Source organism: Citrobacter gillenii, from assembly GCF_013337685.1.
Taxonomy (GTDB): domain Bacteria; phylum Pseudomonadota; class Gammaproteobacteria; order Enterobacterales; family Enterobacteriaceae; genus Citrobacter; species Citrobacter gillenii.
In genome coordinates, this window is the sequence record NZ_SUQN01000001.1 from 1 (window position 1) to 57,671 (window position 57,671).

Below are 57,671 nucleotides of genomic sequence, written 5' to 3' on the forward strand. Positions count from 1 at the left end.
TGTATGTGAAAGCGGGTGGATAGCTGCGTCAGCGCTTTATCCGTCCTGCTCTCCTCGTAAAAATCCGAAACCTTTCCCTGCTAATTAAAAATGTGATATATATCCCATAATAAAAAATAACAATTATATAACATCTCATTCACTAAAAATGCACTAGGCATCATTGATAAATTCACAAGATCCTTGGCAGGGGTACAATTCTAATGGCTGATAGCAGTGTAACTGAGAATCGGGTGCTGACGGACAGCGACACCCGTCGTCGTATATGGGCAATCGTAGGGGCATCATCAGGGAATCTGGTCGAATGGTTTGACTTCTACATCTACTCTTTCTGTTCCCTCTATTTTGCCCATATCTTTTTTCCTTCAGGAAACACCACCACACAACTGTTACAGACTGCTGGGGTTTTCGCCGCAGGGTTTCTGATGCGGCCTATTGGCGGATGGATTTTTGGCCGGATAGCCGATAAGCACGGACGTAAAAAGTCCATGTTATTGTCAGTATGCATGATGTGTATGGGATCGCTGGTGATCGCCTGTCTGCCGGGGTATGAAACCATTGGCACTTGGGCACCTGCGCTGCTGCTGCTCGCCAGATTATTTCAGGGGCTGTCTGTTGGCGGAGAATATGGCACCAGTGCGACTTACATGAGTGAAGTCGCCGTGGAAGGTAAGAAAGGGTTTTATGCCTCATTCCAATACGTGACCTTGATTGGTGGGCAACTTCTGGCATTGCTGGTTGTGGTGATATTACAGCAAACGTTAGAAGACTCAGCGCTCAGAGCATGGGGCTGGCGTATTCCCTTTGCGCTGGGAGCCGTACTGGCGATTGTCGCGCTTTGGTTACGTCGTCAGTTAGATGAAACCTCAAAACAGGATGTGCGTGCGCTGAAAGAAGCAGGCTCCCTGAAAGGACTATGGCGTAACCGCAAGGCCTTCGTGATGGTGCTCGGATTTACTGCTGCGGGTTCGTTGTGTTTCTATACCTTCACCACCTACATGCAGAAGTACCTGGTGAATACGGCAGGTATGCATGCCAACGTGGCCAGCGGTATAATGACGGCGGCACTGTGCGTGTTTATGCTGGTACAGCCGCTGTTCGGCGCGTTGTCAGATAAAATTGGCCGCCGTACCTCGATGCTGTGTTTTGGCGCATTAGCCACGTTGTTTACCGTTCCTATCCTGACGGCGTTGCAGAATGTGACCTCCCCGTATATGGCATTTGGTCTGGTCATGTGTGCCTTGTTGATCGTCAGTTTCTACACTTCAATCAGTGGCATTCTGAAGGCCGAAATGTTTCCGGCGCAGGTTCGCGCGTTGGGGGTAGGATTGTCTTATGCAGTGGCGAATGCCTTGTTTGGTGGATCGGCCGAATATGTTGCGCTGTCGCTGAAGTCCGTTGGTATGGAAACCACATTTTTCTGGTACGTCACCGCTCTGGCCGTGGTTGCATTCTTTGTCTCATTACTGCTGCACCGCAAAGGTAAAGGCCTGCGCCTCTAATGGTGGGCCATTTGCCAGACGGCATAGCCGGTAGATGCGCCGGCGACATCCCAGGCAAAATCTTTCCAACTCCAGCCGCTTCCTGTGGGGCGGCTGTCCCAAAGTTCTTTTGATGCGCCAAGGCTAATGGAGAACATGAAACCGATGGCAGCGCTGCGATCGGCGCTGTTTCCCTGATGCTGAGCGTACTCGTTACCGGCGGCGGCCAGCATGGCTGAGGCAATAAAGTGTTGTGCTTTGTCTTGCCCACTCCAGTTGTCGTTCGCCATATGGCTACAACCAGAAAGTGTCAGGATACTGGCGAGAATAAACAGGCGCACCGTCGTCTCCATAGGAAAAACCCCGTCAGCGACGGGGTTCAGGTTACAGAATACGGCTGATTAATCTGTCGATTCGGATACGGCGGAGTCGACGGATGAGCTTACGCACTTTAACCGGATAGTCGGCAATACTCTGCAGGTCGCGATAGTGCTTAACGACGGTAGTATGTGTGCGGATGAGCTCCAGCTCTTTCTCACGCTGAAGAGTTAGTTCCTGCTTAGGATCGTGGATCAGAATGGCGTTTTCCAGATCCAGGCGCCAGGCTCGAGGGTTAAGGTTGTTGCCGGTGAGCAGCATCCATTTATCATCCACCCACATGCCTTTCAGATGATAAGTATTGTCATCATCTTTCCATAAGCGTACGACCAGTTGATCGGTATTAACGTAATACTGCAGTCGGCTCAGGAAGCGGCGAAGGTTTATTTCATACAGATAGGGCAGCGCGCCGATAATCTTAAACGGCTCATCTTCCGGGATGAAAAAGTCGTTAGCGGTCTTATCGCCCACGATAATTTCAACCTTTTTCCCTTCACGCAGAAGCTGGATAATATTGCGCACCAGTATCGCTGGCAGGTTGAAATAAGGAGTACAGATTGTGAGTTTCTGCTCTGCGCAGGGCATCAGATGGAAAATGGTCTTATTCAGCAGACTGGATTTTCCGAGCCCAACCAGAGGCGTCACCGAAAGCTGTTCATTATCCGCATTACCCTGGAAATGGAATGACGCATCACGTAATTCCTGACGATACAGGCGGATGTCGTTTTTAATTTCTGGGCTTTTAGGGCGATTGATATCATCAAGACGATTCACGCCGCGACCATTCATCAGGTTCTGCGTGACCCAGTCGAACATGATGTCAGCCATTTGCGCATTGCGAATCAACTGGTAGCGATCGTAGCGATATTTATCATGCTGATGTAGGTAAACGTCGTTCAGGCTGGCGCCGCTATACAGAACGCTATCATCGATGATAAAGCCTTTGAAATGCAGGACGCCAAGCGCTTCACGGGTGTTAATCGGTACGCCGTAGACCGGAATATCGATCCCTGGATTTTCTTGCGCCATTCGGCAGTACCAGTCAGCGTTGGTATTAGACGCTGCTGCGCCAATGCGTCCGCGCTGGGCACGATGCCAGTCGACAAGCACCCGGATATCAAGCTCAGGACGCTGCCGCTTAGCCGCATAAAGCGCGTCGAGGATGCCTTTGCCACCGTCGTCCTGTTCCAGATACAGGGCGATGATGCAAATACGTCGCGTCGCGCTGGCTATTTTCTCCAGCAGAGTCTCCCTGAAATTAGCGGGAGCATAAAAGAAATCTACATCATCAACTGATTGAGAAATCTTCGGTAGTTGGGCAAGGTGTTGTTGATGTTTATTACGCTTAAATTTTGACAACATCACAGTGCATTTCTTCTCTGTTCATTGAAGGGTCCTCTGTGCTATGCAGACGACATAAGCGAGCAATGATAACACCAGTACCCGTTAAAGTGGTCAACATTTCCAGTACCTTACTCACGATTCCTCATATTGGGCCAGATTAAGCGTTAGCCCAACAATTCCCTCTTCGAGCTGGACGTCTACAGCAAACCCGAGTTTTCGGGCCAGGGCGACCATCCCCCGATTGTTCGGCATCGTAATACCATTCAGACGTCTCAGTCCGTGATCTCGGGTGTAGGTAATTAATTTTTCCATCAATCGCCGCCCGAGCCCCAGCCCTTTGAGATCCGATCGTACCAGTACGGCAAATTCGGCATCGATGTTATCGGGATCGGAAATTGCGCGCGTCACGCCGAGGATCTCTTCAGTGTTATCACGGCAACGTACCGCCACAAAGGCCATTTCCCGATCGTAGTCGATCTGCGTCATATTGGCTAAATCTTCATGGGTAAATTCATTGATCTCACTGAAATAGCGGTAATACAGATCTTCCTTCGTCACTTGTGAAATGAACTGCTGCAGATGGGGTTCATCCTCCGGCAGAATAGGGCGGAACAGGCAGCGTTCACCGTTTTTCATTTCGACCCACTCTTCAAGCTGATGAGGATAGGGACGCACGGCCAGTCTGCTTTCGTTGTCGCCCGTGAAGGGGGCAATATCCAGCGTAACATCGAGGGCGGTGAATTCACCGGCGGATGCCAGTAATGGGTGGATATCCAGACGTTGAATTTCCGGGCAATCGACGATCAAATTGGACACCTGAACCAAAAGCTGGCTTAAACCGGCGACGTCTAAAGGACGTAGCGCACTGCGGGCGCGGATCTTTTTGTTTTTGATCCCCTGGATCACCAGATATCGTGCGAGGTTCATGTTCAGCGGCGGCAATGCCACCACGGCTTGCTCTTCCGGTCGCCACTCTACGCCACCTTCCCCCAACATAATGAGTGGCCCAAATACCGAATCGTGTTCGACGACCACGCGCAGTTCCTGAGCCCCCGCGCGGTTAGCCATACTCTGGACAAGCAAACCGTGGATACGCGCCTGCGGCCAGGCCATTTTCACCCGATCAAAAATCGCATTGGCGGCCTGCTGCACTTCGGTTGCCGTTCGCAGGTAGAGCATAACCCCTTGAACTTCCGATTTATGCGGGATATCGGGAGAACGTAGCTTGAGCGCTACCGGATAACCAATTTGTTCGGCGATGTGTACGGCTTCTGCGCTGTCGCTGGCAATCCAGGTGGGCAGTGTGTGCAAGCCATAGGCGTGCAAAATAGGCTGAACTTCATGCGTATCCAGCGATGTTGCCCCGTCAGTAATCGCCTGTTGTAACAGATTATGTGCCTCGGCGGTGTTGGCCGTCAGGCTGTCAGGGAGCACTGGTGTTTCACGCAGCTGCTTCTGGTTACGCCGATATTCAACCATATGCATAAACGCGGTGATGGTGCCTTCCGGTGTACGATAGGTAGGTAATCCCGCTTCACTAAACAACCTGCGGGCTTCCTGGGATGAAAACTCCCCGCACCAGTTAGTGAGTAAGGAGACAAACTTGCCGCGCGGATGTTGTTTCACTGCCTCAATCAGCGCCTGCGCGCTTTCGGTGCCAGGTGCGGCTGCGCTAGGCGAGTGGATGACCATCAGGGCGTCGAAATCCTGGCTGGCGAGTAAAATATTCAGCGTTTTAACGTAATGCTCACTGCTGGCATCGTCGCGCAAATCCAGTGGGTTGGCGATATCAACGTGGGTTGGTAACGCATCGCGTAGTTTCTGGCAGGTCTCTTCGCTTAGCGTGGCCAGTTTGCCGTTTCGCGACCACAGCTCATCTAAAGCCAGTGCAGCAGGGGCGGCACCATTACTGATGATCATCAGCCTGTCGCCACGTAAAGGGCGCATGTGGCTGAGGGTTTCCACCGCTGAGAAAAGCTCGTGTGTGTCCTGCACGCGCAGCAGACCGGCACGCTGAATGGCTGCGTCCCAGGCTGGGTCCATCCCCGAGCTGGTATGCAGCAAGCGCTGAGCCGCCGGGCTGCGACCGCTTTTAATCACCAAAATGGGTTTGTTACGCGATGCGCTACGTGCCGCCGAGACAAAACGGCGGGCATCGCTCAAATGTTCAAGGTAGAGCAAAATCGCACTGGTTTTACTGTCGCGGGCCAGGTAATCAAGCAGCTCATCAACGTCAATGTCCAGACTGTCACCCAGGGCAATAAACCAGGAAAACCCCATGTCGCGCTGCTGCGCCCAGTCCAGAATGGTGTTGGAAATCGCCGCCGACTGGGAAATAAATGCCAGCTTGCCGCGTTTAATCGGTACCGGTGAAAAACTGGCGTTAAGCCCCTGCCAGGGGGCGAGAAGCCCCAGACTGTTGGGGCCGAGCAGACGTATTTTATAGCGTGATGCGCAGGCCAGCAGTTCAGCGTGCTGCGCCGTGGGCGCTGACAAAATAATACAGGTTTTGCAGCCTTTCTCGCCTAGCGCCTCCAGCAGCGTCAGGTTGCGGCTGGCATTGGTACACAGCACGGCGAGATCGGGAGAAAAAGGCAGGCTGGCGATAGTGGGCCAGGCCAGCACGCCCAACACCGCTTTCCAGGCCGGCGTCACCGGTAAAACCGGTCCATTGAAGCCGCCGGCCAGTAAGTTACGCATCATCAGGTAACCCGCACGATTGGGCTTCATTGACGCCCCAATCACCGCAATGGATTTTGGTCGCAGTAGCGCTTCCAGACCACGTTGACTCATATCGGCTTCCTTAATGACACCAGTGACCGAATGATTTTAAACGTTTTCTGTCGAGTCTGCTGTGACGCTTCCCTGATGTTGGGTTTTTCCTGCCAGGTAGCGAGTTTTAAAAAGCGTGAAGTGCTCACTTAATCCTTCGGCTGCCTGCGTGTCTCCAGCCAGATCCAGTAAGGCAATCGCCACTTCGGCGGTGCAATACTGCCCCTCGGCATGGGCTTCGCGCAGACGGTAAGCGGAAAGACGTGATAAATCGACGGAGATAACCGGCAGGTTATCGAGGTACGGACTTTTACGGAACATTTTGCGCGCTTCTGGCCAGGTGCCATCAAGCATAATGAACAACGGTGTTTTACCCGTAGGTGGCGTGAAAATGACCTCACGGCCCTCGTCGGCATAAGATGCCGGGAAGACCACCATCGGTTGATAATCCGGATTGTTAACCAGTTCAAGCAGCGCTGACGGCGGCTCGGTGCGAGACCACTGAAACGCGGCGGTATCCGGCAGAATATCAGCAATCAAACGCCCGGTGTTGCTGGGTTTCATCGGTTCGGTGTCAAACATTACCAGGCAAAAACGACTCTTCGCCTGGGCAGGTCTCAGCGTTTCGCACAGGCACAGTTTCAGCGGCAGTAAGCAGCGCTGGCAGCGGCGAATACGGTTACCTCGGGCGAGAAAAGGGCGCGTGGCGCGCGCAAGGCGCTCGGCACGTAACTGGAGAACGGCGTTATTGGTCATCGGGAAGCACGTTGAAAAATGCTATTGTCGCAGAGGACAAAACGGGGCACAAGATGTGCCCCGTAGAGATTATAATGATTCGTTAAGCCAGCTATCAAACGGGGCTTTAGGCACTGCGCCATTGAGCATATCGACGACTTCACCTTTCTTGAATATCATAATGGTCGGAATGCTGCGGATGCCGAAACGTGCGCTGAGTTCGCGTTCAGCTTCGGTATTCACTTTAACAAAACGCACTTTACCGCTACGCTCTTCAGCGACATCTTCAAAGATGGGGGCGAAGTTACGGCATGGGCCACACCATGGCGCCCAGAAATCGACCACCACCGGAAGATCGTCTTTTAACAGCTTATCCAGCGTAGCACCGGTCGCATTGATCACCTCACCGTCAAACAGGTCGTGACCACAGCGTCCGCATTTGGCCGTATCCTGAACACGATCTTCGGGGATGCGGTTGATAGCCTGGCAGCTGGTACAAACGGTATTCATAACTAACCTCTGGATGAGTAGGGTGGACTTCGCGGCAATCACGCCGATATGTTTCTGTTATGTTACATATTATCGGGGAGACTGTTTTAAACAGCAATGCGTTTTATTCAATGAGTACAATAGTCATAAGCTTTTAAATGAAATAATGGCTAACGACGTGCACATCGGGTAATCTGCGCGCTTCGCGCAGAGCAGGTGGAGAAAAGAAATGAGCGACGAACTGAAGAACAAAAACGGCAAGGTCAAAGTGATGTACGTCCGCAGTGACGATGACTCGGACAAGCGCACCCAAAATCCACGTACCGGTAAAGGCGGCGGTCGCCCAGGTACTTCCCGAGCCGAAGGCGGTCGTCGCCCTGCCCGTGATGACAGAAAGGGTCCGAACAGTGAACGTGGCCGCGATCGTGGACGTGACCGCGATGTTGAACGCGACCGTAAACGTGAAGACTCACCGTGGCGTACCGTATCCCGCGCGCCGAGCGATGACGTAGCGGAAAAAGCCGATCACGGTGGGATCAGCGGCAAGAGCTTTATCGATCCTGAAGTATTACGTCGTCAGCGTGCGGAAGAAACCCGCGTTTACGGTGAGAATGCCTGTCAGGCGCTGTTCCAGAGCCGTCCGGACGCCATTGTCCGCGCCTGGTTTGTCCAGAGCGTGACACCACGATTTAAAGAAGCATTACGCTGGATGGCGGCAAACCGCAAAGCCTACCACGTGGTTGACGAAGCCGAACTGGCGAAAGCTTCCGGTACTGAACACCATGGCGGCGTGTGTTTCCTGATTAAAAAACGTAACGGTACAACCGTTAAGCAGTGGGTTGGCCAGGCGGGGGCGCAGGATTGCGTACTGGCGCTGGAAGATATCGCCAACCCGCATAACCTGGGCGGCATGATGCGCAGTTGCGCTCACTTCGGTGTGAAAGGCGTGGTCGTACAGGATGCCGCGCTGCTGGAATCCGGTGCAGCTATCCGTACCGCGGAAGGCGGTGCCGAGCACGTGCAACCGATCACTGGCGACAGTATTGTGGATGTGCTGGATGATTTCCGCAAAGCAGGCTACACGGTCGTGATGACCTCCAGCGACAAAGGTAAGCCGTTGTTCAACACCACGCTGCCAGAAAAAATGGTGCTGGTGTTAGGCCGCGAGCGTGATGCGCTGCCGGAAGCGGCATGTTCTGCAGACGATCTGTGCGTCGCCATCGACGGTACGGGCAATGTAGAAACGCTCAATGTCTCCGTCGCGACGGGCGTCCTGCTCGCGGAGTGGTGGCGTCAGAACAAAGCCTGATAGTAAAAATGCCAGCGAATCGCTGGCATTTTTTTACTCGCTCTCAGCCGGCAGCACCGGCATCCAGTCGATCGGTTTTTCACCGCGTTTTTCCAGCCACTCATTTGCCAGAACAAAGTGATTGCAGCCAAAGAATCCGCGGTGTGCCGAGAGCGGAGACGGATGCGGCGCTTTTAGAATATGGTGACGCTGCGCGTCAATAATGGCCCCTTTCTTCTGCGCGTGCGCGCCCCAGAGTAAAAACACCACGCCTTCACGGTGCTCGTTAATCAGGCTAATGACTTTATCCGTAAAGGTTTCCCAGCCCAGACTGGCATGCGAATGTGCCTGTCCTGCCCGGACGGTAAGGACGGTGTTCAGTAACAGTACCCCCTGACGTGCCCAGCTTTCCAGATACCCGTGCGTGGGGCGTGTAAAGCCCGGGACCGTCGCTTCGAGTTCTTTATACATATTCAGTAATGACGGTGGAGTGGCTACGCCTGGGCGCACAGAAAACGCGAGGCCATGCGCCTGGCCGGGACCGTGGTAAGGGTCCTGTCCCAGGATGACAACTTTCACATCGCCAAGCTCGGTAAAGCGAAATGCGTTAAACACATCTTTTTGCGGCGGGTAAATCGTCATGCCTGACTGGCGTTCACCGGCGACGGTATGCAAAGTGTTAACAAAATAGGGTTGCTGTTTTTCTTCGGTCAGCACATCGTGCCAGGTTAATTCGGTAGTCATCTCGCTCTCCTGCGAATTTCATTCCCCCTAGCTTAACTGCTTCTCTCTGGGGCGCAAAATTCTCTACGATTCTCAAGGGACTACCCCTTAAAGATAGTTGAAAATTTATGTAAAAATTTTATCTACACGCATAGCGTAAGTTGATGTAAAACAATAAAATCCACTCATCACCACTTTGCGTGTGTGGTTTTTGTTGATTTAAATCAAGGAATCAAGGGTGTGCGAGGGGTATATATACACTCAAGCAACAATGGTTTTACCAATTGGCCGCGCGACGGCCAACCGAAATCAAATAATTTTGCCGGGGAGGCATCAACATGATTACAGGTATCCAGATTACTAAAGCTGCAAACGACGACCTGCTGAACTCTTTCTGGCTGCTGGACAGCGAAAAAGGCGAAGCACGCTGCATCGTTGCTAAAGCAGGTTTCTCTGCTGATGAAGTCGTTGCCGTCAGCAAACTGGGCGAAATCGAATACCGTGAAGTACCGGTAGACGTACAGCCAGAAGTTCGCGTAGAAGGTGGCCAGCACCTGAACGTTAACGTTCTGCGTCGTGAAACGCTGGAAGATGCGGTTAAGCACCCGGAAAAATACCCGCAGCTGACTATTCGTGTTTCTGGTTATGCGGTGCGTTTCAACTCACTGACTCCAGAACAGCAGCGCGACGTTATTGCCCGTACCTTTACTGAGAGCCTGTAAGGCTCGCGGGGTTGTACCCCGGTAATCAGATAATAAAAAAGCGGAACATGCCAGTGCATGTTCCGCTTTTTTGTCGTTGAAAGAAGGTAAAAAATGCCGGGTTCATTAACCCGGCATACCGTTTACTCTTTGTCAGACTGCGGCGCGGCAGCTGCGCTCGGCTTGCGACGCTTGCCGATATTTTTGGCGTCGCGGTGACGTTTCTTCACGCGCGGCTTCTCTTTGTCTTTCTCTTTTTTCTCGGCACGTTTCGCCAGCACTTTCTTGGATGGCTTACCGTTAGACTTCTCACTTGGCGCGCGCGTTGTTGGACGCAGTTCGTCAACCACGCGCGGCTTTAGCTGCTCGTCGACATAGCGACTCGCTTTGCCGAGCAGCAGGTGGTCGTGCGCTTCTACCAGAGAAATGGCGGTGCCTTTACGGCCTGCGCGACCGGTACGGCCAATACGGTGCAAATAGGCATCGCCACTACGAGGCATGTCGTAGTTAAACACGTGGCTGACATCAGGAATGTCGATACCGCGTGCCGCAACGTCGGTGGCAACCAGCACATTCACACGACCATCGGTCAGGCGTTTGATCGCTTCGTTGCGCTTGCTTTGTACCATCTCGCCTTCGAGATAGCAGTTGTTGATCCCCGCCTGGCGCAGCCAGCCAGCCAGCTCGTGCACGCGCTCGCGTTTACGCACAAAGACGATAGAACGCGTTGCTTCAGGCTGCTTTAACAGGTGAATCAGCAACGCTGTTTTGTGTTCGATATCATCGGCACGATAGTACCACTGATGGATCTTCTTACGTTCGCGGGTGGATGGATCCGCAGAAACCTCAACTGGATCTTCCAGCAGGCGCTCGGCAAAATCTTTAACCGCATTGCCTTCCAGAGTGGCAGAGAACAGCATGGTCTGCTTGCGCCAGCGGGTTTCACCGGCAATATGCTCGATATCCTGCGCGAAGCCCATATCCAGCATACGGTCGGCTTCATCGAGGATCAGCGTTTCAACCGCATGGCAGTCGAAGTTCTCTTCTTTAATGTATTGCAGCAGACGCCCGGTGGTCGCGACCACGATGTCCTGATTTTCGCTGAACACTTCCATATGGTTCATGTAGGCCACGCCGCCGGTGATGGTGGCGACATCCAGATGCGTATTCTTCGCCAGTTCACGGGCGTGATCGGCAACTTGCATTGCCAGTTCACGGGTCGGCGTCAGAATTAAAACGCGCGGTGGACCTGATTTTTTGCGCGGAAAGTCGAGCAGGTGCTGCAACACTGGCAGCAAATATGCCGCCGTTTTACCGGTGCCTGTCGGCGCAGAACCGAGTACATCACGGCCATCGAGCGCAGGTGGAATGGCGGCTGCCTGAATAGCTGTCGGGCGAGTGAAACCTTTTTCCTGGAGGGCATCCAGCAGGCTTTCATCGAGTTCAAGTTCGGAAAAAGTCGTTACAGTCATGTTCTACCTCTGTGTGGGGCGCTGATTATAGACGTTACGGCTGCAATCTTCATCTGTTTGTATGGATATACCTTCTCAGGTATTGTTTTTATCCTATGTTATCGTTTTTTTTCCAGGAAGGTTGTTTTTCATGCCCCAGTCTTCATCAGTACTTCGACGTAATGGGTTTACCTTTAAACAGTTTTTTGTGGCACACGATCGTTGTGCAATGAAAGTTGGGACTGACGGAATTTTATTGGGGGCCTGGGCCCCTGTCGCAGGCGTAAAGCGGATCCTTGATATCGGCACCGGGAGTGGTTTGTTAGCACTGATGCTGGCCCAGCGTACAGATAACAGCGTCCTGATTGATGCGGTGGAGCTGGATGTTGACGCCGCGCAACAGGCAGAGGAAAACATCACGCAATCTCCGTGGGGGCAGCGTATCCGGATCCATACTGAAGATGCTCAACGGTGGATACCTCGCCAGACCGTGCGCTTTGATCTGATTATCAGTAATCCCCCTTATTATGAGCAAGGCGTGGAGTGTGGTACGCCACAGCGCGAGCAGGCACGTTATACCACGACGCTCGATCATGCGGCGCTGATAACGCTGGCGGCGGACAGTATTACAGAAGAGGGCTTTTTTTGCGTGGTACTGCCGGAGCAGATTGGTAACGCTTTTACCCAGCAGGCATTAAACATGGGATGGCATCTGCGTCTGCGTACGGATGTGGCGGAAACCGAAGCCCGACTGCCGCATCGGGCCCTGCTGGCTTTCTCCCCGCAGGCCGGGGAGTGCTTTAGCGACAGATTAGTGATCCGTGGGCCAGACCAGCGTTACTCAGAAGGTTACACCGCGCTGACCCAGGCATTTTATCTGTTTATGTGATGGCTAAGCGGCGAAAGAATGGAAGGGCCGGATTCAGGCAACTGCTCTGGATAATCCAGCGTGAAGTGCAGGCCCCGGCTCTCTTTACGCATCATTGCGCAGCGCACAATCAGCTCGGCAACCTGCACCAAATTGCGCAGCTCCAGTAAATTGTTCGACACGCGGAAATGTGCATAATACTCGTCGATTTCCTGTTGCAGCATCGTGATACGCCGCAGGGCTCGCTCCAGACGTTTAGTGGTGCGTACAATGCCAACGTAATCCCACATAAATAGCCGCAGTTCATGCCAGTTATGCTGGATGACAACCAGCTCATCCGGATTTTCCACCCGGCTTTCATCCCAACCCGGAAGCGTGCTGACACTACGTGCGTAGGGCATTCTACGATCAATATCTTCAGCTGCAGACCAGCCGTAGACCAGGCACTCCAGCAGTGAGTTAGACGCCATACGATTTGCACCATGCAGCCCGGTGTAGCTCACTTCGCCGATGGCATACAGACCATCGACGTCAGTCCGGCCATAATCATCGACCATCACGCCACCGCAGGTATAGTGCGCAGCTGGCACGATAGGCACTGGCTCTTTGGTCAGGTCGATCCCCAGGCCCAGCAGCTTTTCATAAATCATCGGAAAATGCTGGCGGACAAATTCTTCCGGTTTATGACTGATGTCGATGAACATGCAGTCCGCACCCAGACGCTTCATTTCATGATCGATAGCACGCGCCACGATATCGCGCGGCGCCAGTTCACCACGCTCATCAAAGTCGGGCATAAAGCGTGAGCCGTCCGGGCGCTTCAGATGGGCACCTTCGCCACGCAGCGCTTCAGTCAGTAGAAAATTGCGCGCCTGCGGGTGATACAGCGCGGTGGGGTGAAACTGATTAAATTCGAGGTTGGCGACACGACACCCTGCGCGCCAGGCCATCGCAATTCCATCGCCTGAGGAGATATCCGGATTGGTGGTGTACTGATAGACCTTCGATGCGCCACCGGTGGCCAGCACGACGGATTTGGCATGGCAGGTTTCGACGGCTTCTTTATTACGATTCCAGATCCATGCGCCAACTACCCGGCGCGTGCCCGGCAAGCCGATTTTATCGGAGATGATCAGGTCCACGGCGTTGCTACGTTCCAGCACCTGAATGTTGGGATGATTTTGCGCCTTGCTGACCAGCGTGGTTTCAACCTCTTTGCCGGTGGCATCAGCCGCATGCAGGATGCGTCGATGGCTATGGCCGCCTTCGCGGGTCAGGTGATAACTCTCTTCACCATTGGGCTGAACCTGCGTATCAAACAAAACGCCTTGATCAATGAGCCACTGGACGCACGTTCGGGCGTTGCTGGCGACGAACTCAACTGCATGGCGATCGCACAATCCCGCGCCGGCAATCAGCGTATCCTCGACGTGAGAATCGATACTGTCGGTTTCATCAAAAACAGCGGCAATGCCTCCCTGGGCATAGAATGTAGAGCCTTCACTCACAGGCCCTTTACTCAGGACAATAACCCGATGTTTCTCAGCCAAGCGCAAAGCCAGTGAGAGTCCGGCAGCACCGCTGCCAATAATCAGCACATCACAGGATAATTCAGGCGTTGTATTCATGATTGTTGTTTAATTTACTAAACAGTGTTTGGTCACCATAGCACCACATTGTGCGAAACTGCACGTTATATTTTTAATTGTGTTGCAATGGCTAAACACGAAAGAAATTCATAGTGAGAGGTAAAGTATGAAAAATATTTTGTGTAGCAGGCCGTTAGCGTCAGATTAGGAGATGAAATAAAGTGCCCGTTGGGTTACTCTGCAAGCGGTTTAATGGGCATTTCTGTACAGATAGTGCGTTGATCGGGTTATGTAGACTTATAATGAGAGATAAGACCTGTCTACAACATGACAAACAAAAACAAATGCGTAACGGAACTTTACGAAACTTGAGCACTCCAAGTCATTGCTTGCTCATAGTGCAGCTGATGGAGTGGCGTTTCGAAAGCGCGTGGAAATTTGGTTTGGGGAGACTTTACCTCGGATGAGCGAGCAGTTAACGGACCAGGTCCTGGTAGAACGGGTCCAGAAGGGAGATCAGAAAGCCTTTAATTTACTGGTAGTTCGCTATCAGCATAAGGTGGCGAGCCTGGTTTCCCGCTATGTACCGTCGGGCGATGTTCCCGATGTTGTACAGGAAGCATTTATTAAGGCCTATCGTGCGCTGGATTCGTTCCGGGGAGATAGTGCTTTTTATACCTGGCTGTATCGTATTGCAGTCAATACAGCGAAGAATTACCTGGTCGCTCAGGGGCGTCGTCCACCTTCCAGTGATATAGATGCGATAGAAGCAGAAAATTACGAAAGTGGCGGTGCGCTGAAAGAAATTTCGAACCCTGAGAACTTAATGTTGTCAGAAGAACTGAGACAGATAGTTTTCCGAACTATTGAGTCCCTCCCGGAAGATTTACGCATGGCAATAACCTTGCGGGAGCTGGATGGCCTGAGCTATGAAGAGATAGCTGCTATCATGGATTGTCCGGTGGGTACGGTGCGTTCTCGTATCTTCCGAGCGAGGGAAGCTATTGATAATAAAGTTCAACCGCTTATCAGGCGTTGACGGTAGCGGGATACTGGAAAAGGTATTAGGCATGCAGAAAGAAAAACTTTCCGCTTTAATGGATGGCGAAACGCTGGATACTGAGTTACTCAAAGAGCTGACTCACGACCCGGAAATGCAAAAAACCTGGGAGAGTTATCACCTGATCCGCGATTCCATGCGAGGTGATACCGCCGACGTTCTCCATTTCGATATTTCCGACCGAGTAATGGCAGCCATCGCAGATGAGCCAGTACGTCAGGCGGCGCCATTGATTCCTGAGGCCCAGCCAGCACCACATCAGTGGCAGAAAATGCCATTCTGGAAGAAAATGCGTCCGTGGGCCGCTCAGCTTACTCAAATGGGTGTGGCCGCGTGCGTATCGCTTGCAGTTATCGTTGGCGTCCAGCACTATAATGGGCAATCTGAAACGTCCCAGCAGCCCGAAACGCCGGTATTTAATACATTACCGATGATGGGTAAAGCCAGTCCGGTGAGCTTGGGTGTACCTTCTGACGCGACGGCCAGCAGCGGCGGTCAGCAACAGCAGGTGCAGGAGCAGCGTCGTCGTATCAATGCTATGTTGCAGGATTACGAACTGCAGCGCCGACTGCACTCCGAACAGCTTCAGTTTGAGCAGGCACAGACACAGCAAGCCGCTGTACAGGTGCCAGGAATTCAAACTTTAGGAACGCAATCGCAGTAATGAAGCAACTTTGGTTTGCCATGTCACTTGTGGCTGGTAGCCTGTTCTTCTCTGTCAACGCCTCGGCCACTCCTGCGTCCGGGGCGTTATTGCAGCAGATGAATCTGGCCAGCCAGTCGCTCACCTATGAGCTGTCCTTCGTCAGCATCAATAAACAGGGTGTTGAATCCCTACGTTATCGTCATGCTCGTCTGGATAATCGTCCGCTTGCACAACTGTTGCAATTAGATGGACCACGCCGGGAAGTCGTACAACGTGGAAATGAAATCAGCTATTTTGAGTCGGGGCTCGAACCGTTCACGCTGAACGGTGATTATATTGTTGATTCTCTGCCATCCCTGATTTACACCGACTTTAAACGTCTCGCACCCTACTATGACTTTATCTCGGTAGGCCGAACACGTATTGCCGACAGGCTTTGTGAAGTACTCCGCGTCGTGGCGCGTGACGGGACTCGTTACAGCTACATTGTCTGGATGGACACCGAAACTAAGCTACCGATGCGCGTCGATCTTCTTGACCGGGATGGCGAAACGCTGGAACAGTTCCGCGTGATCGCTTTTACTGTGAATAGCGGCGTCGGAGACAGCATGCAGACGCTGGCAAAAGCCAACCTGCCGCCGTTGCTATCTGTTCCCGCGGGCGAGAAAACCAACTTCAACTGGAGCCCATCATGGTTGCCGCAAGGATTCAGTGAAGTCTCTAGCAGCCGTCGTCCACTGCCGACGATGGACAATATGCCGATTGAATCGCGTCTTTATTCTGACGGGCTGTTCAGCTTCTCTGTGAATGTGAACCGCGCGCAGCAAAACAGCGCCGATCAGCTCCTGCGTACCGGACGCCGCACGGTCAGTACCAGCGTACGAGATAATGCCGAAATCACTATCGTTGGTGAACTTCCGCCGCAAACGGCGAAGCGCATCGCGGACAATATCAAGTTCAGGGCTGCACAATGATCAAAGAGTGGGCAACGGTTGTTTCCTGGCAAAATGGCCTAGCGACAGTCAGCTGTGACGTTAAAGCGTCGTGCAGCAGCTGTGCCTCAAGGGCCGGATGCGGAAGCCGTGTGCTGAATAAACTGGGACCGCAGACAACGCACACCATTGTGGTGCCTAGCGTTGAACCGCTGGCTCCCGGTCAGAAAGTTGAGCTAGGCATTGCTGAAGGCAGCCTGTTGGGCTCGGCAATGTTAGTCTATCTGTCTCCGCTGGCGGGGCTGTTTGTTTTTGCCGCATTGTTCCAGGTGTTGTTTGGCAGCGATATCGCCGCGTTAAGCGGTGCGATACTGGGCGGTGTGGGTGGATTCCTGATTGCTCGTGGTTTCTCACGCAAGCTGGCTGAACGTGAGGCCTGGCAACCGGTGATTCTCAATGTTGCTCTCCCGCCTGACCTTCTTCGCGTCGAAACACACCAGTGATATATATGCCTGATGGCGCTGCGCTTATCAGGCCTACAGGACCGTTACTACGTAGGCCAGATAGGGCACTTTCGCCGTACTTCGGTAAAAGTTTCACTGACTTTGCTAAGTTGTTTCCAGTTCCCGCTATCCTTGCTCTATGAACATTTCCTCGCCTCAGCGTTGTAGTGTAGAATGCGGCGTTTCACTTAAACCGACGTTAAGCTCAGAACAGCGACTTCTCAAAGCCTGCCCAGGCAGGCGTAAGGCACAATAATTACACTATATGAAGAACATACGTAACTTTTCAATCATAGCTCACATCGACCACGGTAAATCAACGCTGTCTGACCGTATTATCCAGATCTGCGGTGGCCTGTCTGACCGTGAAATGGAAGCGCAGGTTCTCGACTCGATGGATCTTGAGCGTGAGCGCGGTATTACTATCAAAGCGCAGAGCGTGACGCTCGATTTCAAATCATCTGATGGTGAAACCTACCAGCTTAACTTTATCGACACGCCGGGCCACGTTGACTTCTCGTATGAAGTTTCGCGCTCGCTTGCCGCCTGTGAAGGCGCTCTGCTGGTGGTTGACGCCGGACAGGGTGTTGAAGCGCAAACGCTGGCTAACTGCTATACCGCCCTGGAAATGGATCTCGAGGTAGTGCCGGTACTGAACAAAATTGACCTGCCGGCTGCCGATCCTGAGCGTGTAGCGGAAGAGATCGAAGATATCGTCGGTATCGATGCGACAGATGCGGTTCGTTGCTCGGCGAAAACCGGCGTCGGCGTGACCGACGTTCTGGAACGTCTGGTGCGCGAAATTCCGCCGCCGGAAGGTGACCCGGAAGGCCCGCTGCAGGCGCTGATCATTGACTCCTGGTTCGATAACTATCTGGGTGTGGTCTCGCTGGTACGTATTAAAAACGGCACCATGCGCAAAGGCGACAAAATCAAAGTGATGAGCACCGGGCAGGTGTATAACGCTGACCGTCTGGGGATCTTCACGCCTAAGCAGGTTGACCGTACCGAACTGAAGTGCGGCGAAGTGGGTTGGCTGGTTTGTGCGATTAAAGACATCCTCGGTGCCCCGGTCGGCGATACGCTGACTCAGGCACGTAATCCGGCAGATAAAGCGCTGCCAGGATTTAAAAAGGTGAAACCGCAGGTTTACGCCGGTCTGTTCCCGGTCAGCTCTGACGATTACGAAAACTTCCGTGATGCGTTAGGTAAGCTGAGCCTGAACGATGCCTCCCTGTTCTATGAACCGGAAAGCTCTACCGCGCTGGGCTTCGGCTTCCGCTGTGGCTTCCTTGGTTTGCTGCACATGGAGATCATTCAGGAACGTCTGGAACGTGAATACGATCTGGACCTGATCACCACTGCACCGACCGTTGTTTACGAAGTTGAAACCACGGGTAAAGAGACTATCTATGTCGATAGCCCGTCCAAACTGCCGCCGCTGAACAACATCTATGAGCTGCGCGAGCCGATCGCTGAGTGTCATATGCTGCTGCCTCAGGCATATCTCGGCAACGTTATCACGCTGTGTATCGAGAAGCGTGGCGTACAGACCAACATGGTTTACCACGGTAACCAGGTGGCGCTGACCTATGAAATCCCGATGGCAGAAGTGGTGCTCGACTTCTTCGACCGCCTGAAGTCAACGTCTCGTGGCTATGCGTCACTGGACTATAACTTCAAACGCTTCCAGGCCTCTGACATGGTGCGCGTTGATGTTCTGATCAACAACGAGCGTGTTGATGCGCTGGCGCTCATTACCCACCGTGATAACTCACAGAGCCGCGGCCGTGAGCTGGTGGAAAAGATGAAAGAACTGATCCCACGCCAGCAGTTTGATATCGCGATTCAGGCAGCCATTGGTACGCACATCATTGCGCGTTCAACGGTTAAGCAGCTGCGTAAAAACGTTCTGGCTAAGTGCTATGGCGGTGATATTAGCCGTAAGAAAAAGCTGCTGCAGAAACAGAAAGAAGGTAAAAAACGCATGAAGCAGATCGGTAACGTCGAGCTGCCTCAGGAAGCGTTCCTCGCCATTCTGCATGTCGGTAAAGACAGCAAATAATCCTAAGGAGTTGGCATGGCGAATATGTTTGCCCTGATTCTGGTGATTGCCACACTGGTGACGGGCATTTTATGGTGCGTAGATAAATTTATCTTTGCGCCAAAACGCCGGGAGCGTCAGGCAGCGGCACAAGCCGCTGCGGGTGATTCACTGGATAACGCAACGCTGAAAAAAGTCTCCCCGAAGCCGGGCTGGCTGGAAACCGGAGCATCCGTGTTCCCGGTACTGGCGATTGTACTGGTGGTGCGTTCATTTATTTATGAGCCGTTCCAGATCCCATCGGGTTCGATGATGCCGACGCTGTTAATTGGTGATTTTATTCTGGTGGAGAAATTTGCCTACGGAATTAAAGATCCGATTTATCAGAAAACACTGATCGAAACGGGCCATCCGAAACGCGGTGATGTCGTGGTGTTTAAATACCCGGAGGATCCGCGCCTGGACTACATCAAACGCGCTGTCGGTTTACCGGGAGACAAAGTGACGTACGATCCAGTGGCGAAAGAGGTCACGATCCAGCCAGGATGCCGCTCCGGTCAGGCGTGTCAAAACGCATTGCCGGTCACGTACTCTGACGTTCAGCCGAGTGATTTCGTACAGACGTTTGCACGTCGTAACGGTGGCGAAGCGACCAGTGGTTTCTTCGAACTTCCGCTGAGCGAAACGAAAGATAACGGTATTCGCCTGACCGAACGTAAAGAGACGCTGGGCGAGGTGACGCACCGCATTCTGACCGTGCCAATCGCGCAGGATCAGGTGGGGATGTACTACCGCCAACCGGGTCAGCAACTGGCGACCTGGATTGTTCCACCGGGACACTACTTCATGATGGGTGATAACCGCGACAACAGCGCGGACAGCCGTTACTGGGGATTTGTACCGGAAGCGAATCTGGTGGGTAAAGCGACGGGCATCTGGATGAGTTTCGACAAGCAAGAAGGTGAATGGCCGACCGGTGTTCGTTTAAGCCGTATTGGTGGTATTCATTAATTGCTGATAATCGTTCACGTTGTCGTCATAATGGCGGCAACGTGAATTATTTCTCGGATAAATTCCCGCAGACTAACGACATCCCTTGTCGTTGTGTATAGAATATTCCCCCGTAGTTTTAGGTTGGCACCGTCAGGTTGCCACGGCACACGAAACAGCGTTGATTCGTATACAAGCGCATTCAGGCGACGCCGAAACGGCTAACCGAGTGATGTATATCAGGTCTGTTTCGTGTGCTGGATTGTTGACGCATTCATTTATTGGTATCGCATGAACCCCATCGTAATTAATCGGCTTCAACGGAAGCTGGGCTACACTTTTAATCATCAGGAACTGTTGCAGCAGGCATTAACTCACCGCAGTGCCAGCAGCAAACATAACGAGCGTTTAGAATTTTTAGGCGACTCTATTTTGAGCTTTGTTATTGCCAATGCGTTGTATCATCGTTTTCCGCGTGTGGACGAAGGTGATATGAGTCGCATGCGCGCCACGCTGGTGCGCGGTAATACGCTGGCTGAATTAGCCCGTGAGTTTGATCTCGGCGAATGTTTACGTTTGGGGCCGGGCGAACTGAAAAGCGGCGGCTTCCGTCGTGAATCTATTCTGGCTGATACCGTCGAAGCACTGATCGGCGGCGTCTTCCTCGACAGTGATATTCAGACTGTTGAACAACTGATCCTTAACTGGTATCAAACCCGTCTGGATGAAATTAGTCCGGGCGACAAACAAAAAGATCCGAAAACGCGTTTGCAGGAATACTTGCAGGGTCGCCACCTGCCGCTGCCGTCTTATCTGGTAGTACAGGTCCGTGGCGAAGCGCACGATCAAGAATTTACTATCCACTGCCAGGTTAGCGGCCTGAGTGAACCGGTGGTTGGCACAGGTTCGAGCCGTCGTAAGGCTGAGCAGGCTGCCGCCGAACAGGCGTTGAAAAAACTGGAGCTGGAATGAGCGAAGAAAAAACCTATTGCGGATTTATTGCCATCGTCGGTCGCCCGAACGTTGGTAAATCCACCCTGTTGAATAATCTGCTTGGGCAGAAGATTTCCATTACCTCCCGTAAGGCGCAGACGACCCGTCACCGCATTGTCGGTATTCATACCGAAGGCGCGTATCAGGCTATTTATGTTGATACCCCGGGCCTGCACATGGAAGAAAAGCGTGCCATCAACCGCCTGATGAACAAAGCGGCCAGCAGTTCTATTGGTGACGTTGAATTGATTATTTTCGTCGTAGAGGGCACGCGCTGGACGCCGGACGACGAAATGGTGCTGAACAAACTGCGTGACGGTAAAGCCCCGGTTATCCTGGCGGTCAACAAAGTGGATAACGTTCAGGAAAAAGCCGATCTGCTGCCGCACCTGCAGTTCCTGGCAAGCCAGATGAACTTCCTCGACATCGTACCGATGTCTGCCGAAACCGGCATGAATGTCGATACCGTTGCGGGCATCGTGCGTAAGCATCTGCCGGAAGCGATTCATCACTTCCCGGAAGATTACATCACCGACCGCTCGCAGCGCTTTATGGCCTCTGAAATCATCCGTGAAAAGCTGATGCGTTTCCTTGGTGCTGAACTGCCGTATTCTGTGACCGTTGAGATTGAGCGCTTTATCCCTAACGAACGTGGCGGCTACGACATCAACGGCCTGATCCTTGTCGAACGCGAAGGGCAGAAGAAGATGGTAATTGGCAACAAAGGGGCCAAAATTAAAACCATCGGTATTGAAGCACGTAAAGACATGCAGGAAATGTTCGAAGCGCCTGTGCACCTTGAACTGTGGGTGAAAGTGAAATCTGGCTGGGCCGATGACGAACGCGCGCTGCGCAGTCTCGGTTACGGCGACGACGTCTAAACCCTTCCTCTGAAAGACGACGAGTATTATGATGGATGGATGGCAACGCGCATTTGTCCTGCATAGTCGCCCCTGGAGCGAAACCAGTTTAGTGCTGGACGTTTTCACGGAAGAGTCGGGTCGCGTGCGCCTTGTGGCTAAAGGCGCACGTTCCAAACGCTCTAATCTGAAAGGCGCACTCCAGCCTTTTACCCCATTATTACTTCGCTTTGGTGGACGTGGTGAGGTCAAAACCCTACGTAGCGCTGAAGCCGTCTCTCTGGCACTTCCGCTTAGCGGAATCACGCTGTACAGCGGTCTGTATATCAACGAACTCATTTCTCGCGTGCTTGAGTACGAGACCCGCTTTTCTGAACTCTTTTTCGATTACCTGAACTGTATCCAGGCGTTGGCAGGCACATCCGGTTCACCAGAGCCCGCCCTGCGTCGCTTTGAGCTGGCGTTGCTCGGTCATCTGGGCTACGGCGTGGATTTTGCCCACTGTGCGGGCAGCGGTGAACCGGTGGACGACACCATGACCTATCGCTATCGGGAAGAAAAAGGGTTTATCGCCAGCATCGTTATTGATAACAACACCTTTACCGGACGCCATCTCAAAGCACTTGCATCGCGTGAATTTCCGGATGCCGATACGTTACGTGCCGCGAAACGCTTTACCCGCATGGCGTTAAAGCCGTATCTTGGTGGTAAGCCGTTAAAAAGCCGGGAACTGTTCCGGCAATTTTTGCCAAAACGCGCAGTAAAAACAAATAATGATTAACGAGGATTGTCATGGCCGAATTACTGTTAGGCGTCAACATTGACCACATTGCCACTTTACGTAACGCACGCGGCACCGCATACCCGGACCCGGTTCAGGCGGCATTTATCGTTGAGCAAGCGGGGGCGGATGGGATCACCGTTCATCTGCGTGAAGACCGTCGTCATATTACTGACAGAGACGTGCGAATTCTGCGTCAAACGCTGGATACACGTATGAATCTGGAAATGGCGGTGACGGAAGAGATGCTGGCCATCGCGGTTGAAACCAAGCCGCATTTCTGCTGCCTGGTGCCGGAAAAACGTCAGGAAGTCACCACTGAAGGCGGCTTGGATGTGGCGGGTCAACGCGACAAAATGCGTGATGCCTGCAAGCGTCTGGCGGATGCGGGGATCCTGGTCTCGCTGTTTATCGATGCCGATGAAGAACAAATTAAAGCGGCTGCTGATGTTGGCACGCCGTATATTGAAATTCACACCGGCTGCTATGCTGATGCGAAAACCGATGCTGAACAGGCCAGCGAACTGGCACGTATCGCCAAAGCTGCGACCTTTGCTGCCAGCCTGGGTCTGAAGGTGAACGCCGGTCACGGCCTGACTTACCATAACGTCAAAGCTATTGCGCGGATCCCGGAAATGCACGAGCTGAACATTGGTCATGCGATCATCGGACGTGCGGTGATGAGCGGTCTGAAAGACGCCGTAGTGGAAATGAAACGTCTAATGCTGGAAGCGCGTGGCTAATGGCGATTCTGGGATTAGGCACGGACATCGTGGAGATTGCGCGCATTGAAGCGGTGATCTCCCGTTCCGGCGATCGGCTGGCCAGACGCGTCCTCAGCGACAACGAATGGACCATTTGGGAAACGCATCAGCAGCCGGTGCGTTTTCTGGCGAAGCGTTTTGCGGTAAAAGAAGCGGCGGCAAAAGCCTTTGGCACCGGCATTCGTAACGGGCTGGCATTTAATCAGTTCGAAGTGTTCAACGATGAACTCGGCAAGCCGCGTTTGCGGTTATGGGGAGAGGCGTTAAAACTGGCGGAGAAGCTCGGTGTTATGCATATGCACGTGACGCTGGCCGATGAACGTCACTATGCCTGCGCCACGGTCATTATTGAGAGTTAAAGCTTGTCTGCGTGATGCATTAACACAAACTTATCCCACAGCTGTTCTTCTGTTTCGATATGTGCCGGATCTTTCAAAATAGTATTGGGGATCGGGCACACCTTTTGACAGGTTGGCGTGTCGTAATGACCTACGCATTCCGTACACTTGTCGCTGTTAATCTCGTAAATGCTGTCACCCATTGAAATGGCCTCATTCGGGCATTCGGGTTCGCACATATCGCAATTGATACACTTTTTAGTGATTAACAGGGCCATCAGGAAACTCTCAAAACATCACAAATCGGGCGGGTATTATACGCGCATTCTTTGCTCAAACCAGTTTTTTTACCAGCGCTTCGCTGTGGCGGATCCGCTCCGGGGCATGTTCGAGATCTTGCTGCACCAGCGCCATAAACAGTAAATCAGTCAACATCATTTGCGCATGCGTTGATGAAATTGCGGCACTGCGCGTGGCCTGCTCTTCGGCAATGGTGTACAGGCAACGGGTGGCGCGCTGCTGTAGGGCATTGGGAGTAAAGCCAGTGATGGCGAGGATTTTTGCCCCGGTGCGTAATGTTTCATCCGCGGCCAGATTGAGTTCGCGTCGCTCTCCGCTATACGAAATGGCCAGCAGCAGATCGTTTGAATCCAGCGCCTGTACGGTCGCCAGCAGGGCATGCATATCGCGTTCAACGACCGCATTAAATCCTATCTTCAATAGCTTCCAGGCAAAATTTTGCGCCACCAGGCCCGAGGCGCCAATGCCGGTGAGGATAATGCGCCTGGCTGTGCGCAGCATCGTGACGCTTTCCATTAGTTTGTCTTCGCTATTGACGTCCAGCGTGGCATGCATCGCTGCTACGTTCTCCTTAATTAGCTTCTCACCTACCAGTCGCATAGGATCGTCACCGCGGATCTGATTGTGCACCGGAACCGAATGCGGATTGGGATTGCTGGCCAGCGCTTCGCTGATCGCCAATTTGAGGGCCGGGAAGCCTTTAAAGCCCATTTTCTGCGCGAACTTCACGACGCTGGACTGGCTAACGCCCGCTTCAAAAGCTAGCTGCTGTGAGCTGAGATGACGCACATTATCTGGTTGCGTAAGAAGATAATCCGCAAGCTTTTTATCGCTTTGTGCGAGGTCAGGGTAACGCTGACGAATGCGAATCAAACAGTTCATGCTGTCTCCTGGCGAAAACGTGATGGCGATTACAAAACAACATTTCACTCGCCTGAGTGAATATAATATTCCATTATGACGGATTATTATGAATTAAAAATTCCTAAGGAACAAAAATGAATCTCGGTGCGTTAGTGTCAGAAACCCGCAATCCACAAACGATGGATCTCGATGCGTTATCCACGCTTGAGCTGGTACATCGTTTTAATCAACAGGATACGCTGGTAGCGGAAGCAGTAAAAGCGACACTGTCTGAAGTTGCGCATGCGGTTGATGCGGCTGCGCGGGCACTTAAAGCAGGTGGGCGGATTATTTACATGGGGGCAGGGACTAGCGGACGTCTCGGCGTGCTGGATGCCTCAGAATGTCCGCCGACTTTTGGTGTACCGCACGGATTAGTGGTCGGGCTGATTGCCGGTGGGCCAGGGGCGTTATTAAAAGCGGTTGAAGGCGCAGAAGATAACTCGCAGCTTGGGGAAGATGACCTGCGGGCGCTGAATCTGACCGCGCAGGATCTGGTTGTCGGTCTGGCGGCATCGGGTCGGACACCGTATGTGATTGGCGGCCTGAAATATGCACATGCGGTGGGCTGTACGACGGTCGCGATTTCCTGTAATCCGGACTCACCTATTGCCCGTGAAGCGGATATCGCCATCTCCGTGGTGGTTGGTCCGGAGGCGCTGACCGGTTCAACCCGTCTGAAGTCGGGCACCGCGCAGAAACTGGTGCTAAATATGATTTCCACCGGTGCGATGGTGAAGTTTGGCAAGGTGTATCAGAACCTGATGGTGGATATGAAAGCGACCAACGCCAAGCTGGTCGATCGGGCCTGCCGGATGGTGGTGGAAGCTACCGGCATTTCGCGCGAAGACGCTGAAACGTTACTGAAGCAGACCGATTTTGACGTTAAGCCCGCCATTCTGATGGCGCTGACCGGGCTAGACGCGACGGCAGCCAGGGCAAAACTCTCCGCTCACCAGGGTTTTTTACGCGCGGCGTTAGAATACTAAGAGGTACATATGGACAAAACGGCGGCGCTTGCTAGCGATATTCTGCTGGGGGTTGGCGGAGAAAAAAATATTCTGCGCCTGGAAAACTGTATGACCCGCGTCAGGGTAGAAGTCCAGGATGACGACCAACTGGATATTCCCCGGCTGAAGCAGCTGCCCGGCGTCAGCGGCTATGTGAAGCAGGGGGCGCAGCATCAGATTATTGTCGGTCCCGGTAAGGCCGCCAAAGTGGTGGATGCCATGCGTTCTCTGATTGCTGATGACGGCGAACGTCCGCATGCACACGACATTGAACGCACAAAATCTCAGGTGAAAGCGAAGTACAAAGCGCCAATGAGCGATGCGCTGCGTAAACTGGCAAACGTCTTTATTCCGCTGATCCCGGCGTTTATCGCCTCCGGTTTGATTACCGGTATTATCAATATCCTCAAGCGCCCTGATATTGTGGGCGACTTTGCCACCCATTATCCCAATATGCTGGGGCTGTTAGGTATTTTCGGCAGCGCCGTTTTTGCCATCATGAATATTCTGGTGGGGGTGAATACGGCCAAAGTGTTTGGGGGTTCGCTGGCAATGGGCGGCGTAATGGCCGGCATTCTCTCCAGCCCACAGCTAGCGCAAATTACCCTGTTTGGCGAGGCGCTACAGCCCGGGCGTGGCGGGGTGATTGCGGTGCTGCTGGTGGTGGCGTTAATGTGCTGGATAGAGCGCAAATTCCGCGAGGTGTTGCCGGAATCGCTGGAGTTGATCCTTAATCCGTTGCTGACCACCCTGATTACCGGGACGATTGCGATTGTGGCGCTACAACCGCTCGGTGGCTGGATTTCCGAGTCCATTGCCCACGGCGCCTCCTGGGCGATTGATCGCGGCGGTTTCCTGGTCGGCGCGGTGCTGGCGGGAACGTTCCTGCCGCTGGTGCTCACCGGACTCCATCAGGGGCTGGTGCCGATTCACGTGGAACTGGTGCAGGCGCATGGCTATAACGCGCTATTTCCCATCCTGGCGATGGCCGGGGTCGGTCAGATTGGCGCCGCAATTGCTGTTCTGATGAAAACCCGTAACGCACGACTGAAAAAAGTGATCAAAGGCGCGCTGCCGGTCGGGTTACTGGGCATTGGCGAGCCGTTGATTTTTGGCGTAACGCTGCCGCTGGGTAAACCGTTTATCGGCGCTTGCCTCGGTGGTGCGGTCGGTGGGGCGCTGATCAGCTACTGGAAAGTGGCGACGGTTATCACCTTTGGTATCTCGGGATTACCGCTGGCGCTGACGATTGTTGCCGGAAAAGTGATGTTCTATCTGTTAGGCTATCTGGTAGCGGTTATCGCCGGGTTCTTGTTTACCTGGCTATTGGGGTTCAACGATCCAGAGGACTAAGGTTTGACCAATCACGAGCGTCGCGTTGTCTTTTTTGATTTGGACGGTACGTTACACCAGCAGGATATGTTCGGTAGTTTTCTGCGTTATCTGCTGCGCCGCCAACCGTTGAATGCGCTGCTTGTACTGCCGCTGTTACCGATTATCGCGGTGGCGATGTTGCTCAAAGGGCGCGCCGCCCGTTGGCCAATGAGTTTGCTCCTGTGGGGATGCACTTTTGGTCGGCGAGAAGCACGCCTTAAAGCCCACCAAGCTGATTTTGTGCGTTGGTTTCGCCATCACGTGACGGCGTTTCCGCTGGTGCAGCAGCGCCTGACCACCTATCTGTTAAGCTCTGATGCGGATATTTGGCTGATCACCGGTTCCCCGCAGTCGCTGGTCGAGCAGGTTTACTTTGACACCCCGTGGCTGCCTCGGGTGAATCTTATCGCCAGTCAAATGGCGCGCGGTTACGGTGGCTGGGTGCTGCCTTTACGCTGCCTTGGCCATGAGAAAGTCACCCAACTGGAACGCCAGATTGGCGCCCCGCTGGCGCTGTATAGTGGCTACAGCGACAGTAAGCAGGACAATCCGCTGCTCTCGTTCTGCCAGCATCGTTGGCGCGTCACGCCGCGTGGAGAGCTGCAGCAACTCGAATAGAGTAAACGATAGCGTCTGTGTATAATGCGCCCGCTTTGATTACTGGAGTTCTGCCTTTGTCTGATGTTGAATTTAGCCACGAATACTGGATGCGTCATGCGTTAACGCTAGCAAAGCGCGCCTGGGATGAGCGTGAGGTTCCGGTAGGCGCGGTTCTGGTGCATAACAATCGTGTAATTGGCGAAGGCTGGAATCGGCCGATTGGTCATCACGATCCCACCGCTCATGCTGAAATCATGGCGCTGCGTCAGGGCGGGCTGGTCCTGCAAAATTACCGTTTACTGGATGCCACACTGTACGTCACCCTTGAGCCATGTGTGATGTGTGCGGGTGCAATGGTACACAGCCGTATCGGTCGGGTGGTATTTGGTGCGCGTGATGCGAAAACGGGGGCCGCAGGTTCGTTAATGGATGTACTGCATCATCCGGGCATGAATCACCGGGTTGAGGTGACAGAAGGCATATTGCGTGATGAATGCGCCACCCTGCTCAGTGACTTCTTCCGTATGCGTCGTCAGGAAATTAAAGCCCTGAAAAAGTCCGTCACGGAGTGATTACAGCGGTAGGCCGGATAAGGCTTTTAAGCCGCCATCCGGCATGAGCATGCCACTACTTTTCCTCCTTCTTCTGCGGGGAAAACAGCAGTGAAGGGGTGTGCGTCAGATAGTTCGACGAGGTTTGCGAGAGAAACGCTGAGAGCGGAAATTTCTCTTTCCCTAACAACTCTGCGGGCGAAACCGCCGGATAATCCTGCGCCAGTTGCTGCGTTTCGATCGCCTGCTTTTCTTTCTCCTGCAGATATCCCACCAGACTTATCTGATACTTACGGATATTCTCTACGTAGGCATAGGCTTCGTGGCCGCGTGCATAGCCATAGGTCAGTTTTTTGTACCAGGGCTTTTGGCTGAGCAGCGGCAAGCGCTGTTTTACGTCGGCCCAACTGTCCGGGTTACCTTTGGTTTTTACCGTCAGCGCGCGGGCATCCAGCATATGCGCATACCCCATATTATAGGCGGCAAGCGCAAACCAGATCCGTTCGCCCTCGGGGACGGTATCCGGAACTTTACTCATCATATCTTGCAGATAGCGAGCGCCCCCGCTGATGCTTTGCTCGGCGTCGGTTCGGTCCGTTAATCCCAGACTCTGGGCGGTATTTTTGGTCAGCATCATCAGACCACGTACGCCGGTCGGCGAGGTGGCCTGTGCATCCCAGTGCGATTCCTGATAAGAGATGGCCGCCAGCAATCGCCAGTCTATCTCTTGCGCATATTTCTCAAACAGCGGCTTGAGATCAGGCAATACGCTGTCGACCGCCCGTAAAAACGTGCGGGTATCAACATAGTCAAAATCATTGCCATGCCCGAGATATTTTTCTTCCAGCCGCGCCAGTAACCCGTCTTCATTGATGGTGTTAAAGAAATCCAGCAGGGCGGCGGAAAGTGTATTGTCATCGTCCAGCGGGCTAAACCAGGTCACCGGTTGTTCGTCAGAGACATCCAGTGCGACGGCCAGTTCAGGGTGTACGCGCTGATACAGACTGATCGCTACGGAATCGGCAATGGTGTAGTCCAGCTTGCCGTTGATGACATCATCGAGCAGTTCCGTGGTGCCCTTTTTATCATCGACCTTCCAACTCAGCTCAGGAAATTTTGTTTCTTTCAGGTGTTGCAGGTCATTCACCACCACGTGCCCGGGGGCGATAGTCAACTGTTTATCTGTCACGTTGGCCAGGGTGCGTGGACGATATTGCCCGACCCGATACACCAGTTGCTGGGAAACCGAGTAGTAGGTGGGGCCTGGCTGGTAATTTTTGACCCGTTCGCTGTTATAGACCAGACCGGCGGCGAGCAGATCGGCCTTGCCGTTGTCGAGGTCGTCAAAAAGCTGGCTGATGTTCTGGCGCACGGTGATTTTTAACTTCACGCCTAAATAACGGGCGAACTGTTGGGCCAGCTCATAATCCAGCCCGAAGCGTTTCCCGGTAAGGGTAGAATGCGTTAACGGAGAGTCAATGGTACTGACGCGCAGCTCTCCCCGCGATTGAATGGCGGCGATACGATTGTCGGCTTTACCGAACCAAGGAATGGATGGCCACAAGGCCGCTGCCAGCAGCAACGTCAAAATGCCGATAAACAGATAATTAATCTTTAATTTTTTCAATTAGTTAATTCTCTGAACCGTGCGTTGTTTCAGTCTGCTATGGTCGTGATTAGGAAGTGAATTCATCATCAATGAGCGGCATTTTGCTTAAACTTGCGTCAGTTGGCAACTCCTTCAGCAGGGGAGCAGCATTTGAGGATAACTGACGGTTGTGATTTTATTTCGACGCAAACGGTTTCGTCGGCGCGGCAGATTCTTTATAATGACGCCCGTTTCCCCCCTTGCGCACACTTATAAGCGCCTCAGGCGCTTCGAAGACGAGAGACTTATGATGGAAATTCTGCGTGGTTCGCCTGCACTGTCTGCATTCCGTATTAACAAATTGCTGGCGCGTTTTCAGGCGGCCAATCTTCAGGTTCACACTATTTACGCCGAGTATGTCCATTTTGCTGACCTGAATGCCCCGTTAAACGAGGATGAGCATGCGCAACTTGCACGCTTGTTGCAATACGGTCCGAGTCTCAGCAGCCACGTCCCTGAGGGCAAGCTGCTGCTGGTTACGCCTCGCCCGGGAACCATCTCCCCCTGGTCTTCTAAAGCGACTGATATTGCCCATAACTGCGGCTTGCAACAGATTAGCCGTCTGGAACGTGGTGTTGCCTACTATGTTGAAGCCTCCACGCTAAGCGCTGAACAGTGGCAGGAAGTGGCTGCCGTGTTACACGACCGCATGATGGAAACGGTTTTCTCTGCGCTGGACGATGCACAAGCGTTGTTTGCTCATCACCAACCGGCGCCGGTTTCTAGCGTTGACCTGCTGGGTACAGGTCGCCAGGCGCTGATCGACGCGAACCTGCGTTTGGGTCTGGCGCTGGCAGACGATGAAATCGACTATTTACAGGATGCGTTTATCAAACTGGGACGCAACCCGAACGACATCGAGCTGTACATGTTTGCGCAGGCCAACTCTGAGCACTGCCGCCATAAAATTTTTAACGCCGACTGGGTAATCGACGGTAAACCGCAGCCGAAGTCGCTGTTCAAGATGATTAAAAACACCTTCGAAACCACGCCGGATCACGTCTTGTCTGCCTATAAAGACAACGCGGCAGTGATGGAAGGCTCTGAGGTCGGGCGCTACTTCGCCGACCATCAAACCGGTCGTTATGATTTCCATCAGGAGCCTGCGCATATCCTGATGAAGGTCGAAACCCACAACCACCCGACCGCTATCTCTCCATGGCCGGGCGCAGCAACTGGCTCCGGCGGTGAAATCCGCGACGAGGGTGCGACCGGGCGTGGCGCGAAGCCGAAAGCTGGGCTGGTGGGTTTCTCCGTGTCCAACCTGCGTATTCCGGGCTTTGAACAGCCGTGGGAAGAAGATTTCGGCAAGCCGGATCGGATCGTTACCGCACTGGATATCATGACTGACGGCCCGCTGGGCGGCGCGGCGTTTAACAACGAATTCGGTCGCCCGGCGTTGACCGGCTATTTCCGTACCTATGAAGAAAAAGTGAATAGCCACAACGGTGAAGAGCTGCGCGGCTATCACAAACCCATCATGCTGGCCGGTGGGATCGGCAACATCCGCGCCGATCACGTGCAGAAAGGTGAGATCGTCGTCGGTGCCAAACTGATCGTCCTCGGCGGTCCGGCAATGAACATCGGGCTTGGCGGCGGGGCGGCGTCTTCAATGGCCTCCGGCCAGTCCGATGCCGATCTGGATTTTGCTTCCGTACAGCGCGACAACCCAGAAATGGAACGTCGTTGTCAGGAAGTGATCGACCGCTGCTGGCAGATGGGGGATGCGAACCCGATTCTGTTCATCCACGACGTGGGTGCGGGCGGTCTGTCTAATGCGATGCCTGAGCTGGTCAGTGACGGCGGACGCGGCGGTAAGTTTGAGCTGCGCAATATCTTAAGTGATGAGCCAGGCATGAGTCCGCTGGAGATCTGGTGTAACGAATCTCAGGAGCGTTACGTCCTGGCGGTTGCTGCAGATCAGTTGCCCCTGTTTGACGAACTGTGTAAGCGCGAGCGCGCACCGTATGCGGTAATCGGTGAGGCCACCGAAGAGCAACATCTTTCGATGAATGACCGTCATTTCGATAATCAGCCGATCGATCTGCCGCTCGATGTGCTGCTGGGCAAAACACCAAAAATGACCCGCGATGTGCAAACGCTGAAAGCGAAGGGCGAGCAGCTTGCGCGTGAGCAGATTACGCTGGGCGATGCGGTCAACCGCGTGCTGCACCTGCCTGCCGTCGCAGAAAAAACGTTCCTCGTAACCATCGGCGACCGTACCGTCACCGGCATGGTAGCGCGCGACCAAATGGTCGGGCCGTGGCAGATCCCGGTGGCGAACTGCGCAGTGACCACCGCCAGCCTGGATAGCTATTATGGTGAAGCGATGTCTCTCGGTGAGCGTGCGCCGGTTGCGCTGCTGGACTTCTCTGCCTCTGCCCGTCTGGCAGTGGGGGAAGCGCTGACCAACATTGCGGCGACGCAGATTGGCGATATCAAACGTATCAAGCTCTCCGCAAACTGGATGGCGGCAGCCGGCCACCCTGGCGAAGATGCTGGGTTGTACGAAGCGGTCAAAGCGGTAGGGGAAGAGCTATGCCCGGCGCTTGGCCTGACTATCCCGGTGGGTAAAGACTCCATGTCGATGAAAACCCGCTGGCAGGAAGGCAACGAACAGCGTGAAATGACCTCGCCGCTGTCGCTGGTGATCACCGCGTTTGCCCGTGTGGAAGATGTCCGTCACACCATCACCCCTGAACTCTCAACCGAAGACAACGCCCTGCTGCTGATTGACCTCGGTCTGGGTCATAACGCGTTGGGTGCGACTGCACTGGCGCAGGTCTATCGCCAACTGGGCGACAAACCGGCGGATGTCCGCAACGTTGCGCAGCTGAAAGGCTTCTATGATGCCATGCAGGCGCTGGTTGCTGCGCGTAAGCTGTTGGCCTACCACGACCGTTCTGACGGTGGTCTGCTGGTGACGCTGGCGGAAATGGCCTTTACCGGTCACTGCGGTATTCAGGCGGATATCAGCACGCTCGGCGATGACCGCCTGGCGGCACTGTTTAACGAAGAGTTAGGTGCGGTGATTCAGGTTCGCGCGGCGGATCGTGAGGCGGTAGAAGCGCTGCTGGCACAGCATGGCCTCGGCGACTGCGTTCACTATGTTGGCCAGGCTGAAGCCTGCGACCGTTTTGTGATTACTGCTAACGGTCAGACGGTGTTCAGCGAAAGCCGCTCCACGCTTCGTATGTGGTGGGCAGAAACCACCTGGCAGATGCAGCGTCTGCGCGACAACCCGGAATGTGCCGATCAGGAACATAACGCCAAAGCCAACGATACCGATCCCGGTCTTAACGTAAAACTGTCGTTTGATATCAACGAAGACGTTGCAGCCCCGTACATCGCCACCGGCGCACGCCCCAAAGTGGCCGTGCTGCGCGAGCAGGGCGTTAACTCTCACGTTGAAATGGCTGCGGCGTTCCACCGTGCAGGCTTTGACGCCATCGACGTTCACATGAGCGATCTGCTGGGCGGGCGCATTGGTCTGGGGAATTTCCAGGCGCTGGTGGCCTGTGGCGGCTTCTCTTACGGTGACGTATTAGGTGCCGGTGAAGGTTGGGCGAAATCCATTCTGTTCAACAACCGCGTGCGTGATGAGTTTGAAACCTTCTTCCATCGCCCGCAGACGCTGGCGCTCGGGGTGTGTAACGGCTGTCAGATGATGTCTAATCTGCGTGAACTGATCCCGGGTAGCGACCTGTGGCCACGTTTTGTGCGTAACCACTCCGATCGCTTTGAAGCGCGCTTTAGCCTGGTAGAAGTAACGCAAAGCCCGTCGCTGCTGCTGCAGGGTATGGTGGGTTCCATGATGCCGATTGCCGTTTCTCACGGTGAAGGGCGTGTGGAAGTTCGTGATGATGCGCATTTGGCGGCACTGGAAAGTAAAAGTTTGGTGGCGTTACGTTTCGTCGACAACTTTGGCAAGGTCACCGAAACCTATCCGGCTAACCCGAACGGTTCGCCAAACGGGATCACGGCGGTGACCACCGAAAATGGCCGCGTAACGATCATGATGCCACATCCGGAACGTGTGTTCCGCACGGTGAGCAACTCCTGGCACCCGGAAAACTGGGGTGAGGACAGCCCGTGGATGCGCATCTTCCGTAACGCGCGTAAACAACTCGGCTAACACGACCGCGTGATGTTCAAGGCCCCTCCACGTGAGGGGCTTTTTTTATGTTGTAGGTCGGATAAGGCGTTTACGCCGTCATCTGGCAATGTGCGCGATACTGCCTGATGGCGCTGCGCTTATCAGGCCTACGGGGAAGAGCGGTTGTAGGCTGGATAAGGCGTTTACGCCGCCATCCGGCAATAAACTCAGTGTTTGCGCCGCAAAATTAAAGTGTCGGGAATTCCCGACATCGAGGGTAGGGTGGCGTCGTCAAAAAGAGACATTTAATTAATTGATTTATAAGTGTTTTGTTTTTAAGTGCTACAGTTGTTGCTAATTAGCGACACATGGCGCAAAAAACAGTCAAAATCATTCATCGATTAAATGAATATATTTTGTATATTTATCATTGTGTTAATATAATGTTTTGAATATTGGCACGCTTGCTGCATAATACTAAGCAGTGGCTCATTCACCTTCTTATGTCAGCCCCTTCGGGACGCGCTACATAAACTTCGAATGACGCACAACAAGGTGCCTGCCGTCCAACTTCTGATATTTGCCTTGCGCATATCAAACTCCGGGCGAAACGTCGAGTTAGGCACCGCCTTATTCCATAACAAAGCCGGGTCATTCCCGGCTTTGTTGTATCTGGCGTTCCCCTCAGTTAGCATCGTCCTATCCCTTTTCGTTGAGAGTAACGCCTTGAAGCGCTGGTCTGTTTTCCCCCGGTCTTTACGTCAGTTGGTTACGCTGGCATTTTTGCTGATCCTGCTGCCTCTGTTAGTTCTGGCCTGGCAGGCATGGCAAAGTCTGAATGCCCTAAGCGCCCAGGCGGCACTAACCAACCGCACCACGCTGATTGACGCCCGGCGGAGTGAGGCGATGACTAACGCGGCACTGGAGATGGAACGCAGCTATCGGCAATACTGCGTGCTGGATGACCCGACACTGGCGAAGGTTTATCAGGGGCAGCGTAAACGTTACAGCGATATGCTGGATGCCCATGCGGGTGTGTTGCCTGACGTCAAACTCTATCAGGCGCTTCGCCAGGATCTGAACGATCTCGCGCAGTTGCAGTGTCAAAACAGCGGCCCCGACAGTGTGGCGGCTGCACGTCTTGAGGCTTTTGCCAATGCCAATACCGAGATGGTGCAGGCCACGCGAACCGTGGTCTTCTCGCGCGGCCAGCAGCTGCAACAAGAAATTGCTGAACGTGGTCAGTTCTTTGGTTGGCAGGCGCTGGTACTGTTTCTCGTTAGCCTGGCGATGGTGCTGCTGTTCACGCGGATGATTATCGGTCCGGTAAAAGCCATTGAACGAATGATCAACCGTCTGGGGGAAGGCCGCTCGCTGGGCGATACCGTATCGTTTACCGGTCCGCGAGAGCTGCGATCGGTGGGGCAGCGTATTATCTGGCTGAGTGAGCGCCTGTCGTGGCTTGAATCTCAGCGGCATCAATTTTTACGCCATCTTTCACATGAACTCAAAACGCCGCTGGCGAGCATGCGTGAGGGAACCGAACTGCTGGCCGATCAGGTCGTTGGCCCACTGACGCCGGAACAAAAAGAAGTTGTCGGCATTTTGGATGACAGCAGCCGCAATCTGCAAAAACTGATTGAGCAACTGCTTGATTACAACCGCAAGCTGGCCGATGACGCGATTCAACTGGAAAGGGTTGAAATCGCGCCGCTCGTGGAGAGAGTGGTTTCTGCACATAGTCTGCCCGCGCGCGCCAAAATGATACATACTGATGTGGCGCTGGCAGAAAGCGCTTGTCTGGCAGAGCCGGTGTTGTTAACGAGCGTGCTGGACAATCTTTATTCCAATGCGGTGCACTATGGTGCTGAATCCGGTACCATTTGCATCCGCAGCAGCTTGCATGGTGCGACGGTGTACATTGACGTAATGAATACCGGCGAGCCGATTCCGCCAGCAGAAAAAACCATGATCTTCGAGCCTTTTTTCCAGGGAAGCCATCAGCGAAAAGGGGCGGTAAAAGGAAGCGGATTAGGACTCAGTATCGCCAGAGATTGCATCCGCCGTATGCGGGGGGAGCTGTACCTGGTCGACGATTATGCGCAAGGCGTTTGTTTTCGCATCGAACTGCCGCTATCTGCAATGAAAAACCATTAAAAATGAATCTAAGTCTGGTGAGTATGCCACACGTTGTTGTCCGAATGCTTAAACGACATTTTTTCCGCCGCGCATTATTGCTAAGCTTGCCGTGCCTGGCGCTGGTGGGGTGTGTGCCGAACGCGGTGGATCATATTATCGGCGATCCTTCACAGGAGAAAATTCCGCCCCATCAGTTGGCGGATTACCTTTCAACCGAGTGCGCAGATATCTGGTCACTGCAGGGGCAGTCTACGGATAGCAATCCGTTGTACTGGCTGCGTGCCATGGACTGTGCTGACCGCCTGATGCCAGTTCAAGCCCGTAGTGAAGCCAGTACCCAGCTCACTGACACCTGGCAGGGCGCGTTTAAGCGCGGGATCCTGCTCGCCAGTGCCAATATCACACCGCCGGAAAGACGAGATGTGGTGACGCGACTTGATGCGCTCAGTCCGCAAATTCCGGCGCAGGTACGGCCGCTGTATCAGGTCTGGTTTAGCGGCCAAACTCTGCAGTTACAGTTGGCCGAAGAGCGCATGCGCTACAGCAAACTTCAACAGTCGTCAGACAGCGATCTTGATACGCTGCGTCAGCAGCAACAGCATTTGCAGACGCAGCTCGATCTCACTACCCGCAAACTGGAAAATCTGACCGATATTGAGCGTCAGCTTTCCACGCGCAAGCCTGCCGGCAGTTACAATCCTGATGCGCTGCACGGGAATGAAAAACTCTCCACACCTGACGATGCCGGGGACACCGGGTCCTCGAGCGAGGAGGTAACGCCATGATAAGCCGTAAACCCGCACATTTGCTGCTGGTCGATGACGATCCGGGATTGTTGAAATTACTCGGCATGCGTTTAACCAGTGAAGGCTACAGCGTCGTGACGGCGGAAAGCGGGCAGGAAGGGTTACGGGTGCTTAACCGTGAAAAGGTGGATCTGATCATCAGCGATCTGCGCATGGATGAAATGGACGGCATGCAGTTGTTTACCGAAATCCAGAAAGTCCAGCCGGGTATGCCGGTTATTATCCTGACCGCGCATGGTTCAATTCCGGATGCGGTAGCTGCAACTCAGCAGGGCGTGTTTAGTTTTCTGACCAAACCGGTCGATAAAGACGCGTTATACAACGCCATTGACGGGGCGCTGGAACAATCTGCCCCGGCGACCGATGACGGCTGGCGCGAATCGGTTGTCACCCGCAGCCCGTTGATGCTGCGTCTGTTAGAGCAGGCGCGTATGGTGGCGCAATCGGACGTCAGCGTGCTGATCAACGGTCAAAGCGGTACCGGCAAAGAAATTTTTGCCCAGGCTATCCATAACGCCAGCCCGCGCGGCAGCAAACCTTTTATTGCGATTAACTGCGGCGCGTTGCCGGAACAATTGCTCGAGTCCGAGCTGTTTGGTCATGCGCGTGGCGCGTTTACCGGGGCGGTGAGCAATCGTGAGGGGCTATTTCAGGCCGCCGAGGGCGGGACGCTGTTTCTGGATGAGATAGGCGATATGCCCGCGCCATTGCAGGTGAAATTGCTGCGTGTGTTGCAGGAGCGTAAAGTTCGCCCCCTTGGCAGCAACCGTGATATCGACATTGACGTGCGGATTGTCTCCGCAACGCACCGCGACTTACCCAAAGCGATGGCGCGGGGCGAATTCCGTGAGGATCTCTACTACCGCCTTAACGTGGTGAGCCTGAAGATCCCGCCGCTGGCTGAACGTACGGAAGACATTCCCTTGCTGGCAAACCATCTGCTGCGTCAGTCCGCTGAACGGCACAAACCGTTTGTGCGCGCATTCTCGACCGATGCCATGAAGCGTTTAATGACCGCCAGCTGGCCGGGCAACGTGCGTCAACTGGTCAACGTTATCGAACAATGCGTGGCGCTCACCTCATCGCCAGTGATCAGTGACGCGCTGGTGGAGCAGGCGCTGGAAGGTGAAAATACCGCCTTGCCAACCTTTGTTGAAGCGCGTAACCAGTTTGAACTGAACTACCTGCGTAAGCTGCTGCAAATAACCAAAGGCAACGTGACCCACGCAGCGCGAATGGCGGGGCGCAACCGCACCGAATTCTATAAATTGCTTTCTCGACACGAGCTGGATGCAAACGACTTTAAAGAGTAGCACCGTAAATACGACTGATTTATGATACGGTGAGCAGCCGGTTACGCGATAAAAACGACAGGAAAACCATGAAAAAGATTGATGCGATTATTAAACCCTTCAAGCTCGACGACGTCCGCGAAGCGCTGGCAGAAGTGGGCATTACCGGTATGACCGTAACGGAAGTGAAAGGCTTTGGCCGTCAGAAGGGCCATACCGAGCTGTACCGTGGTGCGGAGTACATGGTGGATTTTCTGCCGAAGGTAAAAATTGAAATTGTGGTTACCGACGACATCGTGGATACCTGTGTCGATACCATTATTCGCACGGCTCAAACGGGTAAAATTGGCGACGGTAAGATTTTTGTCTTTGACGTGGCACGCGTGGTGCGTATCCGTACTGGCGAAGAAGACGACGCAGCAATTTAAGCCGCGCCGTGCTTGCCGGATGGCGCTGCGCTTATCAGGCCTACAAAACCCCGTAGGCCTGATAAGCGCAGCGCCATCAGGCATGACGTAATTACAGGACTTTATGCGGACCGAAGCATTCGTAATGAATATTCTCGTTCTTCACACCCAGACCGATCAGCTGCTTCGCGGCAAACTGCATAAAGCCGACCGGACCGCACAGATAAAACTGCATCGCCGGATCGCTGATTGCACCTTCCAGTTTATTCAGATCCATCAGGCCCACGCTGTCATACGCGCCTTTTTCACGGTCTGCTTCATTCGGTTCACGATACCAGGTGTGGGCACTAAAGCGCGGCAGTGAGTTGCCCAGCTCATTCACTTCATCAGCAAAGGCATGCACATCGCCGTTTTCTGCCGCGTGGAACCAGTTTACCTGCGCCGTGTGTCCGGCTTTCGCCAGTGTATCCAGCATTGCCAGCATCGGGGTCTGACCAACGCCTGCGGAAATCAGCGACACCGGAGTATCGGGGGCGACATCCATAAAGAAATCGCCTGCCGGTGCGGCTAAATGAACGATGTCACCGACTTTCGCATGATTATGCAGCCAGCTTGAAACCTGACCGCCGTCTTCACGCTTAACAGCAATGCGGTAGCCCTTGCCATCCGGTTTGCGGGTCAGAGAGTACTGACGAATTTCCTGATGCGGGAAACCTTCCGGCTTAAGCCAGACGCCCAGATACTGGCCCGGATGGTATTCAGCCACCGCATCGCCGTCGACGGGCTCAAACTCAAAGCTGGTAATTAATGCGCTACGCGGTGTTTTTGCCACAATGCGGAAGGGACGAGTACCTTCCCAGCCGCCATTTTTGTTGGCGTTCTCACTGTAAATCTGAGCTTCGCGGTTGATGAAGACGTTAGCCAGCACGCCATACGCTTTACCCCACGCGTCCAGCACTTCTTGCCCTGGGCTGAACATCTCGTCCAGCGTTGCCAGCAGGTGACCGCCCACGATGTTGTACTGCTCAGGCTGAATCTGGAAGCTGGTATGCTTCTGGGCAATTTTTTCGACCGCAGGCAACAGCGCCGCCAGGTTGTCGATATTGCTGGCGTAAGCGGCGATAGCGTTAAACAACGCTTCACGCTGATCGCCATTACGCTGGTTACTCATGTTGAAAATTTCTTTGAGTTCCGGGTTATGCGTAAACATGCGATCGTAGAAATGGGCGGTCAGTTTCGGGCCGGTTTCGACCAGCAGGGGAATAGTGGCTTTCACTGTAGCGATGGTTTGTGCGTCAAGCATACGGTCTTCCTTTATCTGAGGCTTTAATGATGTATGTCAAATACATCTTATAAAAAATACCCCTGCATTGTAAATGGTTCTTTGTAACTTTGCGTTGTAAAGGTTACAACTTGAAAAATCTGCATCACAAACCTGAAAAGAAATCCGTTGAAATTTGCCATGTCATTATTCTCCAAAGCCTTGTGTGCTGTGAAGGTAATCGTTTGCGTAAAATCCTTTGTCAAGACCTGTTATCGAAGATTGATTCGGTTATACTGTTGGCCGTCGTCCAACAGGACTGCCTTTTTAGGCCGAAATTCTATTGTTAGCTGAGTCAGGAGATGCGGATGTTAAAGCGTGAAATGAACATTGCCGATTATGATGCCGAACTGTGGCAGGCTATGGAGCAGGAAAAAGTACGTCAGGAAGAGCACATCGAACTGATCGCCTCCGAAAACTACACCAGCCCGCGTGTCATGCAGGCGCAGGGTTCTCAGCTGACCAACAAATACGCTGAAGGTTATCCGGGCAAGCGCTACTACGGCGGTTGCGAGTATGTGGATATCGTTGAGCAACTGGCGATTGACCGCGCGAAAGAGCTGTTTGGTGCCGACTACGCTAACGTCCAACCGCACTCGGGTTCTCAGGCTAACTTCGCGGTCTATACTGCGCTGCTGCAGCCGGGCGATACCGTTCTGGGTATGAACCTGGCGCAAGGCGGTCACCTGACTCACGGTTCCCCGGTCAACTTCTCCGGCAAACTGTACAACATCGTCCCTTACGGCATCGATGAATCCGGCAAGATTGACTACGAAGACATGGCTAAGCAGGCTCAGGCCCACAAACCGAAGATGATTATCGGTGGCTTCTCTGCGTACTCCGGTGTGGTTGACTGGGCAAAAATGCGTGAAATCGCTGACAGCATCGGTGCATACCTGTTCGTCGACATGGCACACGTTGCCGGTCTGATTGCTGCAGGCGTATACCCGAACCCGGTTCCGCATGCACACGTTGTTACCACCACGACCCACAAAACCCTGGCGGGTCCGCGCGGCGGCCTGATCCTGGCAAAAGACGGCAGCGAAGAGCTGTACAAAAAACTGAACTCCGCTGTGTTCCCAAGCGCACAGGGCGGCCCGCTGATGCACGTGATCGCGGCAAAAGCTGTGGCGCTGAAAGAAGCGATGGAGCCAGAGTTCAAAGTTTACCAGCAGCAGGTTGCGAAAAACGCCAAAGCGATGGTTGAAGTGTTCCTGAACCGCGGCTACAAAGTGGTTTCTGGCGGCACTGAAAACCACCTGTTCCTGCTGGATCTGGTCGACAAAAACTTGACCGGTAAAGAAGCCGATGCGGCGCTGGGCCGTGCGAACATCACGGTTAACAAAAACAGCGTACCGAACGATCCGAAGAGCCCGTTCGTGACCTCCGGTGTCCGTATTGGTTCTCCGGCAGTGACCCGTCGCGGCTTTAAAGAAGCGGAAGTGAAAGAACTGGCTGGCTGGATGTGTGACATTCTGGACAACATCAATGATGAAGCCACTATCGAACGCATTAAAGCCAAAGTGCTGGATATCTGCGCTCGCTTCCCGGTTTACGCATAAGTCATACGGATTGCCGGATGGCGGTGTAAACACCTTATCCGGCCTACATATGAGTTACTTGTAGGCCGGATAAACGCAGTGCCATCCGGCAGTTATATCGACTTAAGCGTCACTGTCTCATCAAGTAAAGCCGCTAACAGCGGCTTTTTCTTTGCCTGAATCCACTTGCGCAGTTGCCGCATTTCTCGTCCCTGGTTGAGCGTTACCGCGCCGACTATCACCTCGTTTTGCAGGTTAAACCAGATAGACTTGCCGTCATCTGGACTGCCGCGAACGACCCAGCTATCACCGCGCATATCGCCAATAAACTGCAGGTTGTCGCTGAACTGATCGGTCCAGAACCAGGGCGGAGGTAGCGTCGGGAGTGTCAGCCCCAGCATGGCTGCCGCGGCAGTTTGCGCCTGATTATTGGCGTTTTCCCAGCTTTCGCAACGTTGCAGCGTACCGTCTGGCGAACGCTGTACTGCCACATCTCCGGCGGCAAAAATGTTCGGATCGACGGTTCTGCACGACGCATCAATGATAATGCCGTTTGCCACATCAAGACCCGCATCACGGGCAAGCCCGTCGTTGGCGACAATCCCGATACCGTAGATCACGCTATCAACCTGAAGCTGTTCGCCACGTTGCAGCGTGAGGGCGATGCGTTCCCCGCCAGCCACCTGTTCAATCGCATTATTCAGCAGCAAATGTACGCCAGCCTGCTGGTGGCGGGCGGCCAGATAACGTTGTATCGGCGGCGGAGCGTTGCGACCCATCACCGTGGCAGCCAGTTCAATGACGGTGACCTGACAACCGCGCTGCGTGGCGCTGGCAGCCAGCTCAAGTCCGATGGTTCCGGCTCCGACAATAGCGATCGACTGCCCGGGGCTGAGCGCGTCTCGTAGACGCGCTGCATCTCCGGCGTGGCGCAGCGTGAAGCCGCGGTCACCGAGCGTATCCAGTAATGGGAACGGGCGTGCCGCTGCGCCTGTGGCAATCAGTAATTGATCCCACGGGTAGGTCTGTCCGTCAGCCAGTACCAGCGTTTGCGTTTCTCGCCCGAGCGTTTGAACGGTGACGCCCAGATGCAGCTGAACATTATTATCCCGCCACCAGTCTGCGTTCAGCACCGGCTGCAGCTGCAGCACGTCGTCCAACAGCATGGTTTTGGAAAGTGGAGGGCGTTCGTAGGGCAGATGCGGCTCATCGGAAAACAGATGGATCTCGCCGTCAAACCCCTGTTGACGCAGTGCGGCTGCCGCCATTGCCGCGGCCTGTCCGCCGCCGACAATGGCGATGATATTGTGGTACATAATGCCTCCTCAGAGATCCAGTCCGGCGGCAACGTGACGAATCCCGCGAATGCCCAGACCGGCGTCGGCATTGATCATCACGCCGCTCAGCGTGCGGTTATTGCGCCGTGACGCCAGCATCACATACGGGCCGGTAAAATCTGCCGGCTCCGGGAAAAACTGCAGCGGCAAAATGGCGGCAATTTTTTCCGGCGTTAGCGACTGCATAATCGATGTATCGCTCTGACCCAGCGCCTGCGGGCCGTGCAGATCGGTCGCCATACCGCATGGCCCCACGCCGTTGACGCGAACTTTGGGTGCCAGCTCGTAGGCTAACTGGCGAATCAGACCGGTTGCTGCATGCTTGCTGGCGGTATACAGCGGACCGCCGCCTCCGGGGTACCATGCTGCGTTGGACAGGGTAAAAATGATGCTGCCTTCGCTGGCGATAAGCGCGGGGGCGCAGGCTTTGGCCCCCAACAGATAACCCAGCACGTTGACATTGAATAACTCGTGAAAGCCGGTTTCCAGCGCCTCGGCAGAGGTGTTTACCAGCGAGGCGTTATGATCCCAAATTCCCGCATTGCCGATAAAGCAATCGAGCGTACCGTATCGCGTGAGAATGTTATCCACCGCGCGCTGATAGTCGGCGTAGCGGGTGACATTCCCCTCCACCGCCAGCACATGCTCACCAAAACGCTGGCGCAGGTAGGCGACTTTGGCAGCGGAGAGCTCCAGTGTAGCGACCCGCGCACCTTCTTCAATAAAGCGCTCGACCAGCGCCAGGCCCAGGCCGGAACCGCCGCCGGTAATAAAGACGACGTTATCGCGTAAATCGCTCATCAGGCCCCCTCAGGCATATCAATAAATACCTCGCCGCCTTCCACGTGCACCGCATAGGTGGTCAGCGGATCGGTGGCGGGCAGGCACAACGCTTTGCCGGTTTTCAGGCAGAAACTGGCGGCGTGCAGTGGGCACTCCACGGTGGCATCGTCTTCCAGATACCCTTCCGACATCGAGGCATTACCGTGGCTGCAGCGGTCGTTAATGGCATAAAACGCACCGCCAACGTTAAACAACGCGATGACCGGCGAGGTGTCGAGCCGCAGCGCTTCACCTTCCGGCAAATCCCCTACGGGGCAGGCAAATACACGATTCATCAGAACAGTACACTCAGGTTATGGGAGGAGATCACCGCCTGATCCAGCACGATCTCACGCTCCAGTAAACGCCACTCATCGCCCGGCAAGCGGCGTACTTTGTCCACGCGCATGCCAACGTATAAGGTTTCATCCCGCTCTTTTTGTGCGCGAGACAGCAGGTAGTTCAGTCGGGCGCGAAACACATCGGGAACGTCGGTTTCGCTAACTTGCAGGTTGCTGATCAGATGCCGGGTGCGCGACGGCGGCTCTTCTGCCCAGGCCATGCCGGTTTCCAGACGTGCAATGCGGCGCTCGAGCTGATCTTTGTTGTCGTTGAAAATCCAGGTGGTCGGCGGCTGCACCCCTTTGCGGCGGTCGCGAGTCTGGGCATTCACCGTCGTACGCATGGTGTAACGGATCTCGTCGTCAAGCTGCGCCAGCCAGTCGCGAAACTTCCAGTCATCCAGCAAGCTGGCTTCGTGGTAGAGAAACTGGGTAATGCGATGATGCAGTTCCAGAGAAACTAACGCGCTCATTTCATTACCTCCTGCTGGTAAGCGGTGGTTTTTTCCTGCACTTCCTGCCAGCTTTCGCTGCTTAGCAAATCGGCCCAACGCTGGTACATCCCGCGTGCGGCGGTTTCCGAGAAGATGTAGTTGGTGATCCCCGGAATGCCGTCTTCACGACGTTTTTCCTGACCCAAGCCCATTTCCAGACACAGCTGGCTGTTCCGAGCGCGGTGGCCTTTGAGCAGCTTCTGGATCTCGCACCAGTTTTCTGAATCATCTTGTTCAAGAAAACCGGCGGGGCCGAAGGCGCGGGTGGCGCTGTTTTCAAACGCGGCTTTTACGTCATCAGAGGCCGCTTTATCGGTAATACAGAACGCCCACACTTCGACCTGATCCGGCCCGCGCGGGTGCCAGATGCGTAGTGTGGCGGTGCCGTTCAGCCAGGACAGCGTCGGGAAAATGTTGTTATGACCCGCCAGACGCAGAGCGCGAACCTTGCCCAGTCGTTGCTCGGCTTCGGCGTAGGTGTCGCGATAGTAGCTGGAGACGTCGCCGTCGACCCAGACGTTGGCATCGGGATTTTCAGTAAAGAAAAATCCGCTGCCGTGCCCATCCTGACCGAACTGCAGTGCATCTTTGGCGGTTTCCCACACCGGACGTGCGGTTTGCCCATCGCCGAGGCGTTTGTCGCTGCCGTCATCTTTGGCGCCGAGCACCTGCACGGCAGAAGCGTGGCTAAACAACGCGTGATACTGGTCGCTGGCGAACTGCTCAGCGGGGAATTTCCAGTTGCAGTCGATCACCCATTTCTGCACGCCGCCAACGATTTCGGTGCCGCCTTCGCGACGATCCAGCACGCCGTCCAGGTACCAGGCGATGTCGCCGAGATAATCACGCAGCGCAGGCGCGGTGGTATCCCAGTTGCCGAAGATTAGCCCCTTGTAGCTCTCGACGCCGGGCACTTCGTTCAGCCCCCAATGGGACTTGCACAGCCCTTGCGGGTAGGCGCGTGGCTCCAGCGGCACGTCAATCAGCTCGCCGTTAATGCCGTAAGACCAACCGTGGTACGGACAGGTAAAAGCGCGGGTATTGCCGCAGTCGGCGTAGCTGACACGCATGGCGCGGTGTCGGCACTGATTGAGAAAGGCTTTGATGCTGCCGTCTTTTTGTCGCACGACCACCACCGCATCCTCGCCCATGTAGGTATTGAAAAAGTCACCCGGCTTCGGGATCTGACTTTCGTGAACGAGAAACAGCCAGCAGCGTCCGAAGATGCGTTCCAGTTCCAGTTGGTAAATGTCGGGGTCGGTATAAATCCGTGGGGTTACGCGACCATTTTGCGTGTCGATCAGTGAGTAGATGTCTAAATTTGAGGGTGTGGTCATATTTTTTAATCCCGAAAGCTAAGATGTATTGACCTTCTTTTTTTGTACCCCAAGGATGTTGCTGGTTAGTTATCAATCTGTGAAATAGTAAATATCTACCAGCTGAGACGTTTTTTCGATAACAAGGAGCAGGGTATGGAACTGAGGCACTTACGCTATTTCGTCGCGGTGGCGCAGGCGCTGAATTTCACCCGTGCGGCAGAGAAGTTGCATACCTCTCAGCCGTCGTTAAGCAGCCAGATCCGCGATTTGGAAGCCTGCGTCGGAGTGACGCTGCTGGTGCGGGATAAACGCAAAGTCGCGCTGACGGCAGCAGGGGAGTGCTTTTTGCAAGATGCGCTGGCGATCCTTGAACAGGCAGAAAATGCCAAAATTCGCGCCCGTAAGGCGGTGCAGGAAGACTGTCATTTCTCGATTGGGTTTGTCCCTTCCGCGGAGGTGAATCTGCTGCCGAAGGTTCTGCCGCTGTTTCGTTTAAAACAACCGGACACGCATATTGAACTGGTGAGCCTGATAACCACTGAGCAGGAAGAGAAAATCCTGCGCGGCGAGCTGGATGTTGGCTTAATGCGCCATCCGATTTACAGCCCGGAACTCGACTATCTGGAACTGATTCATGAGCCGCTGGTCGTGGTACTGCCAGTTAACCACCCGTTAGCCAGCGAGAAAACGATTTCAGCCCAGCAGTTGAACGGCGTGAACTTTGTCAGTACCGATCCGGCCTATTCCGGCGCGTTGGCGAAGATTGTCAAAGCGTGGTTTCAACAGCAGGAAAGCCAACCCAATATTGTGCAGGTCGCCACCAATATTCTGGTGACTATGAACCTGGTTGGTATGGGGCTGGGGGTGACTTTGATACCCGGTTATATGAATAATTTTAATACCGGCCAGGTGGTTTTTCGCCCTATCGCCGGTGATATACCGACCATTGCGTTGCTGATGGCCTGGAAAAAGGGCGAGTTGAAGCCCGCCCTGCAGGATTTTATCGCGTTGGCGCAGGATCGTTTAGCCGTGCCCCTGGCGGCATTATCATGACAGTTCGCTAAGCTGTGATTCCACATACAGATAGCCAATACCCATCAACTGCTGCGAGCGATTAAGCTGACCGAAACTTATTTGCGTGGCTCTGGCACGTGGGCTATCGCCGTGATCAAACGGATTAAACCCGGTTTGCTGTACCAGTGTATTGAGCCAGCTTTCGCCAAAGGCACAGCTGCGACCGTATAACCAAATCTGGTTAATATTTAATATATTCAAAAAATTATATAAACTCAGGCCAATGGCGCTGGCAGCGTGCTCGGCCCACGCCTGAATACGGACATCGCCCTGTTGCCAGGCGTCAATCAGCTGATCGGTGGTCAGCGTTTCTGGATCGTAATGGGGGGCAGGCTGAGATTTCATCCACACGCGAGCCTGCTTTTTCAGGGCGCTTAATGAGGCGACCGTTTCCAGACAGCCGTAACGACCGCAGTCACAGGCGATGCCGTCAGGGTTGATTATGGTATGTCCAATCTGGCCGCTGCCAAACAAACTGCCGCGCCAGATGTTGTCGTTGATGACGAACGATGAACCAATGCCGTAATCAACGTTAATCACGCAAAAATCGCCGTTCGCCGCCGGGTTCTGCCACTTTTCCGCCAGCGCCAGCATCACGCAGTCATTATCCAGCAGGACCTGCACGCCGAGCATTTCTTCCAGCAAATACTTTATTTCCACCGCTGTTTTCCACGGTGCCTGTGGCATGGTCTTTGATGCGCCGGTAATCGGATCAACCTGACCGTGAACGCCCAGCGCGAGGTTGATTGTGACCTCAGGATAGTGCCGACGGTATTCCCGCCAGTGCGCTGCCAACGCGGTCAATAGCGCTTTTGGCGTCTCGGGATTGATCAGTTCATGCCGCCAGTCACCGACTGCGACCAGGCGCGCATCTGCCAACTGGCTGGTGATGCTGGTGGGGGTGACGTTGATGCATAATGTCCAGGCCCCTTTTTCCGGCAAATGAAAGCTGCCGCTGCTCAAACCGCGCTGGCTTAATGTCTCGCGGGAATGGTCGATCCGCCCTTCATCCATCAACTCTTCGAGAATATTGCTGACCGCCGGGATCGACAAGCCGGTGAGCTGTGCCAGTTGTGATTTGCTGAGCTGCTTTTCCCGCCACAGGTGCGACAAAAAGATCTGTTTATTCGCCTGGCGAACCCTGGCGTTGTTGAACCCCGAACGCTGCATTCACTTAACTCCCTTTACTGTATTGCGTGAGCATTGCGCATTTTAACGCCACTTAACTGCCGCAGAATAGCCTCAAGTTAAATTTTTACTTTTGTTTATTGAGTGGAGAGCGGCATGTACGGTTCAGTGAAGGTCTGGCAGGAAACGATCACCCTCCCAACGTGGACGGCAGGCGAGGAAGACGTTAACCCAATGTTCCTTGAGAAACGGGTTTATCAGGGATCTTCTGGTGCGGTGTATCCCTATGGCGTGATTGATACGCTAACCGGCAAGCGTGAAATGCGCGACTACAAAGCGGTGTGGATGGAGAATGACTTCATTCGCATCATGCTGCTGCCGGAGTTGGGGGGGCGTATTCATCGCGCCTATGACAAAGTACAACAGCGCGATTTCGTCTACTACAACGAAGTCGTCAAACCTGCGCTGGTGGGCCTGCTCGGGCCGTGGATCTCCGGCGGCATTGAGTTTAACTGGCCTCAGCATCACCGTCCCACCACCTTTATGCCGGTTGATTTTACTCAACAGCAGGGCGAGCAGGGCGAATACACGGTGTGGATGGGTGAAGTTGAGCCGATGCGTGGCTTGCAGGTGATGACAGGATTCACGCTGTATCCGGATCGCGCCCTGATTGAGATAACCGGAAAAGTGTTTAACGGTAATGCCACTCCGCGCCATTTCTTATGGTGGGCGAATCCTGCGGTGAAGGGCGGGGACGATCATCAGAGCGTGTTCCCGCCGGATGTGACTGCCGTTTTTGACCATGGTAAGCGTGATGTTTCCGCGTTCCCGATAGCGACCGGCACTTATTACAAAGTGGATTACTCCGCGGGCGTGGATATCTCACGCTACAAAAACGTGCCGGTTCCGACCTCCTATATGGCTGAAAAATCGAACTATGACTTTGTCGGCGCGTGGCACCATGGCGAACGCGGCGGACTGCTGCATGTCGCCGATCACCACGTTTCGCCAGGGAAAAAACAGTGGACCTGGGGATACGGTGAGTTTGGCGTCGCCTGGGATCGCAACCTGACCGATGACAACGGGCCGTATATTGAACTGATGACCGGGGTCTTTACTGATAATCAGCCGGACTTTACCTGGCTTGCGCCGTACGAAGAGAAAGTCTTCGTACAAAACTTCCTGCCCTACAGCGAACTCGGTATGGTGCAAAACGCCAGCACTCAACTGGCGCTGCGTCTGGTGCGTGACAATGGCCAGCTCTCTGTTGGCGTTTACGCTATTGCGCCGCTGCACGACGTGTTGGTTACGCTTTCTGCTGATGGGAAACCGTTTTATGAACAGATTCTGACCCTTGAGCCGGGGAAAAGCTGGCTGGCTGAGGTGTCCGATAGCGGTCACGAGCGGGTGACCATGGCCGTGACCCGCGCGGATGGCTCGTCGCTGCTGCAATACGAAGAGCACATTGCCGAAGAATTACCGCTGCCTTCGGCCGCCGTTGCGCCGGCACTGCCAGAGGCGCTGTCCAATACCGATGAACTCTATTTTATTGGTCAGCATCTGGAACAATACAATCACGCCAGCCGTTATGCAGAGGATTATTATCGCCGCGCGCTGGAGGTTGATCCGCTGGATTACCGCAATAATGTGGCGCTGGGAACGCTGGCGCTAAACCGGGCGGACTGGGCATTGGCCGAGCACTGTGCGCGTGCGGCGCTTGAACGCGCGCATAAACTCAATAAAAATCCGCGTGATGGCGAGGCGAGCATGCTGCTGGCCGCCGCTCTGGAACGTCAGGGTGATAATGACGGTGCGTGGGAGAGTTACTACAAGGCAAGCTGGAGCGGTAACTGTCGCGATGCCGCCTTCTGGTCGCTGGCTCGTCTGGCGATGAAGCGTGCAGACTATGCTGGTGCGCTGGAGAAGGTCGATCAGAGTCTGCGTTTCAACGGCAGTAATAACCTGGCGATGGGGCTGAAAGCGTTGGTGCTGGCGAAGCTTGATCGCAGCGAGCAGGCGCTGGAATATATTCGCCAGCAGCTGGCTGACTATCCGCTGAGTTACACCCTGCACTATGCGCGCTGGGCTATCGGCCAGGACGAAGATTCAGCCGCCGCACTGCTGTCCGTTACCGGGCGACGTGGTACCAATGCCTGCGAGCTGGCGGGTTGGCTGACTTCTTTGGGGCAGCAAGATGCGGCGCGCGATGTGCTGGAACTGCTCGACAGCCAGGAAACGCTGCCGATGTTGTGGCGGGCTTCACTCAGTGATAACCCTCAGTCTTTCATCATGCGCGCTCGCGAGTGTCTGCAAAACCGTGTGCGATTCCCCAATACGCTGGATGAAGTGCAGATGCTACAAACGCTGGCGCATAGCGCGTTTGCCCGCTATTTGCTCGGCTGTTTCTGGTATAGCAAACGACGTTATGACGAGGCGGTCTCCTGCTGGCAATTCACGCTTGAGCAGGAGCCGGATTTTGCCCCGGTACACCGATTGCTGGGGATTTATGCCTGGAACAAGCAGCATGATGCTCAACTGGCAGAGCGTTATCTGTCGCAGGCCGTGGCGCTGGAGCCGAAAAATGCGCGCTTCCTGTTTGAGCTCGACTATCTCAATAAACTTCTGGCACAACCGGCTAAACAGCGTTTGGCAAGGCTGGAAGCCAGCAAGGAGGTGGTTTTCCATCGTGATGACCTGACGGTAGAACTGCTCAGTTTATGGAATGGCGTGGGTCACTATGATGCCGCGGCGGCCGTGCTCAACGAACGCGTGTTCCACCCGTGGGAAGGCGGTGAAGGCAAAGCCACCGGGCAGTATCTGCTCAATCAACTGCATCGGGCACTGGCCGCTGTTCACATCAACGATTTCCCGGCTGCCATCGTCTTGCTGCAACAGGCGCTGCACTACCCGCAGAACCTCGGCGAAGGACGTTTACCCGGACAAACGGATAACGACATCTGGTATTTGCTGGGATATTGCGCACAGCAGCAGGGACACCATGACGAGGCCCAGCGCTATTTTGTGCGGGCAACGCGGGGCGGTAGTTCGCTTGACGCCGGACGTTATTACAACGACCAGCCGGTGGACTATCTGTTCTGGCAAGGCATGGCGTTGAAAGCGATGGGGGACACCGCGCAAGCGGACACGCTGTTCCACAGCTTCCTGCAGTGGGTTGATACGCAGCATGACCAGGTACCGGACGTCGATTTCTTTGCCGTATCGCTGCCTGATTTAGTGGTGTTGGATACCTCTGCACACGAGAAACATCAGCAACACTGTCTGTTCATCAACGCGCTTGGGCACCTGGGGCTGGGCAATCTGCCAGCCTGCCAGCATGACCTTGATGCGCTATTGCAACGTCATCCGGCGCACGACAAAGCCTTGCTGCTGCGTCACGCCATCAACATATCGCTTTTCCAGTAACACCCTGATCGGGTGGGGGCAACCCCACCTGAAACCTTCTGTTCCCTGCGTTTCCCTGAAAGAGGAATGATAATGAATAACGCGCAGACACATTTAAAGATTGGCTATGTCTGGACTATCTGCCTGGTTGCGGCCTGCGGTGGTTTACTGTTTGGCTATGACTGGGTAGTGATTGGTGGGGCAAAACCCTTCTATGAAGCGTATTTCTCGATTACCGATCCGGCGCAGTCCGGCTGGGCGATGAGCTCGGCGCTGGTCGGCTGTATTTTTGGTGCGCTGATCTCCGGCTGGTGTGCCGACAAGTTTGGTCGAAAAATGCCGCTGATCCTCTCTGCGATACTCTTCAGTGCCTCTGCCTGGGGCACCGCCGTTGCCAGCAATTTCGATATGTTTATTGTCTATCGTATCGTCGGCGGGGTGGGGATTGGTCTGGCGTCGGCGCTGAGTCCACTGTACATCGCTGAAGTCAGCCCGGCTGAAAAGCGCGGTCGTTTTGTTGCCGTTAACCAACTGACCATCGTGATTGGCGTGCTGGCGGCGCAGCTTATCAATCTGATGATTGCTGAACCCGTTGCCACTGGCGCGACCCAGCAGGCGATTGTGGAAAGCTGGAACGGTCAGACGGGCTGGCGCTGGATGTTCGGTGCCGAGTTAGTCCCCGCTCTGGCGTTTCTTGTACTGATGTTCTTTGTGCCGGAATCTCCGCGTTGGTTGGTGAAGGCCGGGAAACCTGAGCGCGCACGCGCCATGCTGCAACGGATTGGCAGTACAGCGTATGCAGAGCAAACCCTGAAGGAGATTGAACACACGCTGCAAAAAGATAATCACAAGGTCGCCTGGTCTACGCTGCTGCAACCGCAGATCAAACCGATCGTGATTATTGGTATGGTGCTGGCCGTATTCCAGCAGTGGTGTGGAATCAACGTGATCTTCAACTATGCGCAGGAGATCTTTGCCTCCGCCGGGTTCGATATCAACGGTACGTTAAAATCGATCGTGGCGACGGGGATCATTAATCTGGTCTTCACCCTTGCCGCTCTGCCGCTGGTGGACAAAATTGGCCGTCGCAAACTGATGCTGTTTGGCGCATCGGGGCTGACCGTTATCTATGTGCTGATCGCCAGTGCCTACGGCTTGGGCATTATGGGATGGCCGGTGTTGGTACTGGTGTTGGCGGCAATCGCTATTTACGCCCTGACGCTGGCCCCGGTGACCTGGGTGCTTCTGTCGGAAATTTTCCCTAACCGCGTGCGTGGTCTGGCGATGTCGCTGGGTACGCTGGCACTGTGGATTGCCTGTTTCCTGCTGACCTACACCTTCCCGCTGCTCAATGCCAGCCTGGGTGCGGCTGGGAGCTTCCTGCTGTACGGTGTGATTTGTGCCATGGGTTATGTTTACGTTCTGCGCCATGTGCCGGAAACCAAGGGCGTCACCCTGGAAGCGCTGGAAGAACAGCTGGCGGCGCAGCATAGTAAAGCCAGCCCTTCGGCCCAACCACGTAGCGCCCGGTAATGGACAACCTTTTGATGCTACAAAACGCACATCTGCGGATGTGCGTTGACCCTCAGGGCGGGTCGCTGTTGAGTCTGGTGTCGTTACAACATCAACAACCGGTTTTACGTGAGGGCCAGGGGAAACAACCGGGGGATTGCGGCCTGTTCCCCATGTTACCGCTGGCTAACCGGGTGGCAGGTAATCGCTTTCTACTGCGGGGGGAAGAGGTGGTTTTGCCGCAGCATGAGGCGGACGATAAATTCTTCTTACACGGTGACGGCTGGCTGCGGCGCTGGGAGGTGGTTAATGCGACTCAAAGCGGCTGTTTGCTGCGCTTACGCGGCTGGCATCCGTGCGGTTACGACTATACGGCGCAGCTGTGCTATCAACTGGAAGCGTCCAGCCTGCATGCCTCGTTGACCCTCACCCACAGCGGTGAACAACCGATGTTGTACGGCTGTGGCTTCCATCCGTTTTTTGCCTTTGATGCGCGCAGTACGGCGCAGTTTTCGGTCAGCGGCTACTGGCCGGAGGGGGAGCAACACCTGCCGTTACCCTGGCAGCACGATATCCCACCAGCGGCTGATTTTACTCGCGCACAGTATGGCGAGGACGCCTGGCTGAACGTGGGGTATTCCGGCTGGGGCGGGCAGGCGGTCATTCAACGCGATGTGATGAAGCTCACGATTCTGGCGCAAACTCCGTGGCTTATGCTGTTCAGAATGTCGGGTGAGGAGTTCCTTTGCCTCGAACCGCAGACGCATCCGGTGAATGCCCACCACATGCCGGGCCAGCCGGGATTACGCCTTTTAGCGCAGGGAGAACAGTGCCATTTTGCGCTGCAAATTCGCGTAGAATAGGGCAATTATCATGTTATCTGCCTGTTAATACTCGCTTGCGCCAGCCGGGGTTTATCGCCAGACTATCGCCTCCAAACGGGAGGGAATCATGGTTTTGCACTCCACGCGCTGGCTGGCGCTCGGTTATTTCACCTACTTTTTTAGCTACGGGATTTTTCTGCCTTTCTGGAGCGTGTGGCTCGAAGGGTTGGGGCTGACGCCTGAAACCATCGGCCTGCTGTTAGGCGCGGGGTTAATTGCACGTTTTCTCGGTAGTTTGCTCATTGCGCCGCGCGTGAGCGATCCCTCTCGTCTGATTTCCGCTTTACGCATTTTAGCGCTGCTGACGCTGGTGTTTGCGCTGGCCTTCTGGGCGGGGACGCACGTGGCGTGGCTGATGGTGGTGATGGTCGGGTTTAACCTGTTCTTCTCGCCGCTGGTGCCGCTGACGGATGCGCTGGCGAATACCTGGCAAAAGCAAATCACCATGGATTATGGCCGGGTGCGGTTGTGGGGGTCTGTGGCCTTTGTGATTGGCTCGGCGCTGACCGGTAAGCTGGTGACCCTGTATGACTATCGGGTGATCCTGGTGCTGCTGTCACTGGCGTTGGCGTCAATGCTGCTGGGTATGATGATCCGCCCGAGCGTGCAGCCTGCGGGAGAAGTTCGCCAGCAGGAGAGTACCGGATGGCCAGCATGGCGTCAGCTGATTATGCAGAGCTGGCGCTTTCTTGCCTGCGTGAGCCTTCTGCAAGGGGCGCACGCAGCCTATTATGGTTTCAGCGCTATTTACTGGCAGTCTGCCGGATATTCGGCGTCAGCGGTGGGCTATTTATGGTCACTGGGTGTGGTCGCGGAAGTGATTATCTTCGCACTCAGCCACAAGCTGTTCCGCCGCTTTAGCGCCCGCGATCTGTTGCTGCTCTCCGCCGTGTGTGGCGTGGTGCGCTGGGGTTTGATGGGCTGGAGCACCGAGCTGCCGTGGCTTATCGTGGTGCAAATCCTGCATTGCGGTACGTTTACCGTGTGTCACCTGGCGGCCATGCGCTACATTGCCGCACGCCAGAGCAGCGAAGTGATTCGTTTGCAGGCGGTCTATTCCGCCATTGCGATGGGCGGCAGTATTGCCATCATGACCGTGTTCGCTGGTTACCTGTACCAGAATATGGGCAGCGGTGTATTCTGGGTTATGGCGCTGGTGGCGCTACCCGCCATCGTCTTGCGGCCTAAAGTGACGGCGCAATCACCGGTGTTATGATTCGAGGATTTTGCGGATCTGCTGCTGCTGATGCAGCGTAAGCGACAGATCCGCATGAATCAACGGCGGTGAAAACAGCGGTAGCGGCGTGGTGTACGGGGTAATAATCAGCGCCACGCCACGCGGCGAGCCCTGTTTCTGAAAGTCCTGCATCGGCATATGTTTTACGTTCAGCGGCAGCAGGGTCAGCTCACGTAATTGCTGCTCAATATGCGTCTCCAGTCGTTCATTATTGCCCGTCAGCAGAATGATTTGCTTCTCGTGCAGATCTTTTTCCTGCATCAGCCATGCGCCAAAAATGACGGCGACCAGCCCCGTTTCTTCTTCAGAAAAATGCACCTCGTATTCCGCTTCAAATCCCTTGAGCGCTTCTCGCGTGGTGCGCACCAGCCGGGGATAGAGCCGACTGAACTCCTCCGGCAGGGTGTTATCAATGCCAATCGCGAACACGCTACGGTTCAACGCCTGAGCAAGATGCACGTACAACTGGTCGTTCAATCCTTGTTCGTCGCTGAAGCGGACGTTGCCGCTCTCGCGAAAACGTAGCACCAGTCGGGCAATGGCCAGACGCAGACGGCGGTCCTGCTGATGGTTATCGCGAATGGGATCGGGGATGCGGATCATCGAGAACAGCAGCGCCATAAACAGCGACTCGCCCGGTGGCGCACTTTGCATCACACGACGCTGCCAGTGACGACCGATTTCTTCGGCGAGCGCATACTCGGCGCAGGATTGCGCCCAGCGCTGTTGTAGCGGGTTAAACTCCGGGTGGAGCCCGGCGTGATGTTGCAGCAGGCTGTACTGTAAAAACAGGCGCAGAAACTGGACATCCCGGCATTCAAACGGCTTTTGCAGCCGCCGGGAACAGAGGTTGATGAGCGCATGCAGATTGGTGTCGTCATACAGCGTGCGGGCGATGCCGCGTTGTTTGAGCTGCATTTTTAACGCTGGTGTGAACTGCCCGGTGATAAAGCCCGGGCACAGCCGCAGGCCGCGTCGTAGCCAGTGCAGAAAGCACAATCGTTGATTGAGTGCCGAACCTTCGATCTGGTAGCCACCATTCTGCGTGGCAATGATAGTAAGACGATGATAGCGCTGGATTTCAATCCCCGCGCCGATGATATCCTCGCGGACCACATCGTCTTCGACGCCATTGAGGGCGCTAAATGTCTGGGTGGTCGCGATTTGCCCCGGCTGGAACAGCGTCAGCAGCACATGGCAGCGGCGCTGGGGAGCAGAAAGTACAGATGGCGGGGCAAGCGTTGACATCATCTGTAGAGTCTCCCGAAAGTATGTTTGGTAAGAATAGCTAAAGTTTGCTCATAGAAATGAAGAATGGAATCCTTTCCGCCAGGAATGCTGGAGACCGTCACAGAATTTTTAACGCGAGGAACAGTGGGCGGGAGTTAAACGCAGCGCGTTAACACGTTTTTTCACTGTTTTATCTTTTGTTGCAATATAAAAAAACACTACCAGTGGCTGTACTGTTTGTCAGTTAAGCATTATGGAGAACATGTGATTCCGGCTCAGGGTCACGTTCACGGGTACTATCATTTCAGATAAGTGAAAAACATAAGGTGAACGTAGCAATATACCGGAGGCAACAGATCCATTACCTCCGGAACAGCTGTCAGGCGTTACTGCCCACGGCTCAGCGTTAATCCCACATCGCCGCCAGGATGCACGGCTAACAGCGTTTCCTTTGAGTAGCCACTCTCGCTCATCAGACAGGCGCAGGCGGCATCAAATATCGCCAGGACCAGAATAATGGAGGTGGTCGCCAGCATGTCCAGCGGATCGGCCTCGCGCTGTACGCCGGTGGAAATCACCAGCCGGGAGGCGCTGGCGATGGCGGAGTTTGGGTTTTCCGTCACGCTAATTATCGGCACGTTCCTCGCAGCCAGTCCCGGCAGCAGTCGGGTAAGCTCATCTGAATTCCCTCCGCGCGACAACATAATTACCCGATCGTCTGCGCGTAAAAAACCCAGGTCGCCATGAGCGGCGTCGGTGGCATTGAGGTAAATTGCCGGGCGTTCGACGCAGGCCAGCATATGCGCCACTTTCCGTGCGGCAATGCCGGACGTACCGACGCCGGTGACGACAATTTTTCCTGTGCAGTCGCGCAGTTCGGTCATTAAAGACTGCCAGGTCTGCTCTGTCAGATGCTGGCCCAATCCCGCCAGAGCCTCACTGTAGAGCTGCCATACGCCGGTTGCCTGGGACCATGAATCACTCATGCGTCCTCCTGCATTAACTGGCGGTATTTCATATGGTCCTGGTACATCTCGTGGAAAACCCGGTATTTGCGATCGTAGTACTGCTTAATACGGTTGGTTTGCGGGGTGACCGTTTTACCAATGCGGCTCATCGCTGACATCGCTTCCGGGAAGGTATCGAACACACCTGCGGCGAGGGTTCCCATCA

The 57,671-nt window shown here is 54.3% G+C and carries 52 protein-coding genes (1 of these 52 running past the window's edge); 31 read left to right on the forward strand and 21 right to left on the reverse strand.

The genetic code is table 11. From position 1 onward, the window contains the following. The first annotated feature begins 203 nt into the window (after positions 1 to 203). Entirely contained in the window at positions 204 to 1,502 is a 1,299-nt protein-coding gene (locus tag FCH32_RS00005) for an MFS transporter (RefSeq protein WP_115257745.1), read from the forward strand. Here the strand turns inward: FCH32_RS00005 and FCH32_RS00010 are convergent. From FCH32_RS00010 to trxC, 5 genes are all read right to left on the reverse strand, one after another. Then, positions 1,499 to 1,834: a YfiM family lipoprotein gene (locus tag FCH32_RS00010; protein ID WP_217438869.1), complete on the reverse strand. Its 336-nt coding sequence runs from the start codon at positions 1,832 to 1,834 to the stop codon at positions 1,499 to 1,501. The genes FCH32_RS00005 and FCH32_RS00010 overlap by 4 nt on opposite strands. Before the next feature lie 31 nt (positions 1,835 to 1,865). Continuing rightward, positions 1,866 to 3,221: a CDP-diacylglycerol--serine O-phosphatidyltransferase gene (gene pssA / locus FCH32_RS00015; protein WP_117343486.1), complete on the reverse strand. Its 1,356-nt coding sequence runs from the start codon at positions 3,219 to 3,221 to the stop codon at positions 1,866 to 1,868. Positions 3,222 to 3,335: 114 nt separating this feature from the next. Then, positions 3,336 to 5,996, reverse strand: a complete 2,661-nt coding sequence (locus tag FCH32_RS00020; RefSeq protein WP_174360283.1) for a bifunctional acetate--CoA ligase family protein/GNAT family N-acetyltransferase — start codon at positions 5,994 to 5,996, stop codon at positions 3,336 to 3,338. Between the two features lie 36 nt (positions 5,997 to 6,032). Further along, positions 6,033 to 6,731 carry a tRNA-uridine aminocarboxypropyltransferase gene (gene tapT / locus FCH32_RS00025; RefSeq protein WP_096756114.1) on the reverse strand — a complete coding sequence of 233 codons (699 nt, stop codon included), beginning with the start codon at positions 6,729 to 6,731 and terminating at the stop codon, positions 6,033 to 6,035. A 69-nt stretch (positions 6,732 to 6,800) separates the two neighbouring features. Further along, positions 6,801 to 7,220 carry a thioredoxin TrxC gene (gene trxC, locus FCH32_RS00030; RefSeq protein WP_045446319.1) on the reverse strand — a complete coding sequence of 140 codons (420 nt, stop codon included), beginning with the start codon at positions 7,218 to 7,220 and terminating at the stop codon, positions 6,801 to 6,803. Between the two features lie 208 nt (positions 7,221 to 7,428). Between trxC and FCH32_RS00035 the strand changes: the two genes are divergently transcribed. Further along, positions 7,429 to 8,508 (forward strand): tRNA/rRNA methyltransferase, encoded by a 1,080-nt coding sequence (locus tag FCH32_RS00035; RefSeq protein ID WP_096756115.1) that lies wholly within the window; start codon positions 7,429 to 7,431, stop codon positions 8,506 to 8,508. Positions 8,509 to 8,541: 33 nt separating this feature from the next. Here FCH32_RS00035 and ung read toward each other — a convergent pair whose 3' ends face one another. Further along, positions 8,542 to 9,231, reverse strand: a complete 690-nt coding sequence (gene ung, locus FCH32_RS00040; RefSeq protein WP_096756117.1) for a uracil-DNA glycosylase — start codon at positions 9,229 to 9,231, stop codon at positions 8,542 to 8,544. A gap of 317 nt (positions 9,232 to 9,548) precedes the next feature. Between ung and grcA the strand changes: the two genes are divergently transcribed. Further along, on the forward strand, positions 9,549 to 9,932 hold the full coding sequence (gene grcA, locus FCH32_RS00045) for an autonomous glycyl radical cofactor GrcA (RefSeq protein ID WP_096756118.1): 384 nt from the start codon (positions 9,549 to 9,551) through the stop codon (positions 9,930 to 9,932). 122 nt (positions 9,933 to 10,054) lie between these two features. Here grcA and srmB read toward each other — a convergent pair whose 3' ends face one another. After that, positions 10,055 to 11,383 (reverse strand): ATP-dependent RNA helicase SrmB, encoded by a 1,329-nt coding sequence (gene srmB / locus FCH32_RS00050; protein ID WP_096756119.1) that lies wholly within the window; start codon positions 11,381 to 11,383, stop codon positions 10,055 to 10,057. Between the two features lie 130 nt (positions 11,384 to 11,513). On the opposite strand from srmB, the gene trmN reads away from it, so the two are divergent. Next, entirely contained in the window at positions 11,514 to 12,251 is a 738-nt protein-coding gene (trmN, locus tag FCH32_RS00055) for a tRNA(1)(Val) (adenine(37)-N(6))-methyltransferase TrmN (protein ID WP_174360284.1), read from the forward strand. Here the strand turns inward: trmN and nadB are convergent. Continuing rightward, positions 12,236 to 13,858 carry an L-aspartate oxidase gene (nadB, locus tag FCH32_RS00060; RefSeq protein ID WP_137361868.1) on the reverse strand — a complete coding sequence of 541 codons (1,623 nt, stop codon included), beginning with the start codon at positions 13,856 to 13,858 and terminating at the stop codon, positions 12,236 to 12,238. The genes trmN and nadB overlap by 16 nt on opposite strands. Before the next feature lie 263 nt (positions 13,859 to 14,121). Between nadB and rseD the strand changes: the two genes are divergently transcribed. From rseD to acpS, 12 genes are all read left to right on the forward strand, one after another. Further along, positions 14,122 to 14,286, forward strand: coding sequence for a rpoE leader peptide RseD (rseD, locus tag FCH32_RS00065; protein WP_135911581.1), 165 nt, complete (start codon positions 14,122 to 14,124; stop codon positions 14,284 to 14,286). After that, on the forward strand, positions 14,283 to 14,858 hold the full coding sequence (gene rpoE, locus FCH32_RS00070; RefSeq protein ID WP_003037573.1) for an RNA polymerase sigma factor RpoE: 576 nt from the start codon (positions 14,283 to 14,285) through the stop codon (positions 14,856 to 14,858). The genes rseD and rpoE overlap by 4 nt, the downstream gene beginning before the upstream one ends. Before the next feature lie 31 nt (positions 14,859 to 14,889). Further along, positions 14,890 to 15,543: an anti-sigma-E factor RseA gene (gene rseA / locus FCH32_RS00075; RefSeq protein WP_115257749.1), complete on the forward strand. Its 654-nt coding sequence runs from the start codon at positions 14,890 to 14,892 to the stop codon at positions 15,541 to 15,543. After that, positions 15,543 to 16,499, forward strand: coding sequence for a sigma-E factor regulatory protein RseB (gene rseB, locus FCH32_RS00080; RefSeq protein WP_174360285.1), 957 nt, complete (start codon positions 15,543 to 15,545; stop codon positions 16,497 to 16,499). Before rseA ends, rseB begins: the two co-directional genes overlap by 1 nt. Next, positions 16,496 to 16,960 (forward strand): SoxR-reducing system protein RseC, encoded by a 465-nt coding sequence (gene rseC / locus FCH32_RS00085; protein ID WP_115257751.1) that lies wholly within the window; start codon positions 16,496 to 16,498, stop codon positions 16,958 to 16,960. The genes rseB and rseC overlap by 4 nt, the downstream gene beginning before the upstream one ends. A 265-nt stretch (positions 16,961 to 17,225) precedes the next feature. Beyond that, positions 17,226 to 19,025, forward strand: coding sequence for a translation elongation factor 4 (gene lepA, locus FCH32_RS00090; RefSeq protein WP_096756125.1), 1,800 nt, complete (start codon positions 17,226 to 17,228; stop codon positions 19,023 to 19,025). Positions 19,026 to 19,040: 15 nt separating this feature from the next. Beyond that, entirely contained in the window at positions 19,041 to 20,015 is a 975-nt protein-coding gene (lepB, locus tag FCH32_RS00095; protein ID WP_096756126.1) for a signal peptidase I, read from the forward strand. A gap of 270 nt (positions 20,016 to 20,285) precedes the next feature. Next, a complete protein-coding gene (gene rnc, locus FCH32_RS00100) occupies positions 20,286 to 20,966 on the forward strand; it encodes a ribonuclease III (RefSeq protein WP_003037579.1) in 681 nt (226 codons plus the stop codon). Beyond that, complete coding sequence (gene era, locus FCH32_RS00105) at positions 20,963 to 21,868, forward strand: GTPase Era (protein ID WP_096756127.1); 906 nt, start codon at positions 20,963 to 20,965, stop codon at positions 21,866 to 21,868. The genes rnc and era overlap by 4 nt, the downstream gene beginning before the upstream one ends. Before the next feature lie 31 nt (positions 21,869 to 21,899). Beyond that, complete coding sequence (recO, locus tag FCH32_RS00110) at positions 21,900 to 22,628, forward strand: DNA repair protein RecO (protein WP_096759353.1); 729 nt, start codon at positions 21,900 to 21,902, stop codon at positions 22,626 to 22,628. Between the two features lie 11 nt (positions 22,629 to 22,639). After that, the gene (pdxJ, locus tag FCH32_RS00115) at positions 22,640 to 23,371 is read left to right on the forward strand and encodes a pyridoxine 5'-phosphate synthase (protein ID WP_174360286.1); all 732 of its coding nucleotides are present in this window, start codon (positions 22,640 to 22,642) and stop codon (positions 23,369 to 23,371) included. Further along, a complete protein-coding gene (gene acpS / locus FCH32_RS00120; RefSeq protein ID WP_115257753.1) occupies positions 23,371 to 23,751 on the forward strand; it encodes a holo-ACP synthase in 381 nt (126 codons plus the stop codon). Before pdxJ ends, acpS begins: the two co-directional genes overlap by 1 nt. Here the strand turns inward: acpS and FCH32_RS00125 are convergent. After that, on the reverse strand, positions 23,748 to 24,008 hold the full coding sequence (locus FCH32_RS00125) for a YfhL family 4Fe-4S dicluster ferredoxin (protein WP_096756130.1): 261 nt from the start codon (positions 24,006 to 24,008) through the stop codon (positions 23,748 to 23,750). The genes acpS and FCH32_RS00125 overlap by 4 nt on opposite strands. A gap of 55 nt (positions 24,009 to 24,063) precedes the next feature. Further along, on the reverse strand, positions 24,064 to 24,912 hold the full coding sequence (locus FCH32_RS00130) for a MurR/RpiR family transcriptional regulator (RefSeq protein WP_096756131.1): 849 nt from the start codon (positions 24,910 to 24,912) through the stop codon (positions 24,064 to 24,066). A gap of 116 nt (positions 24,913 to 25,028) precedes the next feature. Here FCH32_RS00130 and murQ point away from each other — a divergent pair, with 116 nt between their 5' ends. Genes murQ through tadA form a run of 4 tightly spaced genes read left to right on the forward strand, consistent with a single transcriptional unit; the run spans position 25,029 to position 28,489 of the window. Continuing rightward, complete coding sequence (gene murQ / locus FCH32_RS00135; protein WP_174360287.1) at positions 25,029 to 25,922, forward strand: N-acetylmuramic acid 6-phosphate etherase; 894 nt, start codon at positions 25,029 to 25,031, stop codon at positions 25,920 to 25,922. Positions 25,923 to 25,931: 9 nt separating this feature from the next. Next, a complete protein-coding gene (locus FCH32_RS00140; protein WP_115257755.1) occupies positions 25,932 to 27,296 on the forward strand; it encodes a PTS transporter subunit EIIC in 1,365 nt (454 codons plus the stop codon). Between the two features lie 3 nt (positions 27,297 to 27,299). Further along, positions 27,300 to 27,935, forward strand: a complete 636-nt coding sequence (gene yfhb, locus FCH32_RS00145) for a phosphatidylglycerophosphatase C (protein WP_174360288.1) — start codon at positions 27,300 to 27,302, stop codon at positions 27,933 to 27,935. A gap of 17 nt (positions 27,936 to 27,952) precedes the next feature. Then, positions 27,953 to 28,489 (forward strand): tRNA adenosine(34) deaminase TadA, encoded by a 537-nt coding sequence (gene tadA, locus FCH32_RS00150; protein WP_137399728.1) that lies wholly within the window; start codon positions 27,953 to 27,955, stop codon positions 28,487 to 28,489. 55 nt (positions 28,490 to 28,544) lie between these two features. Here the strand turns inward: tadA and mltF are convergent, their stop codons facing one another. Next, on the reverse strand, positions 28,545 to 30,095 hold the full coding sequence (gene mltF, locus FCH32_RS00155) for a membrane-bound lytic murein transglycosylase MltF (RefSeq protein ID WP_117343491.1): 1,551 nt from the start codon (positions 30,093 to 30,095) through the stop codon (positions 28,545 to 28,547). Positions 30,096 to 30,363: 268 nt separating this feature from the next. Here mltF and purL point away from each other — a divergent pair, with 268 nt between their 5' ends. From purL to glnB, 5 genes are all read left to right on the forward strand, one after another. Continuing rightward, positions 30,364 to 34,251 carry a phosphoribosylformylglycinamidine synthase gene (gene purL / locus FCH32_RS00160; RefSeq protein WP_174360289.1) on the forward strand — a complete coding sequence of 1,296 codons (3,888 nt, stop codon included), beginning with the start codon at positions 30,364 to 30,366 and terminating at the stop codon, positions 34,249 to 34,251. Positions 34,252 to 34,938: 687 nt separating this feature from the next. Further along, positions 34,939 to 36,369 (forward strand): two component system sensor histidine kinase QseE/GlrK, encoded by a 1,431-nt coding sequence (gene qseE, locus FCH32_RS00165; RefSeq protein WP_174360290.1) that lies wholly within the window; start codon positions 34,939 to 34,941, stop codon positions 36,367 to 36,369. A gap of 23 nt (positions 36,370 to 36,392) precedes the next feature. Further along, a complete protein-coding gene (gene qseG, locus FCH32_RS00170) occupies positions 36,393 to 37,136 on the forward strand; it encodes a two-component system QseEF-associated lipoprotein QseG (protein ID WP_174360514.1) in 744 nt (247 codons plus the stop codon). Then, positions 37,136 to 38,470 carry a two-component system response regulator GlrR gene (gene glrR, locus FCH32_RS00175; RefSeq protein WP_310471100.1) on the forward strand — a complete coding sequence of 445 codons (1,335 nt, stop codon included), beginning with the start codon at positions 37,136 to 37,138 and terminating at the stop codon, positions 38,468 to 38,470. The genes qseG and glrR overlap by 1 nt, the downstream gene beginning before the upstream one ends. A 68-nt stretch (positions 38,471 to 38,538) precedes the next feature. Then, on the forward strand, positions 38,539 to 38,877 hold the full coding sequence (gene glnB / locus FCH32_RS00180) for a nitrogen regulatory protein P-II (RefSeq protein ID WP_002438074.1): 339 nt from the start codon (positions 38,539 to 38,541) through the stop codon (positions 38,875 to 38,877). A gap of 91 nt (positions 38,878 to 38,968) precedes the next feature. Here the strand turns inward: glnB and hmpA are convergent, their stop codons facing one another. Then, positions 38,969 to 40,159, reverse strand: coding sequence for an NO-inducible flavohemoprotein (gene hmpA, locus FCH32_RS00185; RefSeq protein WP_174360292.1), 1,191 nt, complete (start codon positions 40,157 to 40,159; stop codon positions 38,969 to 38,971). Positions 40,160 to 40,485: 326 nt separating this feature from the next. Here hmpA and glyA point away from each other — a divergent pair, with 326 nt between their 5' ends. Beyond that, positions 40,486 to 41,739, forward strand: a complete 1,254-nt coding sequence (gene glyA / locus FCH32_RS00190; RefSeq protein ID WP_115257762.1) for a serine hydroxymethyltransferase — start codon at positions 40,486 to 40,488, stop codon at positions 41,737 to 41,739. Between the two features lie 92 nt (positions 41,740 to 41,831). On the opposite strand, the gene hcaD is transcribed toward glyA, so the two are convergent. The 5 genes from hcaD to hcaE are packed head-to-tail and all read right to left on the reverse strand — an operon-like array spanning position 41,832 to position 46,049. Continuing rightward, the gene (gene hcaD / locus FCH32_RS00195) at positions 41,832 to 43,034 is read right to left on the reverse strand and encodes a phenylpropionate dioxygenase ferredoxin reductase subunit (protein ID WP_174360293.1); all 1,203 of its coding nucleotides are present in this window, start codon (positions 43,032 to 43,034) and stop codon (positions 41,832 to 41,834) included. A gap of 9 nt (positions 43,035 to 43,043) precedes the next feature. Beyond that, positions 43,044 to 43,856: a 3-phenylpropionate-dihydrodiol/cinnamic acid-dihydrodiol dehydrogenase gene (hcaB, locus tag FCH32_RS00200; protein ID WP_174360294.1), complete on the reverse strand. Its 813-nt coding sequence runs from the start codon at positions 43,854 to 43,856 to the stop codon at positions 43,044 to 43,046. Further along, complete coding sequence (gene hcaC, locus FCH32_RS00205) at positions 43,856 to 44,173, reverse strand: 3-phenylpropionate/cinnamic acid dioxygenase ferredoxin subunit (RefSeq protein WP_096756145.1); 318 nt, start codon at positions 44,171 to 44,173, stop codon at positions 43,856 to 43,858. Before hcaC ends, hcaB begins: the two co-directional genes overlap by 1 nt. Further along, the gene (hcaF, locus tag FCH32_RS00210; protein WP_174360295.1) at positions 44,173 to 44,691 is read right to left on the reverse strand and encodes a 3-phenylpropionate/cinnamic acid dioxygenase subunit beta; all 519 of its coding nucleotides are present in this window, start codon (positions 44,689 to 44,691) and stop codon (positions 44,173 to 44,175) included. The genes hcaC and hcaF overlap by 1 nt, the downstream gene beginning before the upstream one ends. Beyond that, entirely contained in the window at positions 44,688 to 46,049 is a 1,362-nt protein-coding gene (gene hcaE, locus FCH32_RS00215) for a 3-phenylpropionate/cinnamic acid dioxygenase subunit alpha (protein WP_174360296.1), read from the reverse strand. The genes hcaF and hcaE overlap by 4 nt, the downstream gene beginning before the upstream one ends. A gap of 135 nt (positions 46,050 to 46,184) precedes the next feature. On the opposite strand from hcaE, the gene hcaR reads away from it, so the two are divergent. Then, the gene (hcaR, locus tag FCH32_RS00220) at positions 46,185 to 47,084 is read left to right on the forward strand and encodes a DNA-binding transcriptional regulator HcaR (RefSeq protein WP_115257768.1); all 900 of its coding nucleotides are present in this window, start codon (positions 46,185 to 46,187) and stop codon (positions 47,082 to 47,084) included. Here hcaR and FCH32_RS00225 read toward each other — a convergent pair. Beyond that, on the reverse strand, positions 47,079 to 48,275 hold the full coding sequence (locus FCH32_RS00225; protein WP_115257769.1) for an ROK family transcriptional regulator: 1,197 nt from the start codon (positions 48,273 to 48,275) through the stop codon (positions 47,079 to 47,081). The genes hcaR and FCH32_RS00225 overlap by 6 nt on opposite strands. 114 nt (positions 48,276 to 48,389) lie before the next feature. Here FCH32_RS00225 and FCH32_RS00230 point away from each other — a divergent pair, with 114 nt between their 5' ends. The 4 genes from FCH32_RS00230 to FCH32_RS00245 all read left to right on the forward strand — a co-directional run bounded on the left by FCH32_RS00230 (position 48,390) and on the right by FCH32_RS00245 (position 55,247). Then, entirely contained in the window at positions 48,390 to 51,656 is a 3,267-nt protein-coding gene (locus FCH32_RS00230) for a DUF5107 domain-containing protein (protein ID WP_174360297.1), read from the forward strand. Between the two features lie 72 nt (positions 51,657 to 51,728). Beyond that, a complete protein-coding gene (locus FCH32_RS00235) occupies positions 51,729 to 53,168 on the forward strand; it encodes a sugar porter family MFS transporter (RefSeq protein ID WP_146717283.1) in 1,440 nt (479 codons plus the stop codon). Continuing rightward, positions 53,168 to 54,010, forward strand: a complete 843-nt coding sequence (locus tag FCH32_RS00240) for an aldose 1-epimerase (protein ID WP_174360298.1) — start codon at positions 53,168 to 53,170, stop codon at positions 54,008 to 54,010. The genes FCH32_RS00235 and FCH32_RS00240 overlap by 1 nt, the downstream gene beginning before the upstream one ends. An 88-nt stretch (positions 54,011 to 54,098) precedes the next feature. Next, a complete protein-coding gene (locus FCH32_RS00245; protein ID WP_117343501.1) occupies positions 54,099 to 55,247 on the forward strand; it encodes a 3-phenylpropionate MFS transporter in 1,149 nt (382 codons plus the stop codon). On the opposite strand, the gene csiE is transcribed toward FCH32_RS00245, so the two are convergent. From csiE to FCH32_RS00260, 3 genes are all read right to left on the reverse strand, one after another. Beyond that, a complete protein-coding gene (csiE, locus tag FCH32_RS00250; protein ID WP_174360299.1) occupies positions 55,242 to 56,519 on the reverse strand; it encodes a stationary phase inducible protein CsiE in 1,278 nt (425 codons plus the stop codon). The genes FCH32_RS00245 and csiE overlap by 6 nt on opposite strands. 365 nt (positions 56,520 to 56,884) lie before the next feature. Then, positions 56,885 to 57,484 (reverse strand): KpsF/GutQ family sugar-phosphate isomerase, encoded by a 600-nt coding sequence (locus FCH32_RS00255; RefSeq protein WP_115257774.1) that lies wholly within the window; start codon positions 57,482 to 57,484, stop codon positions 56,885 to 56,887. Beyond that, positions 57,481 to 57,671, reverse strand: partial view of an FGGY-family carbohydrate kinase gene (locus FCH32_RS00260; protein ID WP_174360300.1) — the 3' end only. Its footprint extends 1,447 nt past the window's final position; the window shows 191 of its 1,638 coding nt (coding positions 1,448-1,638); its start codon lies off the right edge, out of view; it ends in the stop codon at positions 57,481 to 57,483. The genes FCH32_RS00255 and FCH32_RS00260 overlap by 4 nt, the downstream gene beginning before the upstream one ends.

Coding starts and splice junctions, on each gene's coding strand:
- hcaE (WP_174360296.1), bottom strand. CDS start 46,049: ATGACCACACCCTCAAATTTAGACATCTACTCACTGATCGACACGCAA.
- lepB (WP_096756126.1), top strand. CDS start 19,041: ATGGCGAATATGTTTGCCCTGATTCTGGTGATTGCCACACTGGTGACG.
- FCH32_RS00140 (WP_115257755.1), top strand. CDS start 25,932: ATGGACAAAACGGCGGCGCTTGCTAGCGATATTCTGCTGGGGGTTGGC.
- FCH32_RS00020 (WP_174360283.1), bottom strand. CDS start 5,996: ATGAGTCAACGTGGTCTGGAAGCGCTACTGCGACCAAAATCCATTGCG.
- rnc (WP_003037579.1), top strand. CDS start 20,286: ATGAACCCCATCGTAATTAATCGGCTTCAACGGAAGCTGGGCTACACT.
- rseA (WP_115257749.1), top strand. CDS start 14,890: ATGCAGAAAGAAAAACTTTCCGCTTTAATGGATGGCGAAACGCTGGAT.
- murQ (WP_174360287.1), top strand. CDS start 25,029: ATGAATCTCGGTGCGTTAGTGTCAGAAACCCGCAATCCACAAACGATG.
- FCH32_RS00230 (WP_174360297.1), top strand. CDS start 48,390: ATGTACGGTTCAGTGAAGGTCTGGCAGGAAACGATCACCCTCCCAACG.
- glnB (WP_002438074.1), top strand. CDS start 38,539: ATGAAAAAGATTGATGCGATTATTAAACCCTTCAAGCTCGACGACGTC.
- qseG (WP_174360514.1), top strand. CDS start 36,393: ATGCCACACGTTGTTGTCCGAATGCTTAAACGACATTTTTTCCGCCGC.
- FCH32_RS00240 (WP_174360298.1), top strand. CDS start 53,168: ATGGACAACCTTTTGATGCTACAAAACGCACATCTGCGGATGTGCGTT.
- pssA (WP_117343486.1), bottom strand. CDS start 3,221: ATGTTGTCAAAATTTAAGCGTAATAAACATCAACAACACCTTGCCCAA.
- hcaR (WP_115257768.1), top strand. CDS start 46,185: ATGGAACTGAGGCACTTACGCTATTTCGTCGCGGTGGCGCAGGCGCTG.
- nadB (WP_137361868.1), bottom strand. CDS start 13,858: ATGAATACAACGCCTGAATTATCCTGTGATGTGCTGATTATTGGCAGC.
- pdxJ (WP_174360286.1), top strand. CDS start 22,640: ATGGCCGAATTACTGTTAGGCGTCAACATTGACCACATTGCCACTTTA.
- era (WP_096756127.1), top strand. CDS start 20,963: ATGAGCGAAGAAAAAACCTATTGCGGATTTATTGCCATCGTCGGTCGC.
- lepA (WP_096756125.1), top strand. CDS start 17,226: ATGAAGAACATACGTAACTTTTCAATCATAGCTCACATCGACCACGGT.
- rpoE (WP_003037573.1), top strand. CDS start 14,283: ATGAGCGAGCAGTTAACGGACCAGGTCCTGGTAGAACGGGTCCAGAAG.
- FCH32_RS00005 (WP_115257745.1), top strand. CDS start 204: ATGGCTGATAGCAGTGTAACTGAGAATCGGGTGCTGACGGACAGCGAC.
- FCH32_RS00130 (WP_096756131.1), bottom strand. CDS start 24,912: ATGAACTGTTTGATTCGCATTCGTCAGCGTTACCCTGACCTCGCACAA.
- FCH32_RS00245 (WP_117343501.1), top strand. CDS start 54,099: ATGGTTTTGCACTCCACGCGCTGGCTGGCGCTCGGTTATTTCACCTAC.
- recO (WP_096759353.1), top strand. CDS start 21,900: ATGGATGGATGGCAACGCGCATTTGTCCTGCATAGTCGCCCCTGGAGC.
- purL (WP_174360289.1), top strand. CDS start 30,364: ATGATGGAAATTCTGCGTGGTTCGCCTGCACTGTCTGCATTCCGTATT.
- FCH32_RS00125 (WP_096756130.1), bottom strand. CDS start 24,008: ATGGCCCTGTTAATCACTAAAAAGTGTATCAATTGCGATATGTGCGAA.
- rseC (WP_115257751.1), top strand. CDS start 16,496: ATGATCAAAGAGTGGGCAACGGTTGTTTCCTGGCAAAATGGCCTAGCG.
- trxC (WP_045446319.1), bottom strand. CDS start 7,220: ATGAATACCGTTTGTACCAGCTGCCAGGCTATCAACCGCATCCCCGAA.
- FCH32_RS00225 (WP_115257769.1), bottom strand. CDS start 48,275: ATGCAGCGTTCGGGGTTCAACAACGCCAGGGTTCGCCAGGCGAATAAA.
- FCH32_RS00255 (WP_115257774.1), bottom strand. CDS start 57,484: ATGAGTGATTCATGGTCCCAGGCAACCGGCGTATGGCAGCTCTACAGT.
- srmB (WP_096756119.1), bottom strand. CDS start 11,383: ATGACTGTAACGACTTTTTCCGAACTTGAACTCGATGAAAGCCTGCTG.
- acpS (WP_115257753.1), top strand. CDS start 23,371: ATGGCGATTCTGGGATTAGGCACGGACATCGTGGAGATTGCGCGCATT.
- FCH32_RS00235 (WP_146717283.1), top strand. CDS start 51,729: ATGAATAACGCGCAGACACATTTAAAGATTGGCTATGTCTGGACTATC.
- hcaF (WP_174360295.1), bottom strand. CDS start 44,691: ATGAGCGCGTTAGTTTCTCTGGAACTGCATCATCGCATTACCCAGTTT.
- csiE (WP_174360299.1), bottom strand. CDS start 56,519: ATGATGTCAACGCTTGCCCCGCCATCTGTACTTTCTGCTCCCCAGCGC.
- tapT (WP_096756114.1), bottom strand. CDS start 6,731: ATGACCAATAACGCCGTTCTCCAGTTACGTGCCGAGCGCCTTGCGCGC.
- rseB (WP_174360285.1), top strand. CDS start 15,543: ATGAAGCAACTTTGGTTTGCCATGTCACTTGTGGCTGGTAGCCTGTTC.
- ung (WP_096756117.1), bottom strand. CDS start 9,231: ATGACTACCGAATTAACCTGGCACGATGTGCTGACCGAAGAAAAACAG.
- hmpA (WP_174360292.1), bottom strand. CDS start 40,159: ATGCTTGACGCACAAACCATCGCTACAGTGAAAGCCACTATTCCCCTG.
- FCH32_RS00035 (WP_096756115.1), top strand. CDS start 7,429: ATGAGCGACGAACTGAAGAACAAAAACGGCAAGGTCAAAGTGATGTAC.
- FCH32_RS00010 (WP_217438869.1), bottom strand. CDS start 1,834: ATGGAGACGACGGTGCGCCTGTTTATTCTCGCCAGTATCCTGACACTT.
- trmN (WP_174360284.1), top strand. CDS start 11,514: ATGCCCCAGTCTTCATCAGTACTTCGACGTAATGGGTTTACCTTTAAA.
- hcaD (WP_174360293.1), bottom strand. CDS start 43,034: ATGTACCACAATATCATCGCCATTGTCGGCGGCGGACAGGCCGCGGCA.
- hcaB (WP_174360294.1), bottom strand. CDS start 43,856: ATGAGCGATTTACGCGATAACGTCGTCTTTATTACCGGCGGCGGTTCC.
- rseD (WP_135911581.1), top strand. CDS start 14,122: ATGAGAGATAAGACCTGTCTACAACATGACAAACAAAAACAAATGCGT.
- glyA (WP_115257762.1), top strand. CDS start 40,486: ATGTTAAAGCGTGAAATGAACATTGCCGATTATGATGCCGAACTGTGG.
- hcaC (WP_096756145.1), bottom strand. CDS start 44,173: ATGAATCGTGTATTTGCCTGCCCCGTAGGGGATTTGCCGGAAGGTGAA.
- grcA (WP_096756118.1), top strand. CDS start 9,549: ATGATTACAGGTATCCAGATTACTAAAGCTGCAAACGACGACCTGCTG.